Here is a 57,671-nt window from a genome sequence, read left to right on the forward strand (position 1 = left end):
AATATAGTACAAGGAAAAATCATGAAGGCGGAGCAGTTTCAGCCGAGCACAAGCTATGTAGAACTGCGTTTACCGCTGGAGATGTAAGGAAGGTGAACATTAATGTTCGTAGATAAAGCTAAGATTTATGTTAAGGGCGGCGACGGCGGAGATGGTCTCGTGGCGTTTCGCCGTGAGAAGTATGTACCGGAGGGCGGTCCTGCCGGCGGAGATGGCGGCCGCGGCGGAGATGTGATTTTCCGGGTAGATGAAGGCTTGCGTACACTGATGGATTTCCGTTATCAGCGCCATTTCAAGGCCGATAAGGGAATTAAGGGACGCAATAAGAGCCAGCACGGGGCGAACGCTGATCACATGATCGTGCGCATTCCTCCGGGAACTGTGCTGATCGATGATGATACCCAGGAGATCATTGCCGATATGACCCGTCATGGACAACAGGTCGTTGTGGCCCGCGGCGGCCGTGGCGGCCGGGGGAATACCCGGTTTGCGACTGCAAACAACACTGCGCCGGAGCTTGCCGAGAACGGCGAAGAAGGCCAGGAGCGTTATATCGTAATGGAACTGAAGGTAATGGCAGACGTAGGTCTGGTAGGATTCCCGAGTGTGGGTAAATCTACATTGCTGTCGGTAGTATCTGCTGCCCAGCCGAAGATTGGTGCCTATCACTTCACAACAATTACACCAAACCTTGGTGTAGTTGACGTTGGGGATGGCCGCAGCTTTGTTATGGCGGATCTGCCGGGCCTGATTGAAGGTGCGAGTGAAGGTGTGGGGCTTGGACATGAGTTCCTGCGCCACGTTGAACGTACACGTATCATCATTCATGTCGTGGATATGTCCGGCTCTGAAGGCCGTGATCCCTTCGAGGATTGGGTGATGATTAATGACGAGCTGAGGCAATACAACGCTGCCCTGATTGACCGTCCGCAGATTGTTGCGGCGAACAAGATGGATATGCCTGATTCCGAAGAGAATCTTGCCGCCTTCCGCGAGCGTGTGGCGGAGCTTCGTCCGGATCTTGAAATCATGCCGATATCCTCGCTTACCCGTCAGGGAGTGCAGGAACTGCTCTACCGGGCAACGGACGTGCTGGATAGTATTCCTGTCGCACCGGTCGTTGAAGAAGTGGCTGAAACTACTGAGCGCAAGGTGTACAAGCTGGAAGCGGAAGAAGATAATTCCTTCACCATTACCCGCGACAATGAAGCATTTGTAGTCACCAGTCCGCGTATTGAGCGGATGCTGAAGCGGATGCAGCTGAGTACACATGATGCTATCCTCAAGCTGGCCCGTACCTTGCGTCATATGGGTGTGGATGCCGAACTGCGCAAGCGCGGTGCTGTAGAAGGCACTATTGTGCGCATTGCTGATTTCGAATTCGAGTTTGTTGAGAACAGCAGCTACTATTAATATCTGCGCTTGTTGCTGAATGCTGTCAAGCGGCTTTGAATATGCCGGCTGTGTTTCCCGTGAGGGGACACAGCCGGCTTTTTTAATAGACAGGGGAATAAAAGAACTGCTTTTTATAAAGTCTGCTTTAAATATTTGGCTAAATTTACTACAATCATATGTGGGCCCGAGAACGGGAATAGGTCATGGGCGGACGGATTTATCTGCAACCGAATCCAAATAAGGAAATCCCCGTATATAATTAAGGGCAATAAGCACTAATTTCCAGCTGAACCAACCGATAATATAAATACAAACCTGTCATGAAAGAGGGAATAGGCAGATGGCAATTATTGAAGTAGTCAAATATGACGGGCCTGCAGGCGTCTTCGCCTGGAAATATCCTAATCAGGAGCTGGGCACATGGACACAGCTGATTGTGAATGAATCCCAGGAGGCGATTCTGTTCAAAGGCGGTGAGGCACTCGATTCCTTCACAGCGGGACGTCACACGCTCAGCACGGCGAACATCCCGATTCTGTCGAATGTAGTGAATCTGCCGTTCGGCGGCAAATCACCGTTTACAGCGGAAATATGGTTCGTGAACAAGATGAACTCTATGAACGTCAAGTGGGGGACAAGTTCGCCGCTGCAGCTGCAGGATCCCAAATACCAAATCATGATCTCTGTCCGCGCCTTCGGCCAATTCGGAGTCAAGATTGAGGATCCCCGCAAATTCCTGCTGAAGCTGGTGGGGACGCTGCCTTTATTTGATCAGGACACTATGGTGAGTTATTTCCGCGGGCTGCTGATGTCCAATATTAATGAACTGATCTCTTCTTATCTGGTGCACAAAAAAATCAGCATTCTGGAGATCAATGCCTATGTCGTAGAAATTTCGAAGCATATACAAGGCCGTCTGGCGTCGTCCTTCCTAGATAGCGGGATCGAGCTGAATAATTTCTTTATTGATTCCATTAACATTCCTGATAATGATCCGGCCATACTCCGATTGAAAGAGGCTTTAGCCAAAAAAGCAGAGATGGACATCATCGGCTTCACCTATCAGCAGGAACGCAGCTTCGATACCATGGAGGAAGCCGCAGGGAATCCGGGTAATTTAGGCGCCGGGATGATGAATACCGGCCTGGGGCTCGGTATGGGCTTTGGCCTTGCCGGACCTGCGACTGATATGATGAACAGGATGACACGCGGCATGTCACTGGACGGCGGTACGGCGGCAGCACCGGGAACAAATTCCAAATCCTGTGCAGGCTGTGGAACGCTTAACCCGGCAGATGCTCGGTTCTGTACCGGCTGCGGTCAGAGCCTGCAGCCGGTGCCTGCTGCAGCTAGCAGTACTTGCCGCAGCTGCGGCAAGCCGGTAATTCCCGGCGCCAAATTCTGCCCGCACTGCGGGGAGAGCCTGATCATTAAATGCACGGGTTGCGGGCATGAACTGCAGCCCGGACAGAAATTCTGCGCGGAATGCGGAACAAGGGCGGCTAATGGGTGAGCCGGATGAATAAACAGAGGTCTTACACGGGGCTTATCACTGTCATTTATGCTGCTGTTCTGGCGGTCACTGTTTTCTCCTTCTTCATGCTTGGATTTTCTGAGTCGCTGGTGCGTTTCATAGTGACTCTGCTTGCCGTATGCATTGCTGAGACTGCCGTATATGGTTATTGCGTATTTTGGCTGCGTTCCGCTCCTGATGTCAGCAGGACTTCACCGCTACTCCTGAGCGGGGCTTGGATTGTTGCCCTATATGTATTCGTGGTAATTGCTTTAGCTGTGCTGCTTGACTGGATTCTGGAACTGAGCCCGCTCTGGTATGCGGGAGTGCAGCTAGTTGTGTTGGTTACTGCTGTGGCTGTTCTGGAAGCGATAGGGTTATATGGCCGGAATGCAGCGTCACAGGAACAGAGGGATGCCGATGCCTCAAGGAATCTGCGGCGTTACCGGCAGGAACTGCGAGAGATTAGAGAGCTTGCGGGGAGCTGGAAGCATCCGGAATCCATTCGTTTGACTGAGCTGGTGGGTTCCTTAGAGGAAAGGTTCCAGTACAGTGATCCGGTTTCGAATCCGGAATTGGCCGCAACCGAGGATATGATAAGCCAGCAGATTTCTCTGCTTCATGATCATGTTGCCTTATTGCTTGTACTGAAGGAGCCGCCAGGCGGCTGGGAAGCGGAAACACAGGAATTGACGGATAGTATTGCCGGCACGCTCCAGCGGCGCAACCGGGAGCTGGCGGCACTTAAATAGGAGGAAGATTACGGAATGGGTATCGTGAATGAGCTAGAGGGACTGCTGCCGGGCCGGGAAGGCCAGCCGTCTGACGGTCTGCCCAAATATGAGCGGACAACATTTGACTATGTAACTATTGGAGTGGGTTACCTTGTGATGCCAATCGGCCTTGTGCTTGCTTTGATCCGCTTCTTTGGAACACATTACAAAAATTACCGCAAACCCGTCAACTACAGCCTGCTGTATCATGTTTTTGTAGGGGGTTTTGTACAGATGATGGGCTTTATCCTTTATTCGATATATAGTGACGACGGGATCGATGTCATGACGTTAATTATAATGTTAATCCTCTTTGCCCTTGTTCTGCTCCTGCCCGCGTCAGCTTTTGCCAAAAGGGCGGCCAAAGCCAGATTCCGCTTCTCACAGCTGGCTAATCAATATGTGCAGCTAATTACTGCGGGAAGAGTACGTTATATTGGGAATCTGGCTGACCGTACCGGCCAAAGTGAGAGCGATGTGAACAGAGATCTGATCTACCTCAAGAAGTATGGGGTGCTGGACTCCGGGCTGCTCTTCAGTGAGGGAGCGGATACTGAGCCTGATGCTCCGGTTAATCAGGCGGATTCATCGCCATTTTCTTCCCCGGGCGGACAAGCGGTATATCAGCCGCCAAGACCGCAGCAGCAGCCGAAGTCCATACGCTGCCCTGGCTGTGGTGCGCAGAATACAGTCTCCCCTCTTCAGTCCAAGAGCTGTGACTACTGCGGTACGACCGTCTCTTACAGTTAAGTGAAGGCTGTTCCTCCTGATTAACGGGTGGAATAGCCTTTTTTGAAAATTCAAGGTCACATGCTGTCAGAGGAAAAAGTGTTGCAATTTAAGTCTTCAATCCCGTATAATGTCCACTATGTACATACAAAAGTCTTTGGGGTGAGGACGTTCGTGAAAGAACGCTATTATTTGGTCCGGGAGGACATATTGCCCGATGCTGTACTGAAGACCATGCAGGTCAAGCAGCTGCTGGAAGCAGGAGATGCCAAAACGGTACACGAGGGCGTGGAGCAGGTTGGGCTTAGCCGCAGCGCTTTTTATAAATACAAAGACGGAATTCATTTAATTCATCAGCTGGAACGTGAGCGTATAGTAACCATCTCGATAGATCTGGAGCACGAATCAGGTATGCTCTCTAAAGTGCTGGGTTCTGTAGCTGTCCACGGGGCCAACGTGCTGACGATTCACCAGAGTATCCCGCTGCAGGGGCGGGCCAACGTGGTGATCTCTGTTGAAATTTCTCATTTAAATGAAGAATTAGGCGATTTACTGGATAGTCTAAAGGCAATCTCGGGTGTGAAGCGGGCGTTAATTATCGGCCAGGGCTAGTATTGCTTAACAAAACTTAAGCCTATGCTTACGAAGTGAGTTTTGCTTGAAGTGAATACAAGGAGCAGACGCTCGCAAAACTTTTAGGAGGATACAAATGAAGCCGGTTAAAGTGGGATTGCTGGGTTTGGGTACAGTAGGTACGGGCGTAGTCCGTATCGTTGAAGGGAATCAGGAGGATTTGAGCAGCCAGGTAGGCTCGCCGATCCTGATTGAACGTATTGCCGTGAAGAATACGGAGAAGCCGCGGGAAATTGAAGTCGATCCATCCAAGATCACCGATGACCCGTGGGAGGTTATACGGGACCCGGAAATTGATGTCATTGTCGAGGTCATGGGCGGTATTGCGGGAACGAAAGAGTACATTTTAGAGGCGCTGGAGCGCGGCAAACATATCGTTACAGCCAACAAGGACCTGATGGCCCTGCATGGCTCGGAGATTCTGGCTAAGGCTCAGGAGAAGCAGTGTGATGTGTTCTACGAGGCCAGCGTGGCTGGAGGCATTCCGATTATCCGTACACTGATTGAAGGATTCTCCTCCGACAAGATTATGAAGATTATGGGTATCGTTAACGGGACAACCAACTACATACTTAGCAAAATGAGCCAGGAAGGCGCGTCTTATCTGGATGTGCTGAAGGAAGCACAGGAACTCGGGTATGCTGAATCTGATCCAACCTCCGATGTGGAGGGTCTGGATGCTGCCCGCAAGATGGCGATCTTGGGCACCCTTGGCTTCCGGACCAACGTTGAACTCAGCGATGTCAGTGTGAGCGGGATCTCCGGCGTGAGCAAAGAGGATATTGCTTTTGCCAAGCGGCTGGGCTATGAGATGAAGCTGCTCGGCATTGCCGAACGCCAGGATGAAGAATTCAGCATCAGTGTGCAGCCTACGATGATCCGTGCCAGCCACCCGATTGCATCCGTGAACGGAGTATATAATGCCGTATATGTGTATGGGCAAGCTGTAGGGGAAACGATGTTTTATGGTGCCGGAGCAGGCGCAATGCCTACCGCAACCTCGATTGTGGCAGATCTTGTGGCTGTAATTAAGAATCTGAAGCTGGGTGTGAATGGGCTTAAGCAGATTGTCCCCTATAAGCAGAAGAAGCTGAAGAGCGATGAAGATATCTTCTACAAGAACTTCCTCCTCCTGCACGTAGATGACAAAGCGGGTGTGCTGGCGAAGATTACTCAAGTGTTTGCCGAATATGATGTCAGTCTGGATTCCGTAGTGCAGCAGGCTAATGCCAATAACCCGGATGCAGAAATCATTATTGTAACGCACAATGCCAGCAAGGCGAGTATGAATAAAGTAATGCGGCATTTAGAGCAATTGAACGTCATTCACCGCATCAAAAGCCATTATCGTGTAGAAGGCTGAGTACCGCATTCCGAAATTCATCGGCTGCGTGCAAATATAACGAAGGAGATTTCCCACGCCATGAGTATTTACGGAAGGTCTAGAGTAAAAGTCCCTGCCAGCACCGCCAATCTCGGTCCGGGATTCGATACACTGGGCATGGCACTGTCACTGTATGCCTGGATTGAGATGGAAGAGGCGGCAGAAACGGTATTTCACCTGTATGGTGATGAGATGAAGGGTATCGCCCGTGACAAAAGCAATCTGCTGTACAAGGTAGCCCAGATGGTATTTGCAGAAGCCGGGGTTTCGGTCCCCGAACTATCCATCTCGATGTATTCAGAAATTCCGCTTACCCGGGGTCTCGGCAGCAGTGCTTCCGCGATTGTTGGCGCATTGGCCGCAGCTAATGCTATGATTGGTTCACCGCTTGGGTCTGCGAAGCTGTTTGATATGGCCACAGCGCTTGAGAAGCATCCTGATAATGTTGGAGCCTCCATCTTCGGGGGGATTATCACAGCAGCATGGGATGGGCAGCATGCCGATTATATCCGGATAGAGCCTCCACAGGCGCTGGAAGTGCTTGTGGTTATTCCTGAATTTGAGCTGGAGACAGTCAAAGCAAGAGGGCTGCTGCCTGCCGAAGTTACAATGGGCGATGCTGTCCATAATATCAGCCGTACCTCACTGCTAACTGCAGCACTATCCGCCGGCCGGCTCGATATGATTGGCAGAGCGATGCAGGACCGCCTGCATCAGCCGTACCGTGCTCCTATGGTGCCGGGTATGGAGAAGCTGCTTGCCGAGGCGCCGGGACGTGGTGCTCTGGGGATTGCGCTAAGCGGCGCAGGCCCTACATTGTTATGTATGGTGGACCGTAGCAGCGACAAGAAGCAGGAACTGGAGCATTTCCTGACAGAAACGATGCAGGAGAACGGGATTCCTTCCCGGACTGTATGGCTGTCGCCATGTACTTCAGGTGTTACTACGGAGGTGCTTGAAAGAAACGGGATGCAAAACGGATCATTTTTGGATATGATAAAAGGAGAATTACAGTCATGAAATCAATAGCGGTATTGCCTCAGGGCTCGGTGTCGCATGAAGCGCTGCTGCATTTATTTGGGGGTAACCCGGTAAATATTGAGCATCATAAGCTGATATCCGATGTCTTTCTGTCTACGGCGAACGGAGTTACGGATTACAGTGTGATTCCGATTGAGAATACGATTGAAGGCTCGGTCAGCCTGCATATTGACTGGCTCATTAACGAGGTGAATCTGCCGATGCAGGCGGAGTGGATTTTTCCGTCGGTGCAGAATCTAATTGGTAATCCGCAGGAATTCACGGATGGGAGCGGACATAAGGATTATACGAAGATTGTCAAAATCCTGTCCCATCCGGTTGCTATGGCACAATGTCTGCAGTTCATCCGCAAAGCCGCACCTTGGGCGGAGCTGGAATCTGTGGGCAGCACTTCCGAAGCCGTTGAGATTGTAAAGAATAATCCCGGCAAGGGCTGGGCCGCCATCGGTACGTCACTGGGGGCAGCTACGCACGGGCTGGAGATCGTGGAGCGGCAGGTTACAGACCATAACAACAATTACACGCGTTTTGTACTTGTTGGCCAGGAGAAGCTGGAGCTCCCGCTAGAGAGCAGCGGGGACAAGACGAGTATTCTTGTGACGCTGCCTGAGGATTTTCCGGGTGCGCTGCATCAGGTGCTGGCTGCATTTTCCTGGCGGAAGCTGAATCTGTCGCGGATTGAATCACGTCCGACCAAGAAGAAACTGGGTACTTATTATTTCTATATTGATGTGCTGGAACCGATAGAGTCGGTGCTTCTCCCGGGGGCGATCGAAGAGATCAAGGCCTTGGGTTGCCAGGTACGGATTCTGGGGTCCTATCCCACATACACCTATGAGGAAGAGAAAGCGGAGGTGCAGTAAGTTCATGGCTGAACAATGGATCTATCTGGATGGACAACATGTAACGAAGGACAATGCTAAGGTATCTGTATTTGATCACGGCTTTTTATATGGAGACGGTATTTTCGAAGGAATCCGTATTTATAACGGCAACATTTTCAAATGCAAAGAGCATCTGGACAGGCTGTATGATTCGGCCAAATCGATTATGCTGGAGATTCCGCTGACGTATGATGAGATGCTGGAGGCTATGGCTGAGACTATCCGCCTTAATGAAATGCGCAACGGGTATATCCGTCTGATTGTTTCGCGCGGTCCCGGTAACCTGGGGCTTGATCCGCGCCGCTGTCCCAAAGCGAGTGTCATTATTATTGTAGAGCAGCTGGCGATCTACCCGGAACAGGCTTATCTGAACGGACTCCGTGCCGTGTCGGTATCCCAGCGCCGTAATATCCCGGATGCGCTGAATCCGAAGATCAAATCGCTGAACTATCTCAACAACATTCTGGTGAAGATCCAGTCTAATCTGGCGGAAGCCGATGAAGCGATCATGATGAATGCGCAAGGATATGTAACCGAGGGATCGGGCGACAACATCTTCATTATCAAAAGAGGAGTAGTCTACACGCCTCCCTGCTATTTGGGCGCGCTTGAAGGAATTACCCGTCTGGCGATTATCGAGCTATGTGAGAAACTGGGCTTGCCGCTGAAGGAAGAACCGTTCACCATGCATGATGTATATATTGCTGATGAAGTGTTCTTCACCGGTACCGCAGCCGAAGTTATTGCGGCCCGTGAAATTGATGGCCGGATTATCGGTTCCGGTCACGCTGGCCCGATTACCCTGCAGCTGCTTGAAGAATTCCGCAATGTTGTGGATAAAGACGGTTATAAGGTGTGGGGATAGTTCCTTAATAGTTATTCCGCAAACCAATGAATGAATATAGAAGCAATCCTCCCATGGAGCCATGGGAGGATTTTTTTTGTATTAGGGATGTCATTCGCCCATGGGCTGCATAAGATGTAGTAACGAAGGAGGCGGCTGTACCGCATATACCATGCTGAAGTGCAGTAATCCCTGAACCGGGGGGCAACGTCGATCAACAGATACTTATTAGGAGGTAAATGCTGCGTGAAAATACACATTGTTAAGCAAGGCGATTCGCTGTTTGCGTTATCGCAGAAGTATGGAGTGCCGCTGCAAAAAATAATTGAGGCCAATCCGCAAATCACGAATCCAGATGTACTCGCTGTCGGAGATAAGGTCAAAATACCGGCAGCCCCGATACCTGTACCAGATAACAGTGAGGTCTATTACAAGCATACCGTCAAGCAAGGCGATACCTTGTGGAAGCTCTCCAAAGCATGGGGCATTACGCTGAAGGACATGATTGATGCCAATCCGCAGCTTAAGAATCCCAATGTTCTGATGACAGGGGAAGTAGTGAATATCCCTAAGAAAGCTAATACTGCTTCTCCTATTCAGGCTCAGTCTGTCTCTCCGGCAAAAGCTAATACTACTCCCATTCAGGCACAATCCACAGCACCTGCAGTCGTAGACAAAACAGCTATTGGCGGAAAAACCTATACCGGGCCCATAGAAAAGCCGGCTCCTGTCGTGTCCCCTGCCGCAGAAGCTGTCCCGGTTCCCATTGCTGCTCCTGTGCCAGCGCCTAACCCTGCGCCCAATAAGGCACCCGAAGTGATGCCGATCCAGGAAATCGTCCATGAGAAACAAAGCTTATATGTACAAATCTCAGTTCCGGCACAAGAAGCCATCACATATGAGATGCCCAAAGAAGCACATAAAACTGAGGTTCAGCCAGCGGCATGGAACGATGGTAAAGTCTCTCCATGCGACAAGACCGAAGGTTATCCAGGTCTGAATGAAAACCCGTATTTCATGAATTATCCGCCGGTGTATCCTGTGTATGAGCCAATGGGGATGATGGATATAAACGCTGCACCTAACTACATTCAGCCTGCAGCTTTCATGCCGGATTGCCCGCCGTACTATGCTTATCCTGAAGGAGATTATCCCGGAGCCTGGTACCCGAACGCTGCGCCAGACTATAACAATGCGGCAATGTCCGCAGTGAGCCCTGTGAACGATAACGCATCTTTTGTATCTCCGCAGTATAGCGGCCAGCCGGTCAATCTCCCTTGGCCTTCCTGCGGATGCGGCGGAATGTCTATTCAGCCTTATCCGTATGAGCAAGCAATGCAGCCTATGTACAATACGTATCCGGTGTATGGTATGCCGCAGCAGGGAATGGTATCCCCTTATTCAGCAGAAATGAATTCAATGCCTAGTGCGCTGTCACCGGTGTACGATCAGCCAATGGTATCGAATATCCCGCCTTATCCATCCTACCCTGGTATGGAGAACTTTGCCCATAACCGTGTACCTGAAATCCAGGTCCCTGAGCCTGCAGTGCAGGAAGCAGCAGAGACTCCTGAAGCAGGACGCACCGAAGCACAGACTGTTAAGAACTCCAAAGGTGGAGCTTCCAAACCGGCAGCGGGAAAAGTGAAAACTTCCAGCCAGACAACCACAGCCAAAGCTAAGACTTCTTCCAAAACAAGTTCAAGCTCAAACGGACGTTCAAGTACAGCCAAAAAGAATAAGAATCCATGGATTTCTAACTAAGTCTGAAACTTTAGTTTATGGAGTGCATGCAGGTCACGCATAAAATGCGGGCTTGCTGCACTTTTTGGAGTTTTGCAGGTACAGAGACTTGTATAGTATAACTATGGAGTTCTATAGAACCATTTTTGAAATGGTAAATATTGAGGGTTGTTTTTAGTAATAAATGCATGGTATATTATAAATCCAGTCGCGAGGCGGAAGCCTTTTCACAAGATTGGACATGTTAATCTGACGAGTATGCAAACAGCTTCTGAAAAATAAGTATTGCATTCAGATGAGAAACATGATATATTATAAAAGTTGCTGGTGACGCGGTAATCGTCGCTAACAACGAGCTTGATCTTTGAAAACTGAACAACGAGTGAGTACCGGAAATCACGAAAGTGACTTCCGAAAATGATGAGTTTCACAGCGTCTTGTACGCTTTGGAAATCTCATCGTGAGAATGAAAATTCTCGTCAGATGTTTCAAAATGAGCAATCGCTCTTTCTAAATACAATTTGGAGAGTTTGATCCTGGCTCAGGACGAACGCTGGCGGCATGCCTAATACATGCAAGTCGAGCGGAGTTTGAATGGAAGCTTGCTTCCATTCATGCTTAGCGGCGGACGGGTGAGTAACACGTAGGCAACCTGCCCTCAAGACTGGGATAACTACCGGAAACGGTAGCTAATACCGGATAATTTCTTTCCTCTCCTGAAGAGAGAATGAAAGGCGGAGCAATCTGCCACTTGGGGATGGGCCTGCGGCGCATTAGCTAGTTGGTGGGGTAACGGCTCACCAAGGCGACGATGCGTAGCCGACCTGAGAGGGTGAACGGCCACACTGGGACTGAGACACGGCCCAGACTCCTACGGGAGGCAGCAGTAGGGAATCTTCCGCAATGGGCGAAAGCCTGACGGAGCAATGCCGCGTGAGTGATGAAGGTTTTCGGATCGTAAAGCTCTGTTGCCAGGGAAGAACGTCCGGTAGAGTAACTGCTACCGGAGTGACGGTACCTGAGAAGAAAGCCCCGGCTAACTACGTGCCAGCAGCCGCGGTAATACGTAGGGGGCAAGCGTTGTCCGGAATTATTGGGCGTAAAGCGCGCGCAGGCGGTCATTTAAGTCTGGTGTTTAAACCTTGGGCTCAACCTGGGGTCGCACTGGAAACTGGGTGACTTGAGTACAGAAGAGGAAAGTGGAATTCCACGTGTAGCGGTGAAATGCGTAGATATGTGGAGGAACACCAGTGGCGAAGGCGACTTTCTGGGCTGTAACTGACGCTGAGGCGCGAAAGCGTGGGGAGCAAACAGGATTAGATACCCTGGTAGTCCACGCCGTAAACGATGAGTGCTAGGTGTTAGGGGTTTCGATACCCTTGGTGCCGAAGTTAACACAGTAAGCACTCCGCCTGGGGAGTACGGTCGCAAGACTGAAACTCAAAGGAATTGACGGGGACCCGCACAAGCAGTGGAGTATGTGGTTTAATTCGAAGCAACGCGAAGAACCTTACCAGGTCTTGACATCCCGATGAAAGCATTAGAGATAGTGCCCCTCTTCGGAGCATCGGAGACAGGTGGTGCATGGTTGTCGTCAGCTCGTGTCGTGAGATGTTGGGTTAAGTCCCGCAACGAGCGCAACCCTTGACTTTAGTTGCCAGCAGGTGAAGCTGGGCACTCTAGAGTGACTGCCGGTGACAAACCGGAGGAAGGTGGGGATGACGTCAAATCATCATGCCCCTTATGACCTGGGCTACACACGTACTACAATGGCCGGTACAACGGGAAGCGAAACCGCGAGGTGGAGCCAATCCCAGCAAAGCCGGTCTCAGTTCGGATTGCAGGCTGCAACTCGCCTGCATGAAGTCGGAATTGCTAGTAATCGCGGATCAGCATGCCGCGGTGAATACGTTCCCGGGTCTTGTACACACCGCCCGTCACACCACGAGAGTTTACAACACCCGAAGTCGGTGGGGTAACCCGCAAGGGAGCCAGCCGCCGAAGGTGGGGTAGATGATTGGGGTGAAGTCGTAACAAGGTAGCCGTATCGGAAGGTGCGGCTGGATCACCTCCTTTCTATGGAGAATCGTCACCTGCAACGGTGACATTCAAATCGGAAGCGTAAGCTTCCACAACGAACCTTAGGGTTCAAACACTCACTCGTTGGTCAGTTTTGAGAGTTTAAGCTCTCATCTTTACCTTGATCCTTGAAAACTGGATACCGAAACGAATTTGCGTTTTAGAACATCTTTTAGCTGAAACTTGTGTAAGCAAGTTGAAATAGTTATTAGTGCAGAACGAAGGTTTTCGATTGTGCAGCGACCTTTGGCTTTGAATGTGTTGGTGAATGGAGCAATCCATGAGCGGCATTCAAAACAAGATGAGCAAGCAAGCGAAACACCGGAGTGACGGTTAAGCTAATAAGAGCACACGGAGGATGCCTAGGCGCCAGGAGCCGACGAAGGACGTGGCGAACAACGAAACTGCCTCGGGGAGCTGTAAGCAAGCTTTGATCCGGGGGTGTCCGAATGGGGAAACCCAGCTGTGGTAATTCGCAGTTACTCGTATCTGAATACATAGGATACGCAGAGGCAGACCAGGGGAACTGAAACATCTAAGTACCCTGAGGAAGAGAAAACAATAGTGATTCCGTCAGTAGCGGCGAGCGAACGCGGAACAGCCTAAACCAAGGGGCTTGCCCCTTGGGGTTGTGGGACGTCTCACATGGAGTTACAAAGGAATATGGTAGGCGAAGAGGTCTGGAAAGGCCCGCGATAGAGGTAAAAGCCCTGTAGCCTAAACTGTGTTCTCTCCGAGACGGATCCCGAGTAGTGCGGGGCACGTGAAACCCCGTATGAATCCAGCAGGACCATCTGCTAAGGCTAAATACTACCTGGCGACCGATAGTGAAACAGTACCGTGAGGGAAAGGTGAAAAGCACCCCGGAAGGGGAGTGAAATAGAACCTGAAACCGTGTGCTTACAAAAAGTCAGAGCCCGATCTATGGGTGATGGCGTGCCTTTTGTAGAATGAACCGGCGAGTTACGTTTAACATGCAAGGTTAAGGTGAGAAGCCGGAGCCGCAGCGAAAGCGAGTCTGAATAGGGCGATTGAGTATGTGGACGTAGACCCGAAACCGTGTGATCTACCCCTGTCCAGGGTGAAGGTGCGGTAACACGCACTGGAGGCCCGAACCCACGCATGTTGAAAAATGCGGGGATGAGGTGGGGGTAGCGGAGAAATTCCAATCGAACTCGGAGATAGCTGGTTCTCCCCGAAATAGCTTTAGGGCTAGCCTCGGTGAATGGAGTGGTGGAGGTAGAGCACTGATTGGGTGCGGGGCCCGCAAGGGTTACCAAGCTCAGTCAAACTCCGAATGCCATTAACTTCTTGCCGGGAGTCAGACAGTGAGTGCTAAGATCCATTGTCAAAAGGGAAACAGCCCAGACCATCAGCTAAGGTCCCCAAGTGTGTGTTAAGTGGGAAAGGATGTGGAGTTGCACAGACAACCAGGATGTTGGCTTAGAAGCAGCCACCATTGAAAGAGTGCGTAATAGCTCACTGGTCGAGTGACTCTGCGCCGAAAATGTAACGGGGCTAAACACACCACCGAAGCTATGGCTAGATACTTTGTATCTGGGGTAGGGGAGCGTTGTATGCAGGTTGAAGGTGTACCGTAAGGAGCGCTGGACAGCATACAAGTGAGAATGCCGGTATGAGTAACGAAAAGATCAGTGAGAATCTGATCCGCCGAAAGCCCAAGGTTTCCTGAGGAAGGCTCGTCCGCTCAGGGTAAGTCGGGACCTAAGGCGAGGCCGAAAGGCGTAGTCGAAGGACAACAGTTTGAAATTACTGTACCACCGTAATCCGCTATGAGCGATGGGGTGACGCAGGAGGGTAGTGACGCGGACTGATGGATATGTCCGTCTAAGCAGTGAGGCTGATGTGTAGGCAAATCCGCACATCGATAAGGCTGGGCTGTGATGGGGAGCGAAAATTGTAGTAGCGAAGGTCATGATCTCACACTGCCAAGAAAAGCCTCTAGCCAGGAGAAGGTGCCCGTACCGCAAACCGACACAGGTAGGCGAGAAGAGAATTCTAAGGCGCGCGGAAGAACTCTCGTTAAGGAACTCGGCAAAATGACCTCGTAACTTCGGGAGAAGAGGTGCCTCGGTAGGGTGAATAGCCCGAGGGGGCCGCAGTGAAAAGGCCCAAGCGACTGTTTAGCAAAAACACAGGTCTGTGCGAAGCCGCAAGGCGAAGTATACGGGCTGACGCCTGCCCGGTGCTGGAAGGTTAAGGGGAGTGGTTAGGGGTTAAACCCGAAGCTGTGAACCGAAGCCCCAGTAAACGGCGGCCGTAACTATAACGGTCCTAAGGTAGCGAAATTCCTTGTCAGGTAAATTCTGACCCGCACGAATGGCGTAACGACTTGGGCGCTGTCTCAACGAGAGATCCGGTGAAATTTTAATACCTGTGAAGATGCAGGTTACCCGCGACAAGACGGAAAGACCCCATGGAGCTTTACTGCAGCTTGATATTGAATTTGGGTACGATCTGTACAGGATAGGTGGGAGCCGTTGAGGCAGGAGCGCAAGCTTCTGCGGAGGCGCCGTTGGGATACCACCCTGATCGTATCTAGGTTCTAACCTAGTGCCCTTACCGGGTACGGGGACCGTGTCAGGCGGGCAGTTTGACTGGGGCGGTCGCCTCCTAAAGAGTAACGGAGGCGTTCAAAGGTTCCCTCAGAATGGTTGGAAATCATTCGCAGAGTGCAAAGGCATAAGGGAGCTTGACTGCGAGACCTACAAGTCGAGCAGGGACGAAAGTCGGACTTAGTGATCCGGTGGTACCGCATGGAAGGGCCATCGCTCAACGGATAAAAGCTACCCTGGGGATAACAGGCTTATCTCCCCCAAGAGTCCACATCGACGGGGAGGTTTGGCACCTCGATGTCGGCTCATCGCATCCTGGGGCTGAAGTAGGTCCCAAGGGTTGGGCTGTTCGCCCATTAAAGCGGTACGCGAGCTGGGTTCAGAACGTCGTGAGACAGTTCGGTCCCTATCTGTCGTGGGCGCAGGAAATTTGAGAGGAGCTGTCCTTAGTACGAGAGGACCGGGATGGACGTACCGCTGGTGCATCAGTTGTTCCGCCAGGAGCATGGCTGAGTAGCTACGTACGGACGGGATAAGCGCTGAAAGCATCTAAGCGTGAAGCCCCCCTCAAGATGAGATTTCCCAATTAGTAAGACCCCTTGAAGACGACGAGGTAGATAGGTTGGAGGTGGAAGTGCAGCAATGCATGGAGCTGACCAATACTAATCGGTCGAGGGCTTATCCAAATTTTTAATACGCAGATTCGTTTCGGATTCAGTTTTCAGGAATCAAATTGTAATTTATAGAGCTCAAGTAGTTCTATAGAGAAAATTTGTTTTCAGCATTTGGCGATGCTGAGACCTGAATTATAGCATTTACCCTGTAAATGCCCGTTTGGTGGCGATAGCGGAGGGGTTCCACACGTACCCATCCCGAACACGACCGTTAAGCCCTCCAGCGCCGATGGTACTTGGACCGAAGGGTCCTGGGAGAGTAGGACGCCGCCAAGCACTTAAGACCACTGTTGATATTCAACGGTGGTTTTTTGTTGTACAGATAACACATGAATTTCACGATTTTAGCCCGTTGCCTGAGGGGAAGAAACGGAATGCATTTAAAATTCCTGCTCATAATACAATATTCTCCTCATAATCTCGGCTATAATCCAAAAATATTGTATGAAAAGCAGCATTTCTCTTCCTACAGGCGACATAGCCGGGCAATTCTTGTATTTCCTGCAAAATACGAACAACATTTAAGCCTGTACAGTGGTAACTTAAGAATATCAAATCTGAAAGCGACGAATCAGGTGTAGGTAATTTAATAAATTACGTATCACATAAGCAGTAATCGGTTACTAATTTAGTTGTAATCTAAAGTATGGTTTATATAGTCTATTTGTATATGGATTATAATTGGTGTATGTATCGGGGAGGTGCGTATGTGATTATTTGGCTGAATGGAACCTTTGGTTCAGGAAAAACGCAAACAGCGATTGAGCTCCACCGGAGTATTCCACATTCTTATGTATTCGATCCGGAGAATGCCGGCTTTTATATCCGTGATAACCTTCCAGGAGGCATGTCAAAAAACGATTTTCAGAGCCATCCGCTCTGGCGTGAGCTTACGTATTCAATGCTTAGATACATAGATTCAGAGTATAATGGAACGATTATTGTACCTATGACCCTAGTAGATACAGACTACTTTATGCAGATTGTGGGCAGACTGAGAAGCGAAGGGATAGTAGTTCGTCATTTCACGTTGACTGCTTCCACTGAGACCCTGTATAGCAGATTGCAGGGCCGTGGTGAAGGCAGGGGCTCTTGGGCTGCTGTACAGATGGAGAGATGTCTTACAGGGCTGGAGAACAAGGTCTTTGAGTGTTATGTGGACACTGAGCAGATATCCATTCCAGAGGTAGCTGGAATTATTATGTCTCTGTTGGAGACCATGGAATAGGAAACGGAGATCTGTAATGGCCTGTTTAGAATAGTGTTGAAGTGGACGGATAATAGATTTTAATAATCATTGTGTTTTCTATTGCACTATACTCATATATTTGATATAATACTTTTTGTTGTCGAAAGATTGTTTGTTGATATGGCTCGTTGGTCAAGGGGTTAAGACACCTCCCTTTCACGGAGGTAACATGGGTTCGAATCCCATACGAGTCACCATAATCTTCTTTGAATCATGGGATGAGAACTCCCTGGGTTCGTTGGAGGATGGGCTTCGGAAGGAATACTTCGCAATCTCGTAACGGAGTGAAGAGTATCCCATACGAGTCACCATAATCTTCTTCAATCTCTAAGGTTGAAATAAATAATGATTGTATATCTCATGAGAATGTGTTATGATCATTAAGTTGCTTCTTCGATGGAGGCTTAGCTCAGCTGGGAGAGCATCTGCCTTACAAGCAGAGGGTCGGGGGTTCGAACCCCTCAGCCTCCACCATGGAGACTTGCAAGATTGAAGTGGATACATTTATTACTGACGCGGGGTGGAGCAGCCCGGTAGCTCGTCGGGCTCATAACCCGAAGGCCGCAGGTTCAAATCCTGCCCCCGCAACCAATTTGGAACCGTGGTGTAGTTGGCCTAACATGCCTGCCTGTCACGCAGGAGATCGCGGGTTCGAATCCCGTCGGTTCCGCCATTTTTACTTAAGTAACATATTGAATACATACCGTGTGCGGACGTGGCTCAGCGGTAGAGCATCGCCTTGCCAAGGCGAGGGTCGCGGGTTCGATTCCCGTCGTCCGCTCCATATTTTGCGCCCTTAGCTCAGCTGGATAGAGCGTTTGACTACGAATCAAAAGGTCGGGAGTTCGAATCTCTCAGGGCGCGCCATTTATAACTTTATTGAATACTCAAAGTGTCCTTAAGATTCGAACGAGTTCGTTGCAGCATAAGCTTCGATAGAATTACGTCGCAACCGGATGCGTAGCATCTGCATTTCTCAGGGCGCCCCATTATTTCAAATTAAATGGTCCGTAATGGATTTATTCTTATAATTTGCCGGCGTGGCGGAATGGCAGACGCGCTCGACTCAAAATCGAGAGGGAAACCGTGGAGGTTCGAGTCCTCTCGCCGGTATCATCATAAACAGGCTTACAGATTTGCTTTCGGGCAAATTTGTAAGCCTGTTTTTTCTTTAAGGTAATTATACAGGTTAAGCTATTGTCGATTACCTTTAACTTAGCTCCCAATAAGCCTGTCATTCCAAGCGGTATAATTCCTCTGACTCTTCCGGCATCCGCCGCCGGTTTTCTTCATTGTTATGATTACCCGCAGTAATTAATAAGAGCCCGGTGACTGTGACTACTATGCAACAAACAGGAGATCCTTGCTGAAGCGGACTGAGAAGTCGTTATTTTGCCGAAAACATGCCTCCTAAGGTGAAAGAGGACTGAGAATCCGCTATGTTGTTCATTTGGACTTAAAATGTGGCAGTTCAGGACAATTAGGGGAATCTCATTCCGGATACTCCGTGATTTCGCCAGATCTGCTCAAATAACGGAATCTCAGTCCGCCTGCTGAGCGGATAGTTCATATAGAGCCCGCCCGGTAAACTTCAACTGAGGTGAAATGCAATCAATAAGTATGATCTGGATTCACCAGTAGGGTGAATTTTGTTTTTAAGGGGCAAGCTCTATCACTGCCATCTGGTGATTCTCCATGTAAGGAATTGTGTACGAGATTTCACCCTCCGGACTTACCGTAAACGGCAGTTCAGTCATCGAAGGAGCCAGATAGACCCGCTGGATTTGGGCAGGAGACGGAAGTTTCAGGCTGACAGAAATGTCCCGCAGCGGCACGATGTCCTCGATGACTTCGATCCGGCCCTTCAGTGCGGGGGCGGCATAGAGCAGATGGTGTACATAGCGCTTCTCCGCCGGCTGGTACTGCAGGGTCGTTATTCCCCGGGCCGGCAGACCGGTGCGGAGGGAGGGACGCGGCAGCAGCCGGGAAAGGGCATGCAGCACCATCTCTTTGAGGATAAGGTGGCCGCCTTCCGCATAGTCGCTGAACACCTCCCAGGCGATGTAAATTCCACTGCTGCTCTCAACCATGGCCGGTCCATTATCTTCTCTGGTACCGGGTGTATGCTGATGCGAACAGAAAGTAAAGACATCGCGGTTGTAATACGGATTCTCCAGGTGACCCAGCGATTGTCCTTCCCGCAATTCTACCAGCTGACCTTCACCATACATTACATAAGAGGCAGGCAGGAGGGCGCCGGGAGTGAAATACGGCTTAAAGTAAGAAGGCCGGTAGGTATTGGCTCCCAGCCAGCTGATTCCCAGATTCAGCGCAAAAGCATCACCTGCCGTATTGAGTCCTGAACGGCCGGTGGCCAACACTTTGCCGCCTTCAGCGGTAAAGGCTTCAATAGCGGAAGCCAGTTCCCGCCATACCGGCACTTCATCCGGCAGGATCAGGACTTTGTAAGCGGCAAAATCACTGAACGTATCTACGATATCATACAGGTAGTGTCCTTCACTCAGTATACGTACTGCTCCTGCATCAGCCAGATTCCGCTGTCCCTTCAGCGCTTGTCCGTCTGGGCAGGCTTCACGGGCCGCCTCCAGGGACAGGACAGCGATGTCCGCAACGGATTCCACTCCGTTGCACCATTGCTCCTTCGCCTCTACCTCGGCATAGGCAGCGCCGATTAGGGCATAGGTCGCTACATCCATGAAGCCCGAAGGGTGAAGCTGATCACCGATGGAGCATTTGGCACCGTGGGCAAGGCTGAGCGCGGCCTCATACCGCAGCGCGTTCGGATGCTTGTAGCCGCCGAATTCGCCCCAGGAGGTATGGAATTTGCCGGTCATGCCGAGAAATTCCATGCCCAGGGTCTGGGCGTACCGTGCTGACAGCGGGAAGTGATCATAGCCCCAGCCTCCGGTCGGAAGTGACTCCAGCTCGAGGTGGCTGTTAACCTGGACAAGATCACGGCGGCCCCGCTGCTGATGACCATTGTTATGATAGACCGGAAGGCCTGGCTTTACCGCGTCAATCGTCTCCCGGACACGGCGTGCATAATTCAGATAAGTCTGTTCACCGAGGGCAGTGACGGCTGCTTCATCGCGGGGATCCTGGCCGGCTGCCTGCAGTGCCGAGACGCAGTACTGGCAGCGGCATTTACGGCCGCCGACGATATCGAGGAAGATACCGTCAGCATCATAACGGGAAACTACTTCATGGATTTGCGCCAGCAAAACGTCCAGATAGGGTGTATTCATACAAAACTCATGATAACCCGGCGTCATGAAGTCCTTCACCCAGCGTGTGCGGTCCTCTGCATCACGGATCAGCCACTCGGGATGGCGGCGGGCCAGCTTCTCATCAAGGCCAGCGGACAGATATACCGGTGTCTTGACTCCGATTTCGTGAGCTGCACCGATCATCTCCCCCAGAAGGTCAAAGGAGAGATGCGGATGAATTTCATTGGCTTCACTGGGATGATAGGCCCAGCCGTGATGACATTTGGAGAATACCGTAACAGAGTCAATATGACCGGCACGCAGCATGGATTGAAACTGGGATTTGGTGAAATCTTTGCCGATGCCGGGAATGAATTCAGAAGTATGGAAGTCCAGGTGAACCTGACGAAAACGCATGGATACACAGCCCCTTATACGATTTGGATGAAAAGCGGATTCCCAGTCAATGTACCTCTTTTATGGCGGGGCAGCCAGTGATATTATAGACTTTGAATAGCACAAAATCGACTTGGACAGGAGAGATAGCCAGTGCTGTGTCTGGAATTATCGATTCCGCCGCTGCCGCAATTCGTCACGGTGGGACATGCCGTCTGGCCGCCGGGGGACCGGCATTTCGCCCGCACCTTCGGTGTGTATGATCTGCTCCTGGTGAAGCGCGGAACGCTCTATATGAGAGAAGAGGACAAGGAGTATGCGGTGGGTCCGGGAAAGTTGCTGGTGCTTGAGGCGGGACTGCCGCATGAAGGTTACCGGGCATGTGAGGAGGATACAGAAATTTATTGGGTGCACTTCATCCATGAATCTAAGCCGGCGTATATCCGGCGGGAGGATATTCCCTGGTCATCTCTATTGGCCAAAGGAACGGTGGAGGATGAGGAGCCCTCTGCACAACAGCGCCTGTACATGCCGAAATATGCCACAGTCGACGTAGAGACGCTGGAGCCGATTCTGCATGAGATGAACGAGATCCACAGCCGGCTGAGTGCAGAAAATGCGCTGCGTCTCCACCTGCTGCTGGCCGGGCTGCTGGAGGCGTTTCAGGCGGAATGTATTCGGACTGCACAGCCGGAGCCGGCAGCACGGCTGGCCCGGGCAGCAGCCAGCTATCTGGACGTCCACTGGAGACAGCCGTTTAATCTTGCAGGACTTGAAGAGGAGCTTCATTTCCAGGCGGATTATATTACGAGGTGCATGAAACAGCATATCGGCACTACGCCACTGCAATATGTACTCCATCTGCGTCTGGAAGAAGCCAAAAAGCTGCTGGGCGGTACGGTGCTGGGTATTTCGGAAATTGCCGAACGGGTAGGCATTCAAGATCCTAACTATCTGACGCGCCTGTTCAGTTCGAGGTTTGGACTGACTCCCGGAGCGTACCGCCGGCGGCTGCGTCAGAGGCAAGATACGGCTGGCTCTACTTAAACGGAGGAAATCTAAGGACCACTTCGGGTGCTGCCAAGAGCTCAGTCATGTCGATATCATGCTAAAGAAAGTCGGGATCGTTAAGGCGGAATAGGGCAGGTGGCGCTACCATTAGATTGCAGGAGAAACGCTTGGCATAGGCCAAGCCGGGGAAATGGCGCAATGATCAGGAGGGAAGATATGCTGCCTTTAAATATTAATACGATTATCGATAGCGTGACAAAAAAATCCGCGAATCTCAAGATTATGTTCCTCGGGGACAGTATTACGGCGGATGGCCTGTATATCCGCTTAATCCGGGAATGGCTGAAGCAGCACCGCCCGGATCTGGCGGTGGAGCTCATCCCGTGCGGTGTCCCCAGCGAGACGGCCTCGGGCCTCAGCGAAGCGGCGCATCCGTTTCCGCGTCCCTGTATCCATGAACGGCTGGCAAGAGAGCTTGCGGCAGTGTCTTCTAATGTGGTCGTAGCCTGCTATGGAATGAACGACGGGATTTATCATCCCTTGTCGGAAGAGCGTTTCGCAGCCTATCAGGCGGGGATGCAGCAGCTGAGCACACAAATCCGTGAAGCCGGCGCTGCAGTTGTGCTGATGACACCGCCGCCATTCGATGCCCCGTCAATGAAAGGCCAACTTCTGCCGGCGGATGCGGCTGATTTCAGCTATCTGGCTCCTTACCAGAATTATGATGAGGTGCTGGAGCGTTATGCGGGCTGGCTTCTGTCCGGTGAATGTCCTGCGGATGGCATCATCGATTTGCGCACACCGCTGCTGGAGCATATCCGGCAGGAGCGGTCACTGAATGCCTCGTATAGCTATGGCGACGGAATCCATCCGGACGCAGCGGGACACGGGGTAATCGCACGGACACTTCTGCTGAATTTGTTCGATGCAGAGCCGGATACGCTGCCGGGTGCGGAGGAATCGGGGGAGGCGGCCCGCGGAAAAGCGGATTGACAAGCAAAATGGCGCGGGATTATATTAAGGTCACCCTATGAGCCGGGAGAGATCACCTATGAATGTACTGCAGACGATCCGCTCGCGGAAATATTTACAGCGGATTATACTCAGCTTTATGCTTGTTGTTGCCACACTGGCTGTGGCTTCGCTATTTGTGAACTCGAATGCCCGCGGCAAGGTGCTCAGCCTGCAGAACGAAGCCGACCGGAAGCTGCTGACCCAAATCAATTATAATATTGAGAATATGAATGGTATCGTGAAGGATTTGGCCGTTTCCCTGTACAATGACGAAGAACTGCTCGCCCTGAAGTCCGGTGCGGATTACAGGCAGAGCATTCTCAAGATTGAGCGCCTCAACCATACGGTGGCAGCTTCCCCGTATCTGCATGCTGCCGTCTTTTACAATGGGGCCCAGCACCGGTTCTTCTCGTCGCTTAACCATGAAATTAACAATAGTCTCCTGTACGATTCCCTTAAGAACTATATGGCCTCGCGGGCGGATCTGCCGAAGCTGCAGCTGATTCCGCTGGACCTTGACGGAAAGGATGAGGGGATAGACGTATTTGCGATCTTTATATATGACGGGGACACTCTCGGTTCCATTAATGACAATGTGCTGATTCTGACGGTGAAGCCGGGCTGGATGCTGGATAACATGAAAGCGCTTAATCATGTGGCGGAGCGGGAAGATGATGTACTCTTCATTACAGACAGTGACGGCGAGGTGCTTATTTCAACCGACGGGCTGCTTCCGGCCGGTCTTAATATCAAAGCGGACCTGCTGCCGCGGATTGCTTCTTCGGCTGCGCCGCTTAATTCTTTTAACTATACATTTGGAGACAGGAAGTATAAGGTCACTTATCTGAGCAAAGCGCTGAATAACTGGCAGATTGTCAGCATGCAGGATTACGATGTTGTGCTGGGCAGCGTCCGGCAGATGAAATGGACGGAGATAACGGTCACGCTGTCTGTTGCTTTGCTCGCTATCCTGCTGTCCGTGTTCTTTGCCTTGCGGCTGTATAAGCCAGTGGGCCAGCTGCTGACGCTGGTGCCGCAGGATGTACGCGGTGCTCCGCAGGCGAAGGATGAGCTGTCGCTGATTGCGGCGAATGTAACCGAGATGATCAGCAAGCTGAAGGGACTGGAGCTGGAACGGGCCTCGCAGTCGAATATTGCGAAGCTCTACCAGCTGCGCAGCCTGATCGGGTCAAGCCAGAGCCTCGATGAACAGGCATTCCTGCAGATCAGGGAGCAGCACGGAATAGACATCGCTTATCCGTCGCCGCTGCGGCTGGCGCTGGTGCAGATCGACAATCTGCAGGGGCTTGCGGCAGATCCGGGGCTGCCTATGGAATCCCTGCTGTACTTTGCCATTGCCAATATCGGCCAGGAGCAGCTGCGGCTGGAAGGCACTTGTGAAGCGGCCGATATGAAAAGCGGCCATCTGGTCTTCATCACCGGCAGCGGAGCCGGGACACTTGCGAAGCTGGAAGAGCGCTTCCGGGAGCTTCAGCAGACGATTTTTGACTACTACCATATTACCTTTACGGTTACGCTGAGCGAAGTGTTCACGGATTACCGCTGCATCACCCGGCATTACAATTTGGCCATGCGTCACTCGAACTACCGGATGGTCTTCGGCAAGGGAGCAGTGATTGAGCCTGAAATGCTGCAGGAGAATGAGCGGAATGAATCGCTGCGTATCCCGCAGGAGCTGGAACGGCAGCTGACAGAAGGACTGAAGGGCGGGGATCTGGCAGAGACAGAGCAGACGATCCGCAAATGGAGAGAATTGCTCGGCAGCTTCAGCTATGAGAATATGTTCTCGGCTGTTCTTCATCTTGCGGTTACCTTAAGCAATACGCTTGGCGAGATGAATAACCGCAACGTCAACCCGGTATCGGTCAACCTGCAGGCCGTTAACCGGCGTATTCTGGAAAAAGAGACGCTGGATGAGATTGAGGCCGTGCTTCTGGAGGTTGTGCGCGAGGTGGCCGAGCAGCGGCGCAGCGGGCGGGCGGATAAGAACCGGCTGCTGGCCGAAACGGTGAAGGAAATTATTGATAAGCATTACTCGGATCCGGATCTGAATGTACAGCGGATTGCCGATATGCTCAAGATGAATTCGGTCTATCTGGGACAGGTATTCAAAGCGCAGGAAGGCACGACAGTCGTGGATCAGATCAATGCAGCCCGCCTGGCCTATGCCAAAGAGTACCTGGAGCAGAAGGACCTGACCGTTACAGAGATTATGGAAAAGGTCGGGTTCGGCAACGAAAGCTATTTCTACCGTCTGTTCAAACGCCGCTACGGAACGACGCCGAAGGAATACCGCCTGAAGTCCGCCATTGACCGCAGCAAGTAAACAAGCCTCTGCAGCCTTAAGCCAGGCCCGCTAAATGAGCGATGTTCATTTAGCGGGCTTTTTGCTGCGCCACGTATGGCTTCGCCCGGCCGGAACAGGAAACTGGCAACAATACAGCCCCTCTTTACAGCAATCTTGCAATTGTACAGTAACACCGAAGCCTGATTCACGCTATTGTTAGTCATGCAAAGCCTGGTACACAGGCAAACAGCTGCAGCTAAGGAAGGAAAGGAAGGGGCTTTGGTTATGTTGAATAAGGTTCCACTAGCGGAACAAAGAGCAAGTTCAGGTGCGCCGCCGGGAACGCGCAGAAGAACGTGGATTGGAAGAGAGCTTCACCATTTCCGGAACAACCGGGAGCTGTTTCTGCTCTCACTGCCGGGACTCCTGTACAAATTGATTTTTGCGTATATTCCAATGATCGGCCTGATTATCGCCTTCAAAAATTACCGGTATGATCTCGGCATCTTCGGCAGCAAGTGGGTGGGACTGGATAATTTCCGTTATTTATTCACTACGGATACGGCGTGGCGGATAACCCGTAATACGGTTCTATATAATACCGCCTACATTGTGGTAGGTACCTCGGCAGCACTGCTGCTGGCGATTCTGATGAACGAAATCAAGGCCAAGTGGAGCAAGTTCTACCAGACAGCCTTGTTTCTGCCACACTTCCTTTCCTGGGTACTTGTGGGTTATGTGGCCTATGCCTTCTTGAACCATTCGGATGGTTTTATCAACCGCACCCTGGAATCCTTCGGGCTGAATCCGGTGAGCTGGTACCAGAATGCGGGGCCATGGCCGGTGATTCTCATTCTGGTTCAATTATGGAAAGTGGTGGGGTTCAACACGCTGATTTATTTTGCCGGCATTATTGGCATTAACAGCGAATATTACGAGGCAGCGCGGATCGACGGGGCGACCAAACGGCAGATGGCGTTCAAAATCACAATCCCCCTGATGGCCCCGATCATCATCATTATGCTGATCCTGTCTATCGGCAACATGTTCCGCGGAGACTTCGGCCTGCATTATTTTATCCCGAACAACTCAGGTTTTCTCTACGGCTCTACGGATATCATCGATACCTATGTGTACCGTGCGCTGCGTGAAGTCGGTAATGTAAGCATGTCCGCGGCTACAGGCTTTTACCAGTCGGTTGTAGGTCTGGTGCTGGTGCTGACGGCAAACGGAATCGTGCGCAAAATTGATTCTGATAATTCCCTGTGGTAAGGAGGTGCCCTGACAGTGGGCAAGAAATTCGAATTTTCCAAGCTGTTCATTAATCTGCTGTTTACGGTGCTGTCGATTGTGGTCGTCCTGCCGTTTCTGCTGGTCATCGCCGTGTCGCTGACAGATGAGAAGTCGCTGACCGAAAACGGGTATCAGTTTATCCCCAAAACCTTCAGTCTGGATGCCTACCGCTATCTGCTGGATGCTCCTGACATTCTGCTCCGCGCCTATGGAGTGACCTTCACGGTGACCATTATTGGCGCGCTGGCCGGCCTGCTCCTGACTGCGATGACTGCATACGTGATCTCACGGCAGGATTACCGGTATAACCGGGCGACGACCTTCTATGTATTTTTCACCATGCTGTTCAGCGGGGGGCTCGTTCCTTCCTACATTCTCATTACGCAATATCTTCATCTGAAAGACAGCCTGCTGGCGCTGATTCTGCCCATTCTGCTGTCGCCGTTCAACATCATGGTAATGAAAGGCTTCATGTCCAAAATTCCGCTGGAGATCATTGAATCGGCCAAAATCGACGGGGCGCGTGAATTCCGCATTTTCTTCAAGATTATCCTGCCGCTGTCGACGCCTGCGCTGGCTACTCTGGGTCTTCTGATATCCTTCACGTATTGGAACGAATGGTTCAACGCGATGCTCTACATCGACGATCCGAACAAAGTGCCGCTGCAGCTGCTGCTGGTGCGGACGCTCAACAGCATTGAATTTCTCACGACGAACTCTGAATTTACCGGACAGCTGGGCATCGATCTATCGAGTTTCCCCAACAGCTCGGCGCGGATGGCGATTGCCGTACTGGCCGGCGGACCGATGCTGGTGATCTTCCCGTTTTTTCAGCGGTTTTTCGTCAAAGGGCTTACGGTTGGCTCCCTAAAGGGTTAACATACAATTACATGTACAAAGTACAGGAGGTCACTTACATGAAAAAGAAGCTGTTTGGAGTTCTGGCATCTGTATTGCTTGTTGGATCGGTGCTATCCGGCTGCGGAGGCAACAATAACGGCGGCAATAGCAATGCCGGGAAGGGCGCGGAAGGAAGCGGAGCGGAAAGCACGCAAAGTGCAGCTCCGGAATCAGGAAACGCAGGCGAGCTGAAGCCGGTCGAACTGACCTGGTATTATCCGCTGTCGCAGCTGCAGGCCGATCAGGAGAAGGTGCAGGAGGAAGTCAACAAGATTGTGAAGGCGAAGATTAATGCCACAGTGAAGCTGATGCCTGTTGCGATCGGGGACTATGTGCAGAAGATGAACACGGTGCTTGCAGCGGGCGAGAAGTTCGACATTCTCTGGACCGGCTACATGCTGAAGCCCGAAGAGCTGGTGCGCAAAGGTGCCATCCAGCCGATGGATGCCCTGCTGGATGAATATGCGCCGGAGCTTAAGGCAGATGTGCCGCAGGTAATGTGGGACGGTCTGTCGGTCGACGGGGAAATTTACGGTATCCCGAACCAGCAGATCAACGGCTCCCGTTACGGCTTCATCATCCAGAAGCGCTTCGCCGACAAGTACAAACTTGACACCGCTTCCATCAAGAAGATAGCGGATATCGAACCGTTCCTGGCCCAAATCAAGCAAAATGAACCGGACATCATTCCGTTTGGCGTATTCGGCACTTCCTTCATCAATCCGCAGTCCCATGACGACAAATATTGGGTAGTTCCGGGGCTGGATGACCATTTCTATATCAAAACGGATGATCCTACGTATACGCTGCAGCGTTATCCGGAAGAAGAGCTGGACAATTTCCGGCTGGCCAGCAAATGGTATAAGGAAGGCTATATTTACAAGGATGCCGCTACCGAAAAAGCGAATGATTACCTGGCCAAAGGCCAAATTGCAGTCGATTTCAACGTTACTCTCAAGCCGGGTGTGGAGGCTGAGGTGAAGGCCAAAAACGGCGGCAACGAAGTTATTACTGTACCGCTTAGCGACTGGTTCTCCAACGGCTATTCGGCTACGACCAACCAGTCGATCAGCCGTACGGCCCCTAATCCGGAACGTGCGATGATGTTCCTTAATCTGGTGAATACCGACAAAGAGCTGTACAATCTGCTCTGCAATGGTGTTGCCGGTGAACACTATGATAAGGCCGATGGGGATTACATCAAGGCAAAGGCGGATTCCCGTTATCTGCCGAATATGGACTGGGTTTTTGGCAGCGTATTCAACTCCTATCTGAAAGAAGGGCAACCGGAGAATGTCTGGGAAGAGACCAAAAAGATCAATTCCAATTCAGAGGTCAATCCTGTAGGTGCCTTCAAGTTCAATTCCGAGCCGGTGAATACGGAGATCGCCAACCTGAATGCGGTCTGGGGTGAATATAAACGGGGACTGGTTACGGGAACACTCGACTTCGAAGAAACCTGGCCTGCATTATACGGTAAGCTGAAGGAAGCGGGCGAAGAGAAATACGTAGCAGAGGTAACCAAACAATTCGAGCAATTCCTTAAGGATAAAGGCCTGAAGAAATAAGCCTCATAGAGAATATACCTGCACCTTTGGAGGAGATCACAGGAACCTGCTGCTCATGGACGGCTTCGCCAAGATATAATACCGGCGGAGCCGTTATCATTCCAACCGGAAAGGAAGAGGAGCCTTGGTGAAAAAACGTTTGCTTGCCGCCCTTGCCGCCAGTATGTTGTTCACGATCAATCCTGCCCCGCCGATTGCGGGTACTGTATCGGCGGAGGGAGGTTCTCCGGGGGCGGTTATTTATGTCGCCACTAATGGAAGCGATTCCAATAATGGGACACAGAATGCCCCATTTCTGACTTTGGAAAAAGCCCGTGATACCATCCGGACGCTGAAAGCGGAGGATGGCTTGCCGGAGGGCGGCGTCACTGTGTATTTGCGCGAAGGAAGGTATGAACGGACGTCCAGCTTCGAGCTGCGGCAGCAGGATTCAGGCGAATCTGGCAAGCCCGTCACTTACACGGCTTATCCGGGTGAGTCCGTGACTTTGTCAGGTTCGGAGCAACTGGCCAAGTCAGCGTTCGTTCCGGTTACGGACACGTCGGTGCTCAGCCGAATCATCAGCCCGGAGGCGAGAAGTGAGGTACTGGTAGCTGATCTGGCAGCGCTCGGGATCACCGATTACGGCCAGCTCAGCCGTCATGGCTATTATCTGGCCAATGATCTGAGCGAGGTGCCGCCAATGGAACTGTATGTGGCCGGACAGGGCATGACGCTGGCCCGCTGGCCCAATGAGAGCACCGTCCAGATGGATGAAATCCTTGATCCCGGTCCGACAAGGAAGGACCCGGACGGGGAGGTGCATACGCGCGGCGGCACCTTCACTTATACGTATGACCGGCCCCAGTACTGGACGCAGGCAGACGATATCTGGCTGGACGGGATCTTCGGCTACAGCTGGGAGTGGTCGTATAACAAGATTGCTTCCATTGACACGGCTGCCCGAAGCATCACCCTCCGTTACGGGGAAATGAGCGGCATCTTCAAAAACTGGTACCCTGATTTCCATTTTGCGCAAAATCTGCTGGAGGAAATCGATATGCCGGGCGAATATTACATCGACCGCCAGGCGGGCAAGCTGTATTTCCTGCCGAACGCCGAGTTTGCAGCCGCCGAGAATCCGGATATTGAAGTCACGATGCTGAAGAGTCCGATGATCAACGCGCTGAATGCTTCGTACATTGACTTCTCCGAGCTTGTGCTTGAGAATGGCCGCGATTCTGCTGCAGTGTTCATGGGCGGCAGCCATATGCGTATTCTGAACAGCGAGATCCGCAATTTCACCAACAGCGGGGTACTGGTTAACACACAGAGCCGGTTCTATTACAACAATTTTGAAGGGGCACCGGGAACGGACCACGCCATTATCAGCACCCATATTCACCATATCGGCGGCACCGCCGTCACGCTGACAGGCGGCAACAAAACGACGCTTGCGCCAGGGAATAATGTGGTGGAGAATTCGCATATTCATGATTTTGCCTACTATCATAAAGCCTACAATCCCGGGGTGCTGCTGTCCGGCGTCGGCAACCGCATGTCGCACAATGAGCTGCATGATGCGCCCCATCCGGGCGTGCTGATCTTCGGCAATGATCATACCGTGGAGTATAACGAGATCTATGATGTATGCACCACTTTCTCGGATCTCGGCGCGATCTACATGAATGCCGGCGAGCAGCCCCATGAGCGCGGCACGGTCATCAGGCGCAATTACTTTCATAACATCGGCGAGAGCAAGGCCGGAGTGGAGGGGGTATATCCCGACAATTTCACGATGGGATTGACTATCGACGAGAATATTTTTTACAAGATGGGCAATTCGGCTATTAAAAACAACGGCGGCGCGCATATCCTGACCCGCAACAATATTTTTATCGACAGCAAAATTCCTTATGATTATGCGGATATGTTCCTGGGCGATGAGCCGGATGATCAGGTGCCGCTGAACTACATGCCGAAGTGGCAGGCGCTGTTTGCGGCTAACAATAATTTCACCGGAACCCCGTATCTGACGAAGTATCCCGAGCTGGCGGATTTCTTCACGGAGAACCGGTATTATCCCGACACCAATACGTTCCAGGGGAATGTGGTCTACAATCCGTCGCTGCCGCGCAGCGTAACGACCAATGTGTACGGGGCGTATGACAAATTTGGGCTTGTGCAGTACGCCAATAACTGGGTGAGCGCAGCAGATCCCGGCTTCACCGACCTGGCGGGAGGCGATCTGTCGCTGCGGCCGGATTCGGATGTCTTCGATGTTATTCCCGGGTTTCCAGACATTCCGTTTAACGACATTGGCGTTACTGGCAAAGCTGGCACGACAGCAGGCACGGACAGCTATCCTGTTCAGGGAGTAGCCGTCTATGACAGCGAAGTTACCGTGGACCGCTGGAAAACGCTGAAGCTGCGCACGGCGGTGCTTCCTTGGAACGCGGATCATCCCGTCCGGACCTTCACTTCGACCGATCCCGGTATCGCAGCTGTGGATACGGCAGGTATTGTAACCGGCCAGGCGGTCGGCAGCACGGTCATTACGGTAGCCTCGGCGGAGAATCCGCTGCTGACGGCCACGGTTACGGTCAACGTGGAGGCTGGCGACGGCGTAATGGATTTCACAGATTTCGAATCCGGCGCGAACGGCTGGCTGCAGGATGCGAACCGCAGCATTGAGAAGATTGGGCCAAACCGCTGGTACAAGATTCTGAACGGAGCCTCAGCGCTCAGTCCCAAGTCCTTCTCCGATTACGAGCTGAGCTTCAAGCTGAAGACGCCGGAGATTATGGGGGATAATGTAACCCTGTATGTTTTCGACCGCCAGGCCGGCAGCGGCTCTAGCCGGATCGGGTACAAGACGCGGGCGGACGGCACCTCCGCCTGGCTGCTGTACAATTCAGCCTGGACGGTGCTGAAAGAGGTGAAGCTGCCTGGGCATGACCTGCAGCCGAATACGGAGTATGCGGTCAAGATGCTGGTGAAGGGGGGTGACATCAGCGTGTACCTGGATGGAGCCTTCCGCCTGAAGGGCAACGATCCGGGCCATAATGCGGAGGGGAAGGTCGGCTTCTACGTCAGCAATGTCAGCCAGATGCACTTTGATGACATTCAGTTCAAGGCACTTACGACTACGCTGGCCGGGATCATTCCGGCGGAGAGCAAGGTGCGTATTGCCGCAGGGGAACAGCGACAGTTGCAGCTATCCTTTGATCCTGCAGATACGCCGGACACAAGCGTAACCTGGCAGTCGGCCAATCCGGCGGTCGCCACGGTGGATAGCACCGGAGTGGTCCACGCCGTATACGAAGGGGAGACCCTTATCTCGGCTGTGTCTACGGTAAATCCGCTCATTAAGGCGGACATTACAGTAACCGTCTCTAGCATTATGCATGAGACAGACTTTGAGAACGGGGGCAACGGCTGGCCGGTAGACCCTAACCGCAGCATCGCCGCTGATCCGGACGGGAACCGCCGCTATAAACTGCTGAACGGTGCTACCGGCCTGCTCGACCGCAGCTTCACTTCTTATCAGCTGGAGTTCAAGCTGAAGACGCCGCTTGTGATGCCGGATAACGGCATCCTGTACATCTTCGACCGCCAGGACAGCTCCGGCTCCTCCCGGATCGGCTACCGTACCCGGGCAGACGGAACCTCCGCCTGGATCCTGTATGACACAGCCTGGCAGAAGCTGACCGAGACGGTCCTGCCTGGACATGACCTGCTGCCGGATACGGAGTATGATGTGAAGGTGACGGCCCGGGACGGAGATATTGCCGTATCTGTGGACGGCTCGCCAAGGCTCTCCGGCATCGATCCGGGTCACCGCCCTTCAGGCAAGGTCGGCTTCTATACCAGCGGCTTCGCTTATATGCTGTTCGATGATATTATTTTCTCGGTCTTGCCATAAAACTAATCTAAGCTTCGAGGGCGCTCTTCCTGCGGGAAGGGCGCTTTTACAGTTGAGCAGGCTGGGAATCTAAGAGGAGTGTTTATGTTCCCACGTTAACAAGCCGCCAACAAAAAAGAGCATCTGAGGCCGCGCCTCAGATGCCTTGTATTTAGTATTGTTCTATGACTGGTTGAAATCTTATAAATCTTCTACACTGGCAGGCAGATTTTTACCCGCTGCATTTGGCTTCGTGTACATTTTATTGAGTATCACTGTTTGCACGATAATAAATATACCGCCTACTGCCCAATATAACGGCAACGCGGCGGGCATAGCAAAAGAAGATAAACCCATCATGACCGGTGATAACAATCCGATAAAAGCCAATTGGCTATTCTGATTTTGCTGAGGCTGTGCTGAAACAGATTGAGACACACGGAACTGAACGTAATACACCGCAGCGGCAATCAGCGGCAAAATCATATCTGTTGTCCCCAAGTTAAACCACAGAAAATCGTGAGCGGCAATCTCCGGGGTACGGCGAATGGCATAATAAAATGCGAGAGTGATCGGCCATTGGAGAAGCATCGGTAAACACCCCATGTTTAAGGGATTGAATTGATGCTTCTGGTAGAGCTGCATCATCTCGGTTTGCTCTTGTTTTTTGGCATCCGTACTGACATCGTTCTTATACTTCTCCTTAAGTGCAGTTAATTCCGGCTGGAGGACGGCCATCTTTTCTTTCATAACCATTTGTTTCTTGGTTTGATTCATCATGAGCGGCAGGATCGCAAGTCTGATGATGAATGTCATCAGCACGATCGCTAATCCGTAGTCTCCGTGAAAGGTATCCGCGAAAAATTTAATCAAGATCGAAAATGGATAAATAAAAAAATGGTTAAATATTCCTGGTGAACCGGCATTAATCGGGTTGGATTGGGATGCTGCCGAACACCCGCTGAGCACAATGACCGGAATAACTCCAATCAACATGACGAGAATGGGCTTGGCCCATTTTTGTAACAACATAATCTTTTTCATCGTTGTCCTCCCTAATTGAAAGTATGAATATCAATGTGGGGAAGGACTATGGTCTTCATCATCAGGTGCTTCTCTTCGTCTGACGGTACGAACTATCCACTTCTGAATGCTGTTCGGTTGAGACAGTCTGACAGCCACATACCAGGTTGAACCGGCTGCAGCAAGTGTTTCATGACCCCAGTGTACCTCTTGTAAAGAAAAATGGGTGAATGGAATTAATACTAAGGAAGAGATGAGAGCAATTGAGAGTGCCAATTGAACCAAGTCATAAAAATGCTCCAGTCAAGTTCACCTCCGTATGAGCCGTATTGGGAAAATTTGAATAATGGTTATACGCTTCGAAGAACTGTGTGGTTTCATTAACCTGCCTGTTAGCTTAAAACCTTAAAAGCGGTTCACCGCGTTATAGATTCAATGGATGCTGTTCCTGTATTTCTCGGGGGAGATTCCTTTATTCTTCTTGAACATCTGGCTGAAATAAGACGGGGACAGATTGCCTACTTCTACCGCGATTTCCCCGATAGATTGGCTGGTGTTGGCGAGCAGGATACAGGCTTCTCTGACACGCCGCTGCATCAGATATTCGGACAGTGTGATGCCGGCATATTGTTTGAATACATGCGAAATATGGTAGGGAGACAGATGCAGGCTGGCGGCCAGCGCCTCAAGGCTGAAAGGCTCCTTGTAATGTTCATCCAGCCATTCGGTAATCCGCTGGACATGTGAGCTGCCGCGTGAATGGAGGAGATTGGACAGGACATCAGGCAGCCGGGTCTGAAACAGCCTGATAAGCTGAAGCATAAGCAGACCTGTGTTCTCCTCCTGGCCGGCAGCAGCGTGCTTGGTGCACTGATGCAGCTCTTCCAGCACCTCGGGAATACGGGTGTCATTCATTCCGTAGAATACCGGCTGCCGCAGGCTGCCCCTCCACAGGTTCCGGAAGAATTGCCCCAGGATAGGGAACGCGGAAAGATAATGGTCCATGAAACCAGGATCAAAGGTCAGATTGGTCCGGATATAGGAACGGCCTTCTGCCGGAGGAACCATTACACGGTGCAGCTGATAGGGCTGAAACAAGACCAGTGTATGATCCTCAATAGGGTAGGTCTGATTCTCCACCATGATCTCACCGCAGCCGCTGTAAATGTACAGGATTTCAATTCCCCTATGCGCATGAAAATAGAGGGATTCCCCGTCAATATATTTATATTTGTACATAAACAAACCGGGGTCCATTCCCTCGGGCGGATGATCGTTCCTGTTCCTGTCCATGCTCATACGACGCTCCCTTATCAACCATAGTTCACTGCTATTAATTCCATTACTGCTAACTTCAGTATAAATAGAAGGCTGCTAAAAATAAAACTGCGATTTCGGCCACACTTATAAGACTACAATCGCCAAGCAAGCAACCGACTAACCAAGCAAGTAAGCAAAGAACCAAGCAACGAACCAACGAACGAACCAAGCAAGCAAAAAACGAACGAACCAAGCAACCGCAAGTAAGCAACGAACCAAGCAACCAGCCAATCCATGGCTCTTTGGCAGGGCAACTGTGAAAATCCCATCCTCCATTCCTAAAATGTTGTAAGTAATACAGCTTTGGTTCCCGGATACCTGGGCGTTCGGGAGAATTGTTGTATGAAATACAGGAATTGTCCCGCTGAGCCGCTTGGAGGAGGGGAATTGCTGCATTTTCTGCAACAATTCCGGATTTGGGCTGATTTGATGAGGAGAATGTTGTATTTCTTGCAGGATTGTAACAGTATCCACCGGCAGCATTCATTCTAGAGGAGCACAAACCGGCAGGACTCTGTAAAAGAGCCTGCCGGTATAAAGGATTATCAACCGGGTGCCGCAGTTGATGTTGCGCACCAGCAGATCAGATTCTAGTCAATGAAGATGCAGTAATATGCTATTCCCGTTCGTACCAATACCCCGGAACACCCTGCTGCAGACGCAGCAGCGCCTCTAGGAAGAAGTAATCTCCCCAGATCATGAAATCATCCGGAGATGAGTTCCCTCTGACTGAATAGGAGCCATGACGCAGAAAGCCTTCTTCCGACGGGCTGCCGGCGGTAAAGTAGCGGTTCAGCAGGGAATCCATCGATTTGTTGACGGCTTCCTCATACCATGCCCGTTCCGGGTCCTCCTCCGGCAGGTGCTCCAGCAGCTCAAGGAGACCGCATACAACGATGGCGGAAGCTGAACTGTCACGTGGAGTGGACTCCTCCTGCGGGGCATCGAAATCCCAATACGCGACATGGTCGGCGGGAAGATGCTCCAGGAAATAGCGGGCCATTCTTCTGGAGGTTTCCAGATAATGAGGTTCTTTAAAATAGCGGTATGCCAAGGCAAAGCCGTAGACCCCCCAGGCCTGTCCCCGCGTCCAGGTGGAGCCGTCCTGATAACCTTGTGCGGTTCCTCCGCGCAGGGCATTCCCCGTCTGCTGGTCAAAATAAAAAGTATGGTAGGAGGAGTCATCTCCCCTCACCAGGAAGCGCCGGCTTTTCTCGGCGTGAATTCGGGCATACTCGGCATAGCTGGGATCTCCGGTCTGTTCAGTGGCCCAGCAGAGCAGCGGAAGATTCATCAGGCAGTCGATAATAATCCGGCCCCCGTTGTCTGCATCCCCTTCCGGTCCCCACGCCTGAAAGAGCTGCGGGGCAGAGCGCCAGCGCTTCATCAGTACATCGGCTGCCTGCAAGGCCAGCAGACGCGAAGCCTCATCCTTCTCGGTGATCCAGCGTGCCTTGGCGGACAGTGAATATAGGAAGCCGATATCATGATGGTCGAGCTCCTTCCCGGAAATCATGCGCTTGTTGAAGGAGTCAACCGTCCGGATGGCGGCGGCGTGAATCTCAGGGTCTTGGCTGTATTCATAGCTCAGCCACAGAATGCCGGACCAGAAGCCTTCCGTCCAGCTGGTATGGTCCGTCAGATGATATTTGCCGTCGCCCAGGCTTACAATTGGAGATTTGTCACCAAAGCGCTTGATGTTAAGGCGGGTGGTAGAGAGCGTGTGCTCAATCGCATTTTTCCAGTTCATAATAACCTCCATAATATCGCTATATTGTTCTTATGGTTATTATAAGCCTGCTGCTATGTTGGTTTGTTGCGCGAATTCTTAGGTGAATTGCGGTTTAGTAGGAACGGTGCCGGAACTTGTTACGCGGGGAGAGGGCTGTTTGTCACAGAACTCCGGTCTAGTTTGTCTACAGGATGTACAGCAAAGAAAATAGGATGGAGGCAGAGCGCCCGTGGCAGGGCGGTTTGTGTCTGTTGCAAAGCGTTTACTAAATACCGGCCTATGGATATAGGCTATAAACCAGGAGGAAATAGACATGAAAATTGTAGTGGTTGGCGGCAGCGGACTTATTGGAAAGCAATTGGTGAGCCGGCTTCAGGGGCTGGGTCATGAGACTGTGGCTGCATCACCTTCTCTGGGCATCAATGCTATGACTGGTGAGGGGCTGGCAGAAGCGCTTAAAGGGGCTGATGCCGTTGTTGATGTAGCAAATTCACCTTCATTCGCAGACGATGCTGTGCTGGAATTCTTCGCGACAACGACCCGCAATCTGCTGGCTGCTGAAGCTGAAGCAGGAGTGAAGCATCATGTGGCGCTATCTGTAGTGGGGACTGACGGCTTGCTGCAGAGCGGTTATTTCCGCGGAAAAATGGCTCAGGAGGAGCTGATCCAGGCTTCCCCGGTTCCCTACACCATCGTGCGGGCGACCCAGTTCTTCGACTTCGCGGAGGGCATTGCCTATACCGCTACAGAGGGGGATATCGTCCGTCTGCCTTCGGCATGGGTACAGCCCATAGCCTCTGGGGATGTAGCAGCTGCGCTGGTTGATTATACCCTTGAAGCCCCAGTGAACGGGATAGCCGAGCTGGCCGGACCGGATAAGCTGTCTCTGGATGAATTCGTCCGGCAAGCGCTGAAGGCTAAGGGGGATGCGCGTCAGGTGGTCGGCGATACGGAGGCACATTATTTCGGAACAGCATTGCAGGATCACTCGCTTGTTCCGGCCGGAGACCATCCGCGAATTGCCCCTACACGGTTAACGGACTGGCTTGCGGCTTCCGTATCAGAAGCATAATAGATCTGCAAGAAACCGCCATCCTCCGGGCAAGTTTGCAAAAACTTCAGCCTGATGGGAATGGCGGTTTTTTATCTAAAAAAGCTGAGAATACTCCACCCTCGATAGGGTGGGGATGAATCAGCAGTTTTCGATTTCGAAACGAACATATGTGCTATAATATGGATAAGTTCACTAAAAGGAGGTGTTGCACATGCTCGTGTCTGCGCAGGATGTTTCTTCGAAACCCCTGGTTCATCAAGCCTATAAATATCGGATCTACCCCAATACAGAGCAACAGCAACTCATTCGTCAAATGTTTGGCTGCTGCCGTTTTGTGTTCAATTACTTCTTGGGAGCTTGGAATCAAAGGTATGCGGAAACGGGAAAAGGCTTGTCTTATCACGCTTGTGCAACACAACTCCCCGGTTTAAAAGCACAATACGACTGGCTGAAAGAAGTCGATAGCATCGCTTTGCAGTCGGCTGCTCGTCATGTGGCGGATAGCTTTGATCGTTTTTTCAAAAAGCAAAATCAAGCGCCACGCTTCAAGAGCCGAAAGCATCCAATTCAAAGTTACACGACCAAATTCACCAACGGGAATATCGCCATGGAGGGCAGTCGCTTAAAGCTCCCAAAACTCGGCTGGATACGTTTTGCAAACTCCCGGAAGCTGGAAGGCCGGATATTGTCCGCTACCGTTCGTAAAAACGCCAGCGGGAAATTTTTCGTTTCGCTCGTTTGCGAAGTTCAAAAGAACCCTCTGCCCCAAGTGGATACACCTATTGGCATCGACTTAGGTTTGAAAGAATATGCAGTATGCTCAAACGGGGAACATATCGCCAATCCTCGCTTTTACCGTCAATACGAGAAAAAGCTGGCGCTTTGGCAGCGGCGGATGGCTCGGCGTACTCCGGGCGGCTCCAACTGGAAGAAAGCAAGGCAGCATATCGCTCGTATTCACGAACGCATTGCCAATAAACGAAATGACTTCCTCCACAAGCTGACCACGAGACTGATTCGTGAAAACCAAACGATCAGTATCGAACATCTGCGTGTGGCGAATATGATTCAGAACCCCAAGCTTTCAAAATCCATTGCTGATGCGTCTTGGGGCGAGTGGGTGCGACAGCTGACGTATAAAGCGAAATGGTATGGACGAAATCTTCGGATCGCCGACACGTTTGAGCCGACCAGTCAGCGTTGCCATGTGTGTGGCACGATCCACCCCGAGGTGAAGAACCTGTCCGTTCGGGAATGGACATGTACGGCCTGCGGGACGATCCATGACCGTGACGAAAACGCCGCTCACAATATTGAAAAAGTAGCGGTTAACCACCACCTAACCAAACGATAGAATTCAACATTTCACTTGCGTCAAAAATGTAAAACTGCGGGAACGCAGGGATCGCTTGCTCCATAAGAAGAGGGTACTCTTCTGTTCGCAAGAATCCGCCACTTCAAGCGTTAGCTAAGTGGGGGAGAATTCAAGAAAGACAGGATCGATATGTTATGAAGCGGATACCAGCGGGCTTCTAGCGCACCTGAGCATAAACATTCCAGCTGTTCACCAAATGACCCACGGCAAACAGAAAAGCGGGGATCAGGAGCAGCCAGGACTCAAGCCAGAATCCAAGCAGCATGAAGTAGATTGCCGGAAAGACGGCCATAGGAATAGGAATTCCAAGCCAAGGCGTGAACAACACGGCAAATTCTCTCGCATTCCAGTAAAAGCGGGCCCAGCATATATAATAAATCAGCAGGCAGACAGCCATCAGTCCGGCAGACAGGCCAAGGGGCTGTTCTGCAAGCTTGCGGCCCAGGACAATAGGCATCATGAAGCAAGTGATCTGGCCTGCCCGCTCCAAGATCGTGAAGATCAGGGGTGTAGAGGCCAAAGAATCAGGAGCATTCCGGGGCGGGAAGAAAATGAAGATCAGATTCGGCAGCAATACTAATAAGGGGATGATGAATCCTTTAATGTGCAGACCCATGTGAACTCTCCGTCCTATTGTTCCAAAGTAGATTGATGCATTCTGGCATTGCGGAAATGAAGGTTCTCTTTGCCCGATACTACGATTGCGTTCCGCGGACAGTTCGCCGCACACTTCATACAGAAATCACATTTGTACCCATGGTATGGCAGATCATCGACCACTACTATATTACCGGTGGGACATTGCAGAACGCATAATTCACAGCTGATGCATTTGGAAGGGACCGTCCGCAATCTGAGCATCAGCCGCATCGACATCCAGGGCAGCACGGTTCTTCTGGAGAGAGCGGAGACGGCCCTCGACCCGGGATACTCTGACTTCCAGGCGGATTCACCGGCAAGTGCCAGATGGACAAAAGTCTCAGCTTTCTGATAGGCTGCGCTCAGCCGGGCCTGATCATCCTCCGGTCTTGCTTCAGCATTCAGCATATTATTAGGCATACTGATCTCGCAGGCGGAGACAGGGATGTAGCCCTTATTCTTCAGCAGGGTATAGAGCGGCTCCAGAATATGGGCTGAGTTATTGAGCGTAGCGATCACATATACTCTGGTGCCCTGGCTCTTCGGGAGCCGCCGGAGGAATCTCCAGATGAACGGGGATACGGACTGCGAATTGACCGGGAAGGCCAGCCACAGGTCATTAACCGGACTGCTTGGCATAGATTCGCTGCCGATCAGATTGAGAGAAGTGCGGATGTTATAGGTCTTAAGGGTTCTGCCCACAAAGTCTACAATCGCTTTCGTATTGCCCGTGCCTGAAAAGTAATACAAATCCACGGTTTTATTCATTCGGCGGGTTCTCATGTTCTGCGATTTCCTGCTCCAGCAAAGCTATGGTCTGCCCGCACCAGTCGGCGTAAGACTCCCACAGCTTCTGGCCAAAGGACAGGACCATCAGGATGCGGCTGTGATTGCTGTGGACATCCAGATTCTGCTTCAGCTGTTCCTCGAATTTGCCGAACAGCTGCTGCTGCCGCCGGTGGTTGATTTCAAACTCCCGGACATGCTCCAGCATGGTGGCGGAAGAGGAAGAATTGGAAAAATACAGCTTAAGCAGCAGCTCGTAGCGTACGGTTTCTTTTTCCACCGGTGTCTTAAGCCATTCTTGTAATTCGTACCTTCCGGGTACGGTTATCTGATACTTGATGCTTTGTTTGCTGTTCTTGCCTTCTGAAGAAACAGGTTCTTCACACACAGCGATCAGGCCCCCCGCAGCCAGCCGCTTCAGTTCCGGATAGATCTGGCCAAAGCTCTCGCTCCAAAAAAAGGAAAGCCGGGTATCTACGATCTTTTTGATCTCATACCCAGTCAAGTTCTCTTCATTTAGTAGTCCCAGTAACACGTAACCTGTCTTGCTCCTGTTAGCAGCCATATGCACGCATCCAATCTGTAAGATATATCTTTTAGATATAAAATACTGCAAGGATAACCTAAAGTCAAACCTTATTTTATGCCCGAAGTGGAGCGGTAACCTGGAATCTGCACGCCAAAAAGCCGCTCCCGGTGAAGGGAACGGCTTCATGTATTAGGCGGAATGCTTATGCCATATTGGGAATAGCAACAGCAGGGTCAGTCTCGGCTTCGTAATCCACGCCTCCGGTGCGGAAGCCGAACAGATGGAAGAAGTCATCCTGGTAGCCCTTAAGGTCTGCAAGTTCAGGAACATTATCCGTTTCAAGCTCATTCCAGCGTCTCATGACCTCGATCTGCACATCCTCGCGCATCTCCCAGTCATCAATCCGGATCAGGTGGCTGCCGTCTGCTGCAGCTTCGCCGCCGTTATACAGGTGGTCTGCGAACAGGCGGTACATCTGCTGAATGCAGTTCTCGTGCAGTTCTTTTTCCTTCATTACTCTATAGAGTGCGGAAATATACAGCGGCACCACAGGGATGGCGGAGCTGGACTGCGTAACCAGAGCCTTATTCACGGATACGAAGGCCCGTCCGCCTGTAGCAGAGAGCTGCTCGTTCAGCGCGACCGCCGTCTGTTCCAGATGGTTCTTCGCCTGGCCGATGGTTCCGTCCCGGTAGATGGGATGGGTGATCTTAGGCCCGATATAAGAATAGGCCACGGTTGTTGCGCCGTCTGCAAGCACGCCTGCTTCCTGCAGCTGATTGATCCACATGCCCCAGTCTTCTCCGCCCATAACAGCGATGGTCTGGCGGACTTCGTCATCCGTAGCCGGCTCAATAGTAACCGTGGATACTTCACCAGTGTGGAAGTTCATCGTCTTGTTCGTGTAAGCTTCTCCAACCGGCTTAATCACAGAAGAGAAGACTTCTCCTGTAACCGGATGGGTGCGGCGGGGGGAAGCTACGCTGTAGATAACGAGATCAACGGTGCCGAATTCAGCTTTGATGAGGTCGATGGTCTTGGTCTTAATGGCATCCGAGAAGGCATCGCCGACGATGCTGAACGATTTCAGCCCCTGCTTGGCCGCTTCCTGCTCAAAAGCAGCGGAATTGTACCAGCCTGCGGATGCTGTGCGGGCACCTTCAGCAGCTTTGTCGAAGAAGACACCGATGGTATTGGCACCTGCGCCGAATGCAGCCGCAATCCGGGAAGCCAGCCCGTAGCCGGTAGAAGCGCCGATGACCAGCACGTTGGCCGGACCGGTAAGTTTCTTTTGTGCCCGTACATAGTCAATCTGTTCCTGTATTTGTCCGGCACATCCCTCCGGGTGAGCAGTCGTGCAGATAAAGCCGCGTGTTTTTGGCTGAATAATCATCAAGGATATCCCCTTTGTTTTAGTTTTTAACTTTTTTCGCTAATATAGAGTATAGCAAATGATGGCATAGAAAGATAAGCTTGAATCTTTTTTTGAAAAGATAAGAATGGATATGCGTTATCAAGAATCCGGGAGGGTCTAAATGTGCTGATGGTAAACGGGAAGGAAGTTGCGGAGATTCTAACGATGGAGTCCTGCATCGCTGTGATGGAAACCGTCCTCGCTGATCTGTCGGAGGGGGAGGCCGTGCAGAGCCTCCGCCAGGTCCTGCCGCTGGAGGAGCGGAATGTGCTGGGAATGATGCCCGGGTATCTGCGGCGTGAAGGGATCGCTGGTGCTAAGATCATCAGCGTATTCCCTGGCAACCACGGGAGCGGTCTGCCGTCGCATCAGGGGATGGTGTCTTTGTTCGACGCCGCCACCGGCGTGCCGCTGGCCATAGTGGACGGCCAGTCGATTACAGCCATCCGCACGGCGGCGGTCAGTGCGGCGGCGACGAAGCTGCTCGCCAGGGAAGAGGCGGAGTCCCTGGCGGTTCTCGGCACCGGGGAGCAGGCCCGGAGCCATCTGGAGGCGATGCTGCAGGTGCGCGGCATTAAGCGCGCCAAGGTCTGGAGCAGAACGCCGGGCAAGGCCCGGGCGTTCGCCGATGCCATGAGCAGCCGGTGGAACGCAGAGATCACGGCAGCGCTGTCTGTGCAGGACGCGGTGATGGACGCGGACATTATTTGTACGGCAACGGCGGCGGGGGAGCCGGTGCTGCACGGCGCCTGGGTGAAGCCAGGCGCACATATCAATGCGATCGGCGCATGCAGGGCGCATGAACGGGAGCTGGACACGGCGCTGGTAGCCGGGGCGAGGCTCTATGTGGACCGGCTGGAGTCGGCGGTCCACGAAGCGGGAGATTATCTGATCCCGCTCAGTGAAGGGGCGATTACGGCGGACCATATTATTGGCGAAATTGGCGGGCTGCTGAAGGGGCGGGTCCCCGGCCGGGGAAGCGGCGATGAGATTACCCTTTTTAAGGGACTGGGGCTTGCCGTTCAGGATCTTGCCGCAGCCTTCTATATTTATAAACAGGCGGTTGCTCTGCACAAAGGCGTGGAGATTTCATTTTAAATAGATCTCGGTATTTCTATTAAGAGTAACTAGTCCGACATCAGATCTAATGAAGTGTGTCGATTCAATAATGCAGCAAGCGGCAATGGATGTATTCAGCTCCAAGTGAAACTTCAGTGATAGTTGTATAATGTACAATTAAAAACAGCGAAAAGAGCTGCTTGCCTCTTATAACTGTAGTCTGTACAACTAAATCTGCCCGAATGGGTGATAACCAACTACATTGGTCAATTTAATTGCACGAAATACAACTAAACGGATAATCGGTTGAAAATCAGACGATTTAGTTGTACAAAGTGCAGTTAAGCTTAGCGTAATTGGTTACTGCAAAGCCTGAGCAAGCGATTTCTGGAATGGCAGGAGCGGCGGCTGCCTGAAGCCCAAATATTCACCGCAGGGACGAGCGAGCATCAAGTAAATAGGTAGTTTCATAGAGGAGGGGCCGGATCAAGTGAATTTACAGGAACGGGAAGGCTGGTATGAGTTCGGACTGAGTGCTGCACAGGAGGAGCGGGCGAAACGCCTGCATGAGGAGAATATCAATATTGATCTGCTGTTCCAGGGGCCCTTGTCCCCAAGCGCTATCCCGGAGAGCGTCTCGCTTAAGGTGAAGGCGCTGTGCGAGCCGTACAAGGATGAACCGATGGTCTACAGCGCCATGCCGGCGCAGATCATTACCCGGCTGTCGGCCGGCGGTGAGATTGCGGAGTACAAAGAGGAATGGTACAAGTCCGGCATTACGGCGGGGAACCGTGAGCTGCACCTGAATGATATAGAGAGCGTGATTACCAGTATGGGCGAGGTTCAGCTGCAGTTCGATTCCGCGGACTGGCTGGTGAAGGCACTGACGGCGGAGGATATCCGCAGGGCTAAGCGTGAGGGCAGGAAGGCCGGTATTATAACGGCACAGGAAACGGATGCGCTTGGGAAAAATCTGGAGCTGCTTGACGCGCTGCATGGCTTTGGTCTAAGGATTCTGCAGTTAACGTACAACAACCAGAATCTGATAGGTTCCGGCTGTGCGGAGCCGGGCAATGGCGGGCTGTCCAAATACGGTCTGCGGTTTGTGGAACGGCTGAACACGCTCGGAATCATCGTCGATACCGGACATTGCGGCAGGCAGACCACCCTGGATGCCTGTGCAGCCTCGAAAGCGCCGGTTATCGCCTCGCATACCGGCGTGGAAGCCATCTATCCGCATATGCGCTGCAAAAGTGACGAGGAGATCCGCGCGATTGCTGCGACCGGCGGGGTGATTGGTATTTTTGCGATGCCGTGGTTTGTGCATGAAGATCCGGATCATACCACCATTGAGCATGTGCTGGATCATATTGAATATGTGATCAGGCTGGTAGGCGTAGAGCATGTGGGCATCGGAACGGACTGGCCTATGAGTGACCTGGAGTGGTCACTGGTCTTTTTCAAGGAGCAGATTGCACCTAAGCTGGGATTCGCCAAAGGGGATGGTCCCTCCACGGAAACCGTAGCAGGGCTTGAGAAATACAGTTATTTCAGCAATTTCACGCGGGGACTGGTGGCGCGCGGGTACAGCGATGAAGAGATCGCTAAGATTATGGGCGGCAACTGGCTGCGTGTGTTCGAACAAATTTGCGGATAGGGGACTTTTACAGATGAATTCATACTTACAGCAGACAAGCTTCAACTTCTATTGCTCGGGGATATACAGCGGCACCATCCGTTTCACGGACAAGGAGGTCATGCACGCCAAGGTTGACACCCGCAGACGCACACAGATGCAGGAGAATGTGCTGGATGCTGGCGCGAAATATGTTCTTCCGCTGGCGCGGATCGCGGGGCAGCTTCATGTGTACACCGATGCGGAATGGGCCGGGGACGAGGTTATCCTCAAGAACGGGGACAAATATCAGAAGCATATTACCTATCAGGCGGAGATCTCCGGTGTAGAGCGGACTTCGCAGGTATGGGCTTACCGCGGGGGCACGGCGCTGGATATTGTAACGCTGGACGGGGAGGTGATCGCCTTTCTGACCCCTAACCGCTATGGCATTGAGCTGATCGTTAAGGCAGGATATGAGCAGCTGACCCCGCTCGCCCTCTATGCTGAACCGCTGCTGTCGCAGCCGGAATATGGTGTGAACGATCTGGGAACGTATCTTGTGCCGATGCGGGATGGCGTGAAGCTGGCTACCGATGTATTTCTTCCTGAAGGTCTTGAGCCGGGAACGAAGGTACCAACTATCTTGGTGAGAACCTGTTACGACCGGAATGGTAAAAAAGAAATCTTCATGCGCTGGGCGAATAAAGGCTACGCCGTGATCTCCCAGGATGTACGCGGCCGCGCGGATTCGGAAGGTGAGCTGATCCCGTTCTACAATGAACGCGATGACGGCTACGATACCATTGACTGGATTATTGCCCAGGAATGGTCTGACGGCAAAGTTGGAATGTGGGGCGCCTCCTACCTCGGCTATGTTGTTGTAGCAGCCGCTACCAGCGGTCACCCGAACCTGCTGGCGGTGGTGGATGAGGTTAATGTAGGTTCGCCGTTCGTGGACACCGCGCGCAAAGGAGGAACGCTCTGCTCCTGGCCGTTGCTGTCCTGGACGCTTGCGCAGTCGGTGGGGACGCGGACGGACTTTGATATTTTTGGCGGCATTACAGTGGACCCGGAAGCGGCGGTCGATGCCAGACCCATCAGGGATATTCCGCAGCAGATGATTGGCCGCACTTCGGGGCCATGGGAGCTGTGGAGCCACCATCCCGAGTATGACGATTTCTGGAGAAACTGTACGTTCACCGAACGCGGAGATCAGGTTAAGGTTCCGATGTATGTGATCTCCGGCTGGTATGACGGTGACAGCCCGGGGGTATCGGAGACCTGGCGGATGCTGACGGAGCATGATGTGAAGAGCCGCAAAATCCGCCTCGGCGCCTGGGAGCACGGACCGAACCGGGCGCGGGATCTGCTGGGCGTATCCTTCGGCAATGATGCAGTGGTGTACGATTATGATATATCTGTGCTGCGCTGGTTTGACCGGTTCCTGAAAGGTATTCCGAACGGCATCGACCAGGAGCCGCGGGCTTCCTATTATGTGGTGGGCGAGAACCGCTGGAGAACCTCGGAGGATTGGACACCGGCAGAAGCAAAGATAACTCCGTTCTATCTGGGCGGAGACGGCCGGGCGAATTCATCCCTGGGCGATGGACGGCTGATTATGGAGCCGGAGGAACATTCAGCAGCAGACACTTATATCTATAATCCGGCTGACCCGGTTGCCGACAGCGGAGAGCGGGAGCCGGAGAATATGCGGAAGCATGAGCTGAGAAGCGACATTGTCGTCTATACCAGTGAGCCGCTGGCGGAGAAGCTGACGGTAGCGGGGGAACTATCAGCGGTCATCTATGCGGCAAGCTCGGGTCTGGATACGGACTGGGTCGTGACGCTGAGTGATGTGAATGAACAAGGGGATTCCATCCGCCTGTCCAATTACATCGTGCGGGCGAAATACCGGCACGGGCTGGAACAGCCGCAGCTGCTTGTGCCGGGGCAGGTGGAGCGGTACGATATTTTCCTGCAGAACATCGCCCACTCGTTTGCCGCGGGACACCGGGTCCGCTTCACAATCACTTCTTCCAGCAAATTCGTGGCCTTCCCTAACACAAACACCGGAAACAATCCGTATGAAGATACGGAAGCAGTCATTGTGCAGCAGACGATCTGCCATAACCAGGAGTATCCGAGCCATATTAAGCTGCCGGTGGTGCCGAATTTCTAATGAATATCTGAGCCGGTCATTTGCAACTTTTTCCAATTGGGATCGTCCATGAAATGTGAAAGGGCATCTGGTACATATCCTTGCCGCTTCGGATGGACTCAAGGAGGGAGCTATGATGATCAAAAGAATATCCGTACTCTTGTTAGCCGTGCTGCTCCTGGCCGGCTGCAGTAAAGGAGGTTCCAAAATGAGCTATTCAGAGAGACAGGCAGCTGCATCCGGGCTTGATTTCGGGCTGGCCAAGCAGAGCAACCGGCTGGGCGCGATGCTGTTTGGCCAGTTGTGGAAGCCGGGCGGCGGGAATCTGACGGTGTCACCTTATAGTGTTGCCGCTGCGCTGGCCCTTGCTTATAAAGGTGCGGACGGAGAGACGGCAGAGGAGCTGGGAACGCTGCTGGGCTATGCACCTGATGAGCGGGAGCAGCTGAATACCAGCCATCAGGTTTTGCTGCAGCTGCTGAATGACGCCGGACCGGGAATTGAGCTGAAGATAGCGAATTCGGTCTGGGGCATGAAGGGGCTGCCGCTGCGCAAGGACTATCTCAAGACAGGCGAGGATTTCTATAACGCAGAGATCAGGGCGACAGACTTAGCTGCAGAGAAATCTGTGACGCAGATTAATGATTGGGTCTCGAAGCATACCGGGCATAAGATCAGGCAGATGCTCACGGAGCCGCCGGGTGACCAGGCAGTTGCGGTGCTTGTCAACGCACTGTATTTCAAAGCCGGCTGGAGTGATGTGTTTCCGGAGGAGGCGACTGCGCCAGCAGACTTCTATCCCCCGGACGGGGCAGCAGTGCGGGCAATGATGATGAAGCGGAGCGGATTGTTCCAGTATGCTGAGAATGAGGACTGGCAGGCTGTGAAGCTTCCTAATGGAGAGGGCCAGATGGAGATGACCGTAATCCTGCCGGGCGGGGAATCTTCCTTACAGGAGCTTGCGGATCAGCTTGCGGCGGGAAGACTCCCGCTTGATGAGGGCTTCGCCAGTGCCCGGGGGACGCTGCGGCTGCCGCGTTTTACAGCAAGCTACGGGGCAGAGCTTACAAAGGTTCTGCAGGCGCTGGGTGTGAAGCTGGCTTTCGACCCGGACCAGGGGGATTTCCCGCTGCTTGCGGACCTGAATCGCCCGATTTATTTCAGCAAGGTCATCCACAAAACCTACATCGATGTGAATGAGCAGGGAACAGAGGCGGCGGCGTCCACAGTAATCCAGATGCGGGCAGGATCAGCTGCTCCTGCAGGTACGCCTTTTGAAATGACGGTCAACCGGCCGTTTCTGTTCATGATCAAGGATGTGCAGACTCAGGTGGTCCTGTTCCTCGGAGCCATTGAGAATCCGCTGGACACAGATTAATTCCGCTTGGAATGAATTTCAAGCAATTACGCATAAATGCTCCCTTCACAGGTCACAATAGGGAAAAACCAGAATGAAGGGATTAACGTGAATGCTTTTCGCTTGAAAAAACAACTGTGGCGGCGGTGGAGACGTTGGAAAAAGGCTCCCTGGGTGGGAGCGGCTTGCATTGCGCTTACGGTGCTGGCGTGGCGTGGCATGCAGGTTCCGGAAGAGATCAGCCTGCTGTTGGAGCATACGGCCTGGACGTTGCCCGGAACACTAAGCGGAATAGAAGAGCAGAACCGGGAACCCGGCAGCAGCATTCCGGCTGTGGCAGCCGTTTATAACCATACAGGGAATGAAGCAGAAGATGAAGCTGCTGTGATGGACAGCAAAGAGCTGCTTGAAGCAGTCAGCGGGGAAGCGGTCAGCAGAACGGTGCACCTGAAGACAATTTATGTATCCGGTGAAGAGGTGCAGACACTGCCCGGCAAGCAGACACCGGCCCAGCTGAAGATGATGATCGGACAGCATTCCGATTGGAGCGGCTGGCTCAGCGAGGAAGGCGATTTGTGGCTGGAGCAGAGAGTCAATGATCTGTCGCCGCTCACCAAAAAAGAAGCCTACTTCGGAGTGGATGAGCAGGGGAATCTGACGCTGTTCAAAGGACCGCCGACGTCGGAAAAGGTGATGAAGACCTTCTTCCAGCTGGATATGGGCTCGATGAAATCCTCTTTGCCGGAGGGGATCTGGGAGCAGCTTCATCAGGGCATCCGGGTACAGGACATGGAGGAGTACAACAGTGTACTGTCTACCTTCAGCGACTATGCGCGGGACTCGGCGGAACAGGTGATGCATGCGGAATGAAGTGAAGGACCTAACTGTTTGAAGACTCGTGGGCAGGAGGCTCACGGGTTTTTTTGTTTAAAATACAGCTTGATTTTAATTTCCCCGGGACAAAGTTTTTGTCTCCCCGGGGAAATTTTTTTGCTATAATGGGTAGAAGGAATACATATGTTCGCTTTAGGGCGGATTCATGGATGAACCCGCAGGGGCTATTCTGCCCTGGCACAGAGGAGAGAGAAGGATCTTGCGCATCTTGGGGATTGATCCGGGGCTGGCGATTGTCGGCTTTGGTTTTGTAGATAAGGTTGGAAACAAATTGACTCCGGTCCAGTACGGCTGCATCCAGACTGAGGCGCATACTCCGGAAGAAGAACGTCTGCTGCATGTCTATGAAGGCATGGTGCAGCTGATTGATAAATATAAGCCGGATGCGGTTGCGGTAGAGAAGCTGTTCTTCAGCCGCAATGTGACAACGGCCCTGCCGGTGGCGCAGGCGCGCGGAGTGCTGATTCTGGCGGCCGTGCAGCGCGGGCTGCCAGTGGCGGAATACACCCCTATGATGGTGAAGCAGGCAGTAGTAGGGTACGGCAAGGCAGAGAAGAAACAGGTTCAGGAGATGGTCAAGCTGCTTCTTAAGCTGTCGGCTGTACCGAAGCCCGATGATGTGGCGGATGCACTGGCGGTGGCGGTATGCCACGCCCATTCCGTGAGTCTTAATTCCAAATTAAATGAGGTATTGCGAAAATGATAGATTTCCTAAGAGGACCGGTTGTACATTTGGAGTCAGAATATGTAGTACTGGATGTTCAAGGCGTAGGATACCGGGTCTTCTGCCCGAATCCGTATGCTTTTGCCAAGGTGGAGGGTCCGGTGACCATCTTCATTCATTATCAGACCCGTGAGGATGCGACGCTCCTGTTCGGATTCCCGACCCGTGAGGAGCAGAAGCTGTTCCGCAAGCTGATCGAGGTGTCTGGCATCGGCCCGCGTGTGGCGCTGGGCATTCTGACCGGCGGAACGCCGGATCAGCTGATCTCGGCGATCTATCAGGAGAACATCACCTTCCTGACGAAGCTGCCGGGCATCGGCAAGAAGACGGCGCAGCGGATGATTCTGGATCTGAAGGACAAGCTGGACGGCTTCGGTGGAGCTGCCCTGCAGACAGGCCTGTTCGCTGTAGCGGCTGAAGCCCAGGCTAAGGCCGAGGCACTCCCGTGGGAAGAGGCCAGGGATGCCCTGAGGGCGCTGGGCTATACCGATACCGAGCTGGACCGCGTATGGCTGAAGATGAAGCAAGAGGGAACGGATACCGGACCGGTTGACGTGCTGATGAAAAAGGCGCTGGGGCTGCTTTTTATAGCCAAATAGGTCCTTGAAGAACGGAGTGAGGAATAATGGATGACCGGATTATATCAGCAAATCTGATGATGGACGAGCAGGCGGTTGAATTAAGTCTGCGGCCCCGTTATCTGGGTGAATATATCGGCCAGAACCAGGTGAAAGAAAACCTGAAAATATATATTGAAGCAGCCAAGATGCGCAGCGAAGCGCTGGATCATGTCTTGCTGTACGGGCCTCCGGGTCTCGGCAAAACAACGCTGGCGAATATTATCGCCAATGAGCTGGGTGTGAATCTGCGGACCACTTCCGGCCCGGCAATTGAGCGGCCGGGCGATCTGGCCGCGCTGCTGACCAACCTTCAGGAAGGCGATGTGCTGTTCATTGATGAGATCCACCGCCTGCACCGCACGGTGGAAGAGGTTATGTATCCGGCGATGGAGGATTTCGCGCTGGATATTATGATCGGCAAAGGCCCGAGTGCCCGTTCGGTGCGGCTGGACCTGCCGCCCTTCACGCTCATTGGAGCAACGACACGCGCGGGGCTGCTGTCCGCTCCGCTGCGCGACCGCTTCGGCGTAGTCAGCCGGCTGGAGTACTACACAATCGATGAGCTGAGCTTCATCGTAGCCCGCAACGCCGAGCTGCTCAGCATCGAGATTCTGGGCGATGCTGCGGAAGAGATTGCCCTGCGGGCCCGTGGGACTCCGCGGATTGCCAACCGTCTCCTGAAGCGGGTGCGCGATTATGCGCAGGTCCGCGGCGACGGTATTATTACGCCGGAGATTGCCGCTGAATCGCTCAAGATGCTTCAGGTAGATCCGCGCGGACTGGACAGCATCGACCACAAGATGCTGCAGTCGATGATCAGCTCCTTCCGCGGCGGACCGGTCGGGCTCGATACCATTGCCGCTACGATAGGCGAAGAGAGCCAGACTATTGAGGACGTATACGAACCCTACCTGCTGCAGATCGGTTTCCTGCAGCGCACGCCGCGCGGGCGCATAGTGACCCCGGCGGCGTATCATCATCTGGGACTTCCGCTCCCTCCGCAGCAGAACTGATGCTGCCCATAATACAACATTTTTCGTATGATCCCGGCTACAATCCCGAATTGTTGTATAAAAGGCAACATTCCTTCTCCTCCAAGCGGTTTGGCGGGACAAATCTTGTATTTCATACAACAATCTGTCCCAACCGCCAGATATCTAGGGGATCAAGTTGCAATCCGTACAACAATTAAGCCTAAACAAGTGAGAAACTTAAGAATTTGAATGTTCTTTGCAATAGATTAGGTGCGAGAAGTTGAATAAACCGCTCGTCACATAAGTGCCCGACCGGGTGCTTAATTGGTTGCAGTCTAGAGTGCGTTTTATATAACACATTTAAGAGTATGCTTCCCAAGCGGGTTTTGAACGAAGCTTTCTGAGGATGTCATGCTTTCAAAACTTAAAGAGTATGTATGCTTCCGAAGCAGGGTTTGGAACGAAGCCTGCTTCGGGAGCAGCTACTCTCAAAACTTTTAGGAGGCCTACAATGAATCTTGCCAGGTGGAAAGAAACAGGGTTAGGGCTGCTGGGCCGCGGAGTATTGGCCGCATCAATGGTAGCAGGCAGCCTTCTGAGCTTTGCGGGTACCACTCACGCCGATACCGGCGGGGCGATCCGGGTTGCACTGTATGCCGATATTGGCAGCAAATATAAATCTACCGTACCGCTGGTCACGCTTCAGTCCGATTTGGGCTTCAGCCTGCTCTCGCAGGCCGGAACACCTCTGCTGTCGGTTCCTGCCCAGAACAAAGTACGTGTCAGTCTGGACGGCTACCGGGTGAAGGTGCTGGAAACGCCAACCTGGCAGGTGGCAGCGGATGCAGCCAAGAAGCTGCAGGCTACCTCCGATAAACCCCAGCTGTTTATGGCATCACGGGGCGGAGCTAAGGTGTATCAGCTCTACACTGGAAGCTATGCCAGTGAAGCTGCCGCCAAAACAGGGCTGACCTCCGTGATGAAAGCCGGAGTAAGCCTTCCGGAAGGACAGACACCGGCTGTTGCCGGGACCAAACATCTGTCCGCAGGTTCCTACGCGACGCTGGAGGAAGCGCAGGCGGTTGTCGGCAGCCTAACCGCTGCCGGGTTCGATGCCTGGCCGGTATTCGTGTCCGGAGAAGGCGGCAGTGCTCGGACTGAAGTTTGGGTAGGCGAAGCGGCGAGCGACAGCGATCTTGCAGCGGTCTCTGCCTCGGCAGCTGCACTGCTCCCGCAGCTTGTTCTGTCGCCGGTGGCGGCAGGTACAGCGGGACTAATTATCCGGATGGACGCAGGACTTGATTTCAGCAGTGAAGTCCAGGCCTTTCATTATCTGTTATCCGGAAGCGACGCGAAGTTCACAGCCGCCGGCAATGAGAAGGGGATTCTGCTTACGGAGAGATCCAAGCGTACTTACCGAGGCAATCTGGAGCTGGGCAATCTGAACGGTTCATTGTCTGTAATCAACGTAGTGCCGCTGGAGCAATATCTGTATGCGGTTGTCGGCGGAGAGGTTTCATCCGGCTGGCCGGAAGAGGCGCTCAAAGCCCAGGCCGTTGCGGCGCGCAGCTATGCGCTGGCCCAGGGCAACCGCTTCGATGTAGCCAATGTTGTCGATACCACGCTGAGCCAGGTGTACAACGGCATAGGCGCTGAAGCTCCAGTCATTACCAAGGCAGTGGATGCTACCGCAGGCGAAGTGCTGATGAGCGGCGGCAAAATAGTAGAAGCCGTGTTCTCCTCCAACGGCGGCGGCGTTACCGCAGACCCGTCTGAGGTGTGGAACAACGGCGGCGATACCTTCGTCAGTGTAGTCAGCAGCGAGGATGCTGCGGCAGTTGCTTCATCTAAAAAGTGGTATTATGTGCTGCTGAACAGCGGTATCTCCGGTTATGCCCGTGAAGACAATATCAAATTAACCGGGAACACAACGGCAGCCGGACTTCCGCTGGCTACGGCTACCACCAAGGATGTGAATATCCGGCCTTTGCCTATTATTGATAGCAGTGTTACTCCCGCAGGCAAGCTGAACCCCGGCGATAACGCCGTAGTGCTGGGCCAGGTCTATGAATCCGGCAGCTACAGCTGGATCAAAGGGCCGTATACCTCGGCAGAGCTGCTCAAAAGCCTGTCCGGCAAAACAAGCAACGCTCTTCCGTCTTCCATAACCAGTCTCCAGGTGACTAAGCGCGGGCCTTCGGGGAGAGCGGTGGAAGTCAAGGCTAACGGCCAGATTCTGCAGGTGAAATACCCGGATTTGTTCCGTTCTTCCTTTGGCGGATTGCCCAGTACTTTGTTTGATATTGTCCCGGCAGGCAGTTATACTGTACTAGGCGCTGACGGCACTACAGCCACTATTGGTAGTTCAACAAGCGCCGGGGTGCTCTCTGCAACCGGCAAAGTAACTGCAAATGGCAGCGGAACCGTAGTCATGGGTGCTGATCAATCTTCCAGAGTGGTCACCAGCAGTCCCGGATTCTATTTCATCGGCTGGGGCAACGGGCACGGCCTGGGCATGTCCCAATGGGGCGTAAAGGGCATGGCAGATAGCGGGTATGATTATCGTCAAATATTGCAACACTATTTTAATAACGTTACTATAGTTAAGGAATGAAGATCCCATCATGAATGTAGATAATTATGATTTTAATTTGCCGGAGGAACTGATTGCCCAGACTCCGCTTGCCGACCGCAGCTCATCCAGACTGCTGCTCGTAAACAAGGAGAACGGTCAGCTGGAACACGGGCATTTCACAGATATACTGCAGCAATTCCGTCCCGGAGATACACTGGTATTGAATGATACGAGAGTTATTCCGGCCAGACTGTTCGGTGTCAAGGAGGATACCGGGGCGAAGGCAGAGGTGCTGCTGCTGAAGAATCTCGGTGAAGACCGCTGGGAGGCGCTGGTTAAGCCCGGCAAGAAGCTGAAGACCGGAGCGGTGATTATCTTCAGCGAAGAGCTTCGCGCCGTAATAGAGGACGAAGCGGATATGGGCGGCCGGACGCTGCGCTTTATCTATCAGGGTATCTTCCAGGAGATACTGGACAGGCTCGGATCGATGCCGCTTCCTCCGTACATTAAGGAAACTCTGGATGACCGCGAACGTTATCAGACAGTCTACGCGCGGCATGAAGGATCGGCGGCCGCCCCTACGGCTGGACTGCATTTCACCCAAGAGCTGCTGGAGCAGATTGCAGCGGCCGGTGTGAATATCGCTTATATCACCCTGCATGTAGGTCTTGGCACATTCCGTCCAATGTCGGTAGAAACCGTGGAAGAGCATGTGATGCATGCCGAATATTACGAATTATCCCAAGAGACGGCAGAGATGCTGAACTCCGCAAGAGCCAGAGGCGGAAGAATTATCGCTGTCGGCACAACCTCCTGCCGGACCCTTGAGACGGCCGGGAGACAAGCGGCGGGCGGACCGCTGAAGGCATCAAGCGGCTGGACGGATATTTTCATCTATCCCGGCTACGAATTCACTGTCGTCAATGCATTGATTACCAATTTCCATCTGCCAAAGTCTACTTTGGTCATGCTGGTGAGCGCTTTAGCCGGCCGGGAGCATATTCTCGCCGCCTATGAAGAAGCGATTAAGCAGCAGTACCGGTTCTTCAGCTTTGGCGATGCAATGTTCATTTATTAAGCAAGAGGAAGGGTTAAACCTATGGCAGCAATCACTTATGAACACATTAAGACCTGTAAGCAGTCCGGAGCACGGCTCGGAAGAGTCCATACTCCACACGGAATTATTGAAACACCGACCTTCATGCCGGTAGGCACACAAGCCACCGTCAAAACAATGAGCCCCGAAGAGCTTAAGCAAATGAATGCGCAGATTATTCTGAGTAATACCTACCATTTGTTCCTTCGTCCGGGCCATGAGATCATCGGCGAAGCCGGCGGTCTGCACAAATTCATGAACTGGGACCGGCCCATCCTGACTGACAGCGGCGGCTTCCAGGTATTCTCGCTGAGCGACATGCGTAAGATTACCGAAGAAGGCGTTCATTTCCGCTCTCATTTAAATGGGGACAAGAAGTTTCTCTCGCCGGAAGTAGCGATGGAAGTCCAGAATGCACTCGGTTCCGATATTATGATGGCCTTCGATGAATGCCCGCCTTATCCGGCAGAATATGAATACGTCAAAAAGTCACTTGAACGCACCACCCGCTGGGCAGAAAGATGCCTCAAGAGCCATGCACGTCCTTATGATCAGGGGCTGTTCGCAATCGTACAGGGGGGCATGCACGAGGATCTGCGCCGTCAGAGCGCGGCAGATTTGACTTCCATGGATTTCCCGGGGTATGCTATTGGAGGGCTCAGCGTCGGAGAGTCCAAGCAGCTAATGTATGAAGTGCTGGATTATACAGTTCCACTGCTGCCGCAAGGGAAACCGCGCTATTTAATGGGCGTAGGTTCACCGGATGCACTGCTGGAAGGGTCAATCCGCGGAATAGACATGTTCGACTGTGTTCTGCCTACCCGTATTGCCCGCAATGGAACGACGATGACCAGTCAGGGAAGACTCGTTGTACGCAACGCGCAGTATGCCCGTGATTTCGGGCCGCTTGATCCGGAGTGTGATTGCTACACCTGCCGGAATTATTCCCGCGCTTATTTGCGCCATCTGATCAAAGCTGACGAAACTTTCGGCTTGCGGTTAACGACATACCATAATTTACACTTCCTGCTGGAATTGATGCGTAAAGTGCGTGAAGCCATCATGGAAGATCGGCTGCTTGATTTTCGCGATGAGTTTTTTGCACAATACGGATTATATGATAATCTAAAAGGCTTCTAAAAGTACTGAGTGATATGTTAAATTTTTTGGAAAGGGGGGAATGATATGTCACATTTTCAACTGGCAGCAGCTTCAGGCGGCGGAGGCAATATTCTTGGCCTGGTAGGTCCATTTGTACTTATGTTTGTTGTCTTCTACTTCCTGCTGATTCGTCCACAGCAGAAGAAAACCAAAGCACGTAACGGGATGCTCAAGTCTTTGAAAAAAGGCGATAAGGTAGTTACTATCGGCGGTCTTCACGGAACAATTATGGAGATTTCTGATGACATCGTTGTATTGCGGGTTAATGACGTGACCCGATTGACCTTTGACCGGGGTTCGATCAGTCACTCTGTCACGGAAGTAGAAGACAAAGATTGATTTGTCTGCACCAAATTACATAAAAACCGGCGTCTCTCGTAAGAGAACGCCGGTTTTTTTACATTATACAGTTCAGAGGCTGATGTTAACGTACATCCGTTGCCCGG

At 52.3% G+C, this 57,671-nt stretch carries 43 protein-coding genes, 7 tRNA genes and 3 rRNA genes (2 of these 53 cut by a window edge); 43 read left to right on the plus strand and 10 right to left on the minus strand.

Annotated elements, in window-relative coordinates; all coding sequences use genetic code 11:
- The 22 genes from NSU14_RS03765 to NSU14_RS03870 all read left to right on the plus strand — a co-directional run.
- Window positions 1–87, plus strand: the final stretch of a protein-coding gene (locus tag NSU14_RS03765) for a Spo0B domain-containing protein (protein WP_340942968.1). It extends 654 nt beyond the left edge of the window; 87 of the gene's 741 nt are visible here — the last part of the coding sequence; its start codon lies off the left edge, out of view; it ends in the stop codon at window positions 85–87.
- A 15-nt stretch (window positions 88–102) separates the two neighbouring features.
- Entirely contained in the window at window positions 103–1,413 is a 1,311-nt protein-coding gene (gene obgE / locus NSU14_RS03770; protein WP_042139579.1) for a GTPase ObgE, read from the plus strand.
- Between the two features lie 322 nt (window positions 1,414–1,735).
- Window positions 1,736–2,908, plus strand: coding sequence for an SPFH domain-containing protein (locus tag NSU14_RS03775; protein WP_042139578.1), 1,173 nt, complete (start codon window positions 1,736–1,738; stop codon window positions 2,906–2,908).
- Between the two features lie 5 nt (window positions 2,909–2,913).
- Window positions 2,914–3,660: a hypothetical protein gene (locus NSU14_RS03780; protein ID WP_144026194.1), complete on the plus strand. Its 747-nt coding sequence runs from the start codon at window positions 2,914–2,916 to the stop codon at window positions 3,658–3,660.
- A 15-nt stretch (window positions 3,661–3,675) separates the two neighbouring features.
- Window positions 3,676–4,431, plus strand: coding sequence for a hypothetical protein (locus tag NSU14_RS03785; protein ID WP_042139576.1), 756 nt, complete (start codon window positions 3,676–3,678; stop codon window positions 4,429–4,431).
- 153 nt (window positions 4,432–4,584) lie between these two features.
- Window positions 4,585–5,022 carry an ACT domain-containing protein gene (locus NSU14_RS03790; RefSeq protein WP_039300484.1) on the plus strand — a complete coding sequence of 146 codons (438 nt, stop codon included), beginning with the start codon at window positions 4,585–4,587 and terminating at the stop codon, window positions 5,020–5,022.
- Window positions 5,023–5,119: 97 nt separating this feature from the next.
- Entirely contained in the window at window positions 5,120–6,406 is a 1,287-nt protein-coding gene (locus NSU14_RS03795; RefSeq protein ID WP_039300481.1) for a homoserine dehydrogenase, read from the plus strand.
- Between the two features lie 60 nt (window positions 6,407–6,466).
- Window positions 6,467–7,447: a homoserine kinase gene (thrB, locus tag NSU14_RS03800; RefSeq protein ID WP_076247793.1), complete on the plus strand. Its 981-nt coding sequence runs from the start codon at window positions 6,467–6,469 to the stop codon at window positions 7,445–7,447.
- Window positions 7,444–8,331, plus strand: coding sequence for a prephenate dehydratase (pheA, locus tag NSU14_RS03805; protein ID WP_042139574.1), 888 nt, complete (start codon window positions 7,444–7,446; stop codon window positions 8,329–8,331). Before thrB ends, pheA begins: the two co-directional genes overlap by 4 nt.
- Before the next feature lie 4 nt (window positions 8,332–8,335).
- Window positions 8,336–9,217, plus strand: coding sequence for a branched-chain-amino-acid transaminase (gene ilvE / locus NSU14_RS03810; protein ID WP_042139573.1), 882 nt, complete (start codon window positions 8,336–8,338; stop codon window positions 9,215–9,217).
- A 225-nt stretch (window positions 9,218–9,442) separates the two neighbouring features.
- The gene (locus NSU14_RS03815) at window positions 9,443–10,960 is read left to right on the plus strand and encodes a LysM peptidoglycan-binding domain-containing protein (protein WP_076247790.1); all 1,518 of its coding nucleotides are present in this window, start codon (window positions 9,443–9,445) and stop codon (window positions 10,958–10,960) included.
- A 497-nt stretch (window positions 10,961–11,457) separates the two neighbouring features.
- Window positions 11,458–13,015, plus strand: a 16S ribosomal RNA gene (locus NSU14_RS03820).
- 334 nt (window positions 13,016–13,349) lie between these two features.
- Window positions 13,350–16,280 (plus strand): 23S ribosomal RNA (locus NSU14_RS03825).
- A gap of 147 nt (window positions 16,281–16,427) precedes the next feature.
- Window positions 16,428–16,544 (plus strand): 5S ribosomal RNA (gene rrf, locus NSU14_RS03830).
- The 16S, 23S and 5S rRNA genes sit together here, the layout of an rRNA operon.
- Before the next feature lie 433 nt (window positions 16,545–16,977).
- A complete protein-coding gene (locus tag NSU14_RS03835) occupies window positions 16,978–17,496 on the plus strand; it encodes an AAA family ATPase (RefSeq protein WP_076245234.1) in 519 nt (172 codons plus the stop codon).
- 143 nt (window positions 17,497–17,639) lie between these two features.
- A tRNA-Glu gene (locus NSU14_RS03840) sits at window positions 17,640–17,714 on the plus strand.
- A 201-nt stretch (window positions 17,715–17,915) separates the two neighbouring features.
- Window positions 17,916–17,991: transfer RNA gene (locus NSU14_RS03845), tRNA-Val, on the plus strand.
- 40 nt (window positions 17,992–18,031) lie between these two features.
- A tRNA-Met gene (locus tag NSU14_RS03850) sits at window positions 18,032–18,108 on the plus strand.
- A 4-nt stretch (window positions 18,109–18,112) separates the two neighbouring features.
- Window positions 18,113–18,190: transfer RNA gene (locus NSU14_RS03855), tRNA-Asp, on the plus strand.
- Between the two features lie 36 nt (window positions 18,191–18,226).
- Window positions 18,227–18,301 (plus strand) — tRNA-Gly (locus tag NSU14_RS03860).
- 6 nt (window positions 18,302–18,307) lie between these two features.
- Window positions 18,308–18,384, plus strand: a tRNA-Arg gene (locus NSU14_RS03865).
- Between the two features lie 167 nt (window positions 18,385–18,551).
- Window positions 18,552–18,630, plus strand: a tRNA-Leu gene (locus NSU14_RS03870).
- A gap of 542 nt (window positions 18,631–19,172) precedes the next feature.
- Here the strand turns inward: NSU14_RS03870 and NSU14_RS03875 are convergent.
- Window positions 19,173–21,161 (minus strand): alpha-amylase family protein, encoded by a 1,989-nt coding sequence (locus tag NSU14_RS03875; protein WP_340942977.1) that lies wholly within the window; start codon window positions 21,159–21,161, stop codon window positions 19,173–19,175.
- A 132-nt stretch (window positions 21,162–21,293) separates the two neighbouring features.
- On the opposite strand from NSU14_RS03875, the gene NSU14_RS03880 reads away from it, so the two are divergent.
- The 7 genes from NSU14_RS03880 to NSU14_RS03910 all read left to right on the plus strand — a co-directional run bounded on the left by NSU14_RS03880 (window position 21,294) and on the right by NSU14_RS03910 (window position 33,138).
- Window positions 21,294–22,187, plus strand: a complete 894-nt coding sequence (locus NSU14_RS03880; protein WP_340942980.1) for an AraC family transcriptional regulator — start codon at window positions 21,294–21,296, stop codon at window positions 22,185–22,187.
- Between the two features lie 180 nt (window positions 22,188–22,367).
- Window positions 22,368–23,144 (plus strand): GDSL-type esterase/lipase family protein, encoded by a 777-nt coding sequence (locus NSU14_RS03885; protein WP_340942983.1) that lies wholly within the window; start codon window positions 22,368–22,370, stop codon window positions 23,142–23,144.
- 58 nt (window positions 23,145–23,202) lie between these two features.
- Window positions 23,203–25,512: a helix-turn-helix domain-containing protein gene (locus tag NSU14_RS03890; protein WP_340942985.1), complete on the plus strand. Its 2,310-nt coding sequence runs from the start codon at window positions 23,203–23,205 to the stop codon at window positions 25,510–25,512.
- A 246-nt stretch (window positions 25,513–25,758) separates the two neighbouring features.
- Window positions 25,759–26,745, plus strand: a complete 987-nt coding sequence (locus tag NSU14_RS03895) for an ABC transporter permease (protein ID WP_042139566.1) — start codon at window positions 25,759–25,761, stop codon at window positions 26,743–26,745.
- A 15-nt stretch (window positions 26,746–26,760) separates the two neighbouring features.
- Window positions 26,761–27,645, plus strand: coding sequence for a carbohydrate ABC transporter permease (locus NSU14_RS03900; protein ID WP_039294420.1), 885 nt, complete (start codon window positions 26,761–26,763; stop codon window positions 27,643–27,645).
- Window positions 27,646–27,683: 38 nt separating this feature from the next.
- Window positions 27,684–29,234 carry an ABC transporter substrate-binding protein gene (locus NSU14_RS03905; RefSeq protein WP_076245218.1) on the plus strand — a complete coding sequence of 517 codons (1,551 nt, stop codon included), beginning with the start codon at window positions 27,684–27,686 and terminating at the stop codon, window positions 29,232–29,234.
- Window positions 29,235–29,361: 127 nt separating this feature from the next.
- A complete protein-coding gene (locus NSU14_RS03910) occupies window positions 29,362–33,138 on the plus strand; it encodes an Ig-like domain-containing protein (protein ID WP_340942991.1) in 3,777 nt (1,258 codons plus the stop codon).
- Window positions 33,139–33,318: 180 nt separating this feature from the next.
- Here the strand turns inward: NSU14_RS03910 and yidC are convergent, their stop codons facing one another.
- The 4 genes from yidC to NSU14_RS03930 form a co-directional block, all read right to left on the minus strand.
- Window positions 33,319–34,161 carry a membrane protein insertase YidC gene (gene yidC / locus NSU14_RS03915; RefSeq protein WP_340942993.1) on the minus strand — a complete coding sequence of 281 codons (843 nt, stop codon included), beginning with the start codon at window positions 34,159–34,161 and terminating at the stop codon, window positions 33,319–33,321.
- 411 nt (window positions 34,162–34,572) lie between these two features.
- The gene (locus NSU14_RS03920) at window positions 34,573–35,433 is read right to left on the minus strand and encodes an AraC family transcriptional regulator (protein WP_179093543.1); all 861 of its coding nucleotides are present in this window, start codon (window positions 35,431–35,433) and stop codon (window positions 34,573–34,575) included.
- 144 nt (window positions 35,434–35,577) lie between these two features.
- Window positions 35,578–35,943: a hypothetical protein gene (locus NSU14_RS03925; RefSeq protein ID WP_340942998.1), complete on the minus strand. Its 366-nt coding sequence runs from the start codon at window positions 35,941–35,943 to the stop codon at window positions 35,578–35,580.
- Window positions 35,944–36,076: 133 nt separating this feature from the next.
- Window positions 36,077–37,210, minus strand: a complete 1,134-nt coding sequence (locus NSU14_RS03930) for a glycoside hydrolase family 88 protein (protein WP_340943000.1) — start codon at window positions 37,208–37,210, stop codon at window positions 36,077–36,079.
- A 295-nt stretch (window positions 37,211–37,505) separates the two neighbouring features.
- Here NSU14_RS03930 and NSU14_RS03935 point away from each other — a divergent pair, with 295 nt between their 5' ends.
- The gene (locus tag NSU14_RS03935; protein ID WP_042139560.1) at window positions 37,506–38,264 is read left to right on the plus strand and encodes an SDR family oxidoreductase; all 759 of its coding nucleotides are present in this window, start codon (window positions 37,506–37,508) and stop codon (window positions 38,262–38,264) included.
- Between the two features lie 193 nt (window positions 38,265–38,457).
- Window positions 38,458–39,600 (plus strand): IS200/IS605 family element RNA-guided endonuclease TnpB, encoded by a 1,143-nt coding sequence (gene tnpB, locus NSU14_RS03940; protein ID WP_340943004.1) that lies wholly within the window; start codon window positions 38,458–38,460, stop codon window positions 39,598–39,600.
- 178 nt (window positions 39,601–39,778) lie between these two features.
- On the opposite strand, the gene NSU14_RS03945 is transcribed toward tnpB, so the two are convergent.
- The 4 genes from NSU14_RS03945 to fabV all read right to left on the minus strand — a co-directional run bounded on the left by NSU14_RS03945 (window position 39,779) and on the right by fabV (window position 42,968).
- Complete coding sequence (locus NSU14_RS03945; protein WP_076245203.1) at window positions 39,779–40,237, minus strand: hypothetical protein; 459 nt, start codon at window positions 40,235–40,237, stop codon at window positions 39,779–39,781.
- A gap of 14 nt (window positions 40,238–40,251) precedes the next feature.
- The gene (locus tag NSU14_RS03950) at window positions 40,252–41,028 is read right to left on the minus strand and encodes an EFR1 family ferrodoxin (protein WP_340943006.1); all 777 of its coding nucleotides are present in this window, start codon (window positions 41,026–41,028) and stop codon (window positions 40,252–40,254) included.
- A complete protein-coding gene (locus NSU14_RS03955; protein WP_076245197.1) occupies window positions 41,021–41,611 on the minus strand; it encodes a PadR family transcriptional regulator in 591 nt (196 codons plus the stop codon). The genes NSU14_RS03950 and NSU14_RS03955 overlap by 8 nt, the downstream gene beginning before the upstream one ends.
- 166 nt (window positions 41,612–41,777) lie before the next feature.
- Entirely contained in the window at window positions 41,778–42,968 is a 1,191-nt protein-coding gene (gene fabV / locus NSU14_RS03960) for an enoyl-ACP reductase FabV (RefSeq protein WP_340943009.1), read from the minus strand.
- Window positions 42,969–43,118: 150 nt separating this feature from the next.
- Here fabV and NSU14_RS03965 point away from each other — a divergent pair, with 150 nt between their 5' ends.
- The 12 genes from NSU14_RS03965 to yajC all read left to right on the plus strand — a co-directional run bounded on the left by NSU14_RS03965 (window position 43,119) and on the right by yajC (window position 57,564).
- Complete coding sequence (locus NSU14_RS03965) at window positions 43,119–44,087, plus strand: ornithine cyclodeaminase family protein (RefSeq protein WP_231575446.1); 969 nt, start codon at window positions 43,119–43,121, stop codon at window positions 44,085–44,087.
- Between the two features lie 451 nt (window positions 44,088–44,538).
- Entirely contained in the window at window positions 44,539–45,705 is a 1,167-nt protein-coding gene (locus NSU14_RS03970) for a dipeptidase (RefSeq protein WP_336103161.1), read from the plus strand.
- Between the two features lie 13 nt (window positions 45,706–45,718).
- Window positions 45,719–47,845 carry a CocE/NonD family hydrolase gene (locus tag NSU14_RS03975; protein ID WP_340943012.1) on the plus strand — a complete coding sequence of 709 codons (2,127 nt, stop codon included), beginning with the start codon at window positions 45,719–45,721 and terminating at the stop codon, window positions 47,843–47,845.
- A gap of 112 nt (window positions 47,846–47,957) precedes the next feature.
- Window positions 47,958–49,202, plus strand: a complete 1,245-nt coding sequence (locus NSU14_RS03980) for a serpin family protein (protein ID WP_340943015.1) — start codon at window positions 47,958–47,960, stop codon at window positions 49,200–49,202.
- 102 nt (window positions 49,203–49,304) lie between these two features.
- A complete protein-coding gene (locus NSU14_RS03985) occupies window positions 49,305–50,051 on the plus strand; it encodes a BofC C-terminal domain-containing protein (RefSeq protein ID WP_340943018.1) in 747 nt (248 codons plus the stop codon).
- A gap of 223 nt (window positions 50,052–50,274) precedes the next feature.
- Window positions 50,275–50,778, plus strand: coding sequence for a crossover junction endodeoxyribonuclease RuvC (gene ruvC, locus NSU14_RS03990; RefSeq protein ID WP_039294456.1), 504 nt, complete (start codon window positions 50,275–50,277; stop codon window positions 50,776–50,778).
- Complete coding sequence (ruvA, locus tag NSU14_RS03995) at window positions 50,775–51,398, plus strand: Holliday junction branch migration protein RuvA (protein ID WP_042139549.1); 624 nt, start codon at window positions 50,775–50,777, stop codon at window positions 51,396–51,398. Before ruvC ends, ruvA begins: the two co-directional genes overlap by 4 nt.
- Window positions 51,399–51,424: 26 nt before the next feature.
- Window positions 51,425–52,432: a Holliday junction branch migration DNA helicase RuvB gene (ruvB, locus tag NSU14_RS04000; RefSeq protein WP_039294462.1), complete on the plus strand. Its 1,008-nt coding sequence runs from the start codon at window positions 51,425–51,427 to the stop codon at window positions 52,430–52,432.
- Between the two features lie 472 nt (window positions 52,433–52,904).
- Window positions 52,905–55,007 (plus strand): SpoIID/LytB domain-containing protein, encoded by a 2,103-nt coding sequence (locus NSU14_RS04005; protein WP_340943022.1) that lies wholly within the window; start codon window positions 52,905–52,907, stop codon window positions 55,005–55,007.
- Window positions 55,008–55,017: 10 nt separating this feature from the next.
- Window positions 55,018–56,046, plus strand: coding sequence for a tRNA preQ1(34) S-adenosylmethionine ribosyltransferase-isomerase QueA (gene queA, locus NSU14_RS04010; protein ID WP_039294467.1), 1,029 nt, complete (start codon window positions 55,018–55,020; stop codon window positions 56,044–56,046).
- Between the two features lie 21 nt (window positions 56,047–56,067).
- Window positions 56,068–57,204, plus strand: coding sequence for a tRNA guanosine(34) transglycosylase Tgt (gene tgt / locus NSU14_RS04015; RefSeq protein WP_340943025.1), 1,137 nt, complete (start codon window positions 56,068–56,070; stop codon window positions 57,202–57,204).
- A 45-nt stretch (window positions 57,205–57,249) separates the two neighbouring features.
- A complete protein-coding gene (gene yajC, locus NSU14_RS04020) occupies window positions 57,250–57,564 on the plus strand; it encodes a preprotein translocase subunit YajC (protein ID WP_039294472.1) in 315 nt (104 codons plus the stop codon).
- Window positions 57,565–57,649: 85 nt separating this feature from the next.
- Here yajC and NSU14_RS04025 read toward each other — a convergent pair whose 3' ends face one another.
- On the minus strand, window positions 57,650–57,671 hold the 3' end of the coding sequence (locus NSU14_RS04025) for a phosphatase PAP2 family protein (RefSeq protein ID WP_076245250.1). 803 nt of this gene lie beyond the right edge of the window; 22 of the gene's 825 nt are visible here — the last part of the coding sequence; its start codon lies off the right edge, out of view; its stop codon occupies window positions 57,650–57,652.

This window comes from Paenibacillus sp. FSL R10-2771, assembly GCF_038000205.1.
In the GTDB taxonomy this organism is placed as follows: Bacteria; Bacillota; Bacilli; order Paenibacillales; family Paenibacillaceae; genus Paenibacillus_AQ; species Paenibacillus_AQ phytohabitans.

Coding starts and splice junctions, on each gene's coding strand:
- obgE (WP_042139579.1), top strand. CDS start 103: ATGTTCGTAGATAAAGCTAAGATTTATGTTAAGGGCGGCGACGGCGGA.
- NSU14_RS03775 (WP_042139578.1), top strand. CDS start 1,736: ATGGCAATTATTGAAGTAGTCAAATATGACGGGCCTGCAGGCGTCTTC.
- NSU14_RS03780 (WP_144026194.1), top strand. CDS start 2,914: ATGAATAAACAGAGGTCTTACACGGGGCTTATCACTGTCATTTATGCT.
- NSU14_RS03785 (WP_042139576.1), top strand. CDS start 3,676: ATGGGTATCGTGAATGAGCTAGAGGGACTGCTGCCGGGCCGGGAAGGC.
- NSU14_RS03795 (WP_039300481.1), top strand. CDS start 5,120: ATGAAGCCGGTTAAAGTGGGATTGCTGGGTTTGGGTACAGTAGGTACG.
- thrB (WP_076247793.1), top strand. CDS start 6,467: ATGAGTATTTACGGAAGGTCTAGAGTAAAAGTCCCTGCCAGCACCGCC.
- pheA (WP_042139574.1), top strand. CDS start 7,444: ATGAAATCAATAGCGGTATTGCCTCAGGGCTCGGTGTCGCATGAAGCG.
- ilvE (WP_042139573.1), top strand. CDS start 8,336: ATGGCTGAACAATGGATCTATCTGGATGGACAACATGTAACGAAGGAC.
- NSU14_RS03875 (WP_340942977.1), bottom strand. CDS start 21,161: ATGCGTTTTCGTCAGGTTCACCTGGACTTCCATACTTCTGAATTCATT.
- NSU14_RS03885 (WP_340942983.1), top strand. CDS start 22,368: ATGCTGCCTTTAAATATTAATACGATTATCGATAGCGTGACAAAAAAA.
- NSU14_RS03890 (WP_340942985.1), top strand. CDS start 23,203: ATGAATGTACTGCAGACGATCCGCTCGCGGAAATATTTACAGCGGATT.
- NSU14_RS03895 (WP_042139566.1), top strand. CDS start 25,759: ATGTTGAATAAGGTTCCACTAGCGGAACAAAGAGCAAGTTCAGGTGCG.
- NSU14_RS03905 (WP_076245218.1), top strand. CDS start 27,684: ATGAAAAAGAAGCTGTTTGGAGTTCTGGCATCTGTATTGCTTGTTGGA.
- yidC (WP_340942993.1), bottom strand. CDS start 34,161: ATGAAAAAGATTATGTTGTTACAAAAATGGGCCAAGCCCATTCTCGTC.
- NSU14_RS03920 (WP_179093543.1), bottom strand. CDS start 35,433: ATGGACAGGAACAGGAACGATCATCCGCCCGAGGGAATGGACCCCGGT.
- NSU14_RS03925 (WP_340942998.1), bottom strand. CDS start 35,943: ATGCTGCCGGTGGATACTGTTACAATCCTGCAAGAAATACAACATTCT.
- NSU14_RS03930 (WP_340943000.1), bottom strand. CDS start 37,210: ATGAACTGGAAAAATGCGATTGAGCACACGCTCTCTACCACCCGCCTT.
- NSU14_RS03935 (WP_042139560.1), top strand. CDS start 37,506: ATGAAAATTGTAGTGGTTGGCGGCAGCGGACTTATTGGAAAGCAATTG.
- tnpB (WP_340943004.1), top strand. CDS start 38,458: ATGCTCGTGTCTGCGCAGGATGTTTCTTCGAAACCCCTGGTTCATCAA.
- NSU14_RS03945 (WP_076245203.1), bottom strand. CDS start 40,237: ATGGGTCTGCACATTAAAGGATTCATCATCCCCTTATTAGTATTGCTG.
- NSU14_RS03950 (WP_340943006.1), bottom strand. CDS start 41,028: ATGAATAAAACCGTGGATTTGTATTACTTTTCAGGCACGGGCAATACG.
- NSU14_RS03955 (WP_076245197.1), bottom strand. CDS start 41,611: ATGGCTGCTAACAGGAGCAAGACAGGTTACGTGTTACTGGGACTACTA.
- fabV (WP_340943009.1), bottom strand. CDS start 42,968: ATGATTATTCAGCCAAAAACACGCGGCTTTATCTGCACGACTGCTCAC.
- NSU14_RS03965 (WP_231575446.1), top strand. CDS start 43,119: ATGGTAAACGGGAAGGAAGTTGCGGAGATTCTAACGATGGAGTCCTGC.
- NSU14_RS03975 (WP_340943012.1), top strand. CDS start 45,719: ATGAATTCATACTTACAGCAGACAAGCTTCAACTTCTATTGCTCGGGG.
- NSU14_RS03980 (WP_340943015.1), top strand. CDS start 47,958: ATGATGATCAAAAGAATATCCGTACTCTTGTTAGCCGTGCTGCTCCTG.
- ruvA (WP_042139549.1), top strand. CDS start 50,775: ATGATAGATTTCCTAAGAGGACCGGTTGTACATTTGGAGTCAGAATAT.
- ruvB (WP_039294462.1), top strand. CDS start 51,425: ATGGATGACCGGATTATATCAGCAAATCTGATGATGGACGAGCAGGCG.
- NSU14_RS04005 (WP_340943022.1), top strand. CDS start 52,905: ATGAATCTTGCCAGGTGGAAAGAAACAGGGTTAGGGCTGCTGGGCCGC.
- queA (WP_039294467.1), top strand. CDS start 55,018: ATGAATGTAGATAATTATGATTTTAATTTGCCGGAGGAACTGATTGCC.
- tgt (WP_340943025.1), top strand. CDS start 56,068: ATGGCAGCAATCACTTATGAACACATTAAGACCTGTAAGCAGTCCGGA.
- yajC (WP_039294472.1), top strand. CDS start 57,250: ATGTCACATTTTCAACTGGCAGCAGCTTCAGGCGGCGGAGGCAATATT.